This window comes from Arthrobacter sp. Y3223151 (assembly GCF_059091125.1).
This window is the reverse complement of the sequence record NZ_JBNHGI010000007.1, coordinates 111326-167323: the sequence shown is the minus strand read 5'-3', so window position 1 is coordinate 167323 and position 55998 is coordinate 111326. Positions and strand designations below refer to the sequence as shown.

At 68.3% G+C, this 55998-nt stretch carries 54 protein-coding genes and 3 tRNA genes (2 of these 57 only partly in view); 19 read left to right on the top strand and 38 right to left on the bottom strand.

Annotated elements, in window-relative coordinates; all coding sequences use genetic code 11:
- The 4 genes from asd to AC5RUP_RS11775 all read left to right on the top strand — a co-directional run.
- On the top strand, positions 1–405 hold the 3' end of the coding sequence (asd, locus tag AC5RUP_RS11790; protein ID WP_494064767.1) for an aspartate-semialdehyde dehydrogenase. The gene continues 741 nt to the left of window position 1, outside the view; the window shows 405 of its 1146 coding nt (coding positions 742–1146); the start codon falls outside the window, past its left edge; it ends in the stop codon at positions 403–405.
- Positions 406–809: 404 nt separating this feature from the next.
- Positions 810–2687 (top strand): HNH endonuclease signature motif containing protein, encoded by a 1878-nt coding sequence (locus AC5RUP_RS11785; protein WP_494158573.1) that lies wholly within the window; start codon positions 810–812, stop codon positions 2685–2687.
- Positions 2688–2749: 62 nt separating this feature from the next.
- Positions 2750–3283, top strand: coding sequence for a hypothetical protein (locus AC5RUP_RS11780; protein WP_494154370.1), 534 nt, complete (start codon positions 2750–2752; stop codon positions 3281–3283).
- Positions 3284–3523: 240 nt separating this feature from the next.
- Positions 3524–4717 (top strand): carboxylate-amine ligase, encoded by a 1194-nt coding sequence (locus tag AC5RUP_RS11775; protein WP_494154371.1) that lies wholly within the window; start codon positions 3524–3526, stop codon positions 4715–4717.
- 133 nt (positions 4718–4850) lie between these two features.
- Here the strand turns inward: AC5RUP_RS11775 and AC5RUP_RS11770 are convergent, their stop codons facing one another.
- The 7 genes from AC5RUP_RS11770 to AC5RUP_RS11740 form a co-directional block, all read right to left on the bottom strand.
- A complete protein-coding gene (locus AC5RUP_RS11770; RefSeq protein ID WP_494154372.1) occupies positions 4851–5930 on the bottom strand; it encodes a UDP-N-acetylmuramate dehydrogenase in 1080 nt (359 codons plus the stop codon).
- Positions 5931–5967: 37 nt separating this feature from the next.
- The gene (locus AC5RUP_RS11765) at positions 5968–6396 is read right to left on the bottom strand and encodes a MaoC family dehydratase (RefSeq protein WP_494000536.1); all 429 of its coding nucleotides are present in this window, start codon (positions 6394–6396) and stop codon (positions 5968–5970) included.
- Positions 6393–6854 (bottom strand): FAS1-like dehydratase domain-containing protein, encoded by a 462-nt coding sequence (locus tag AC5RUP_RS11760; RefSeq protein WP_494154373.1) that lies wholly within the window; start codon positions 6852–6854, stop codon positions 6393–6395. Before AC5RUP_RS11760 ends, AC5RUP_RS11765 begins: the two co-directional genes overlap by 4 nt.
- Positions 6855–6882: 28 nt before the next feature.
- The gene (locus AC5RUP_RS11755) at positions 6883–7137 is read right to left on the bottom strand and encodes a hypothetical protein (RefSeq protein WP_494000538.1); all 255 of its coding nucleotides are present in this window, start codon (positions 7135–7137) and stop codon (positions 6883–6885) included.
- Positions 7138–7222: 85 nt separating this feature from the next.
- Positions 7223–8131, bottom strand: coding sequence for a DUF2797 domain-containing protein (locus AC5RUP_RS11750; RefSeq protein WP_494154374.1), 909 nt, complete (start codon positions 8129–8131; stop codon positions 7223–7225).
- Between the two features lie 145 nt (positions 8132–8276).
- A tRNA-Met gene (locus tag AC5RUP_RS11745) sits at positions 8277–8350 on the bottom strand.
- A 57-nt stretch (positions 8351–8407) separates the two neighbouring features.
- A tRNA-Thr gene (locus AC5RUP_RS11740) sits at positions 8408–8479 on the bottom strand.
- Between the two features lie 218 nt (positions 8480–8697).
- Between AC5RUP_RS11740 and AC5RUP_RS11735 the strand changes: the two genes are divergently transcribed.
- Positions 8698–9486 (top strand): putative protein N(5)-glutamine methyltransferase, encoded by a 789-nt coding sequence (locus tag AC5RUP_RS11735; RefSeq protein ID WP_494158572.1) that lies wholly within the window; start codon positions 8698–8700, stop codon positions 9484–9486.
- A 123-nt stretch (positions 9487–9609) separates the two neighbouring features.
- On the opposite strand, the gene AC5RUP_RS11730 is transcribed toward AC5RUP_RS11735, so the two are convergent.
- From AC5RUP_RS11730 to AC5RUP_RS11700, 7 genes are all read right to left on the bottom strand, one after another.
- Positions 9610–11586 (bottom strand): DEAD/DEAH box helicase, encoded by a 1977-nt coding sequence (locus AC5RUP_RS11730; protein WP_494158571.1) that lies wholly within the window; start codon positions 11584–11586, stop codon positions 9610–9612.
- A 392-nt stretch (positions 11587–11978) separates the two neighbouring features.
- Positions 11979–12488, bottom strand: coding sequence for a PadR family transcriptional regulator (locus tag AC5RUP_RS11725; protein WP_494150949.1), 510 nt, complete (start codon positions 12486–12488; stop codon positions 11979–11981).
- 14 nt (positions 12489–12502) lie between these two features.
- Entirely contained in the window at positions 12503–14527 is a 2025-nt protein-coding gene (locus tag AC5RUP_RS11720; protein ID WP_494158570.1) for an FAD-dependent oxidoreductase, read from the bottom strand.
- 114 nt (positions 14528–14641) lie between these two features.
- A complete protein-coding gene (locus tag AC5RUP_RS11715; RefSeq protein WP_494150947.1) occupies positions 14642–15301 on the bottom strand; it encodes an MOSC domain-containing protein in 660 nt (219 codons plus the stop codon).
- Between the two features lie 32 nt (positions 15302–15333).
- A complete protein-coding gene (locus tag AC5RUP_RS11710) occupies positions 15334–15786 on the bottom strand; it encodes a VOC family protein (protein ID WP_494092782.1) in 453 nt (150 codons plus the stop codon).
- A 79-nt stretch (positions 15787–15865) separates the two neighbouring features.
- On the bottom strand, positions 15866–17026 hold the full coding sequence (locus AC5RUP_RS11705; RefSeq protein ID WP_494092783.1) for a cystathionine gamma-synthase: 1161 nt from the start codon (positions 17024–17026) through the stop codon (positions 15866–15868).
- An 11-nt stretch (positions 17027–17037) separates the two neighbouring features.
- Positions 17038–18414, bottom strand: coding sequence for a cystathionine beta-synthase (locus tag AC5RUP_RS11700; protein WP_494154491.1), 1377 nt, complete (start codon positions 18412–18414; stop codon positions 17038–17040).
- 177 nt (positions 18415–18591) lie between these two features.
- Between AC5RUP_RS11700 and AC5RUP_RS11695 the strand changes: the two genes are divergently transcribed.
- Positions 18592–19569: a DNA-3-methyladenine glycosylase family protein gene (locus AC5RUP_RS11695; RefSeq protein WP_494154490.1), complete on the top strand. Its 978-nt coding sequence runs from the start codon at positions 18592–18594 to the stop codon at positions 19567–19569.
- Between the two features lie 90 nt (positions 19570–19659).
- Here AC5RUP_RS11695 and AC5RUP_RS11690 read toward each other — a convergent pair whose 3' ends face one another.
- Positions 19660–20049 (bottom strand): thioredoxin family protein, encoded by a 390-nt coding sequence (locus AC5RUP_RS11690; RefSeq protein WP_494064786.1) that lies wholly within the window; start codon positions 20047–20049, stop codon positions 19660–19662.
- 163 nt (positions 20050–20212) lie between these two features.
- On the opposite strand from AC5RUP_RS11690, the gene AC5RUP_RS11685 reads away from it, so the two are divergent.
- Positions 20213–20620 carry a hypothetical protein gene (locus AC5RUP_RS11685; RefSeq protein WP_494150944.1) on the top strand — a complete coding sequence of 136 codons (408 nt, stop codon included), beginning with the start codon at positions 20213–20215 and terminating at the stop codon, positions 20618–20620.
- Positions 20621–20731: 111 nt separating this feature from the next.
- Here AC5RUP_RS11685 and AC5RUP_RS11680 read toward each other — a convergent pair whose 3' ends face one another.
- The 3 genes from AC5RUP_RS11680 to AC5RUP_RS11670 all read right to left on the bottom strand — a co-directional run bounded on the left by AC5RUP_RS11680 (position 20732) and on the right by AC5RUP_RS11670 (position 22586).
- A complete protein-coding gene (locus AC5RUP_RS11680; RefSeq protein ID WP_494025401.1) occupies positions 20732–21805 on the bottom strand; it encodes a lipid II:glycine glycyltransferase FemX in 1074 nt (357 codons plus the stop codon).
- A gap of 178 nt (positions 21806–21983) precedes the next feature.
- A tRNA-Tyr gene (locus AC5RUP_RS11675) sits at positions 21984–22065 on the bottom strand.
- A gap of 95 nt (positions 22066–22160) precedes the next feature.
- On the bottom strand, positions 22161–22586 hold the full coding sequence (locus AC5RUP_RS11670; protein WP_494158569.1) for a hypothetical protein: 426 nt from the start codon (positions 22584–22586) through the stop codon (positions 22161–22163).
- Between the two features lie 166 nt (positions 22587–22752).
- Here AC5RUP_RS11670 and AC5RUP_RS11665 point away from each other — a divergent pair, with 166 nt between their 5' ends.
- Positions 22753–23244, top strand: a complete 492-nt coding sequence (locus AC5RUP_RS11665; RefSeq protein WP_493979855.1) for a YajQ family cyclic di-GMP-binding protein — start codon at positions 22753–22755, stop codon at positions 23242–23244.
- A gap of 33 nt (positions 23245–23277) precedes the next feature.
- Here AC5RUP_RS11665 and AC5RUP_RS11660 read toward each other — a convergent pair whose 3' ends face one another.
- The 5 genes from AC5RUP_RS11660 to AC5RUP_RS11640 all read right to left on the bottom strand — a co-directional run bounded on the left by AC5RUP_RS11660 (position 23278) and on the right by AC5RUP_RS11640 (position 27084).
- A complete protein-coding gene (locus AC5RUP_RS11660) occupies positions 23278–23661 on the bottom strand; it encodes a tyrosine-type recombinase/integrase (RefSeq protein WP_494154154.1) in 384 nt (127 codons plus the stop codon).
- A 32-nt stretch (positions 23662–23693) separates the two neighbouring features.
- Positions 23694–24362, bottom strand: a complete 669-nt coding sequence (locus tag AC5RUP_RS11655) for a site-specific integrase (protein ID WP_494154155.1) — start codon at positions 24360–24362, stop codon at positions 23694–23696.
- A 6-nt stretch (positions 24363–24368) separates the two neighbouring features.
- A complete protein-coding gene (locus AC5RUP_RS11650) occupies positions 24369–24953 on the bottom strand; it encodes a hypothetical protein (RefSeq protein WP_494154156.1) in 585 nt (194 codons plus the stop codon).
- Between the two features lie 1332 nt (positions 24954–26285).
- Positions 26286–26468 carry a hypothetical protein gene (locus AC5RUP_RS11645; protein WP_494158568.1) on the bottom strand — a complete coding sequence of 61 codons (183 nt, stop codon included), beginning with the start codon at positions 26466–26468 and terminating at the stop codon, positions 26286–26288.
- Between the two features lie 301 nt (positions 26469–26769).
- Positions 26770–27084: a helix-turn-helix transcriptional regulator gene (locus tag AC5RUP_RS11640; RefSeq protein WP_494154158.1), complete on the bottom strand. Its 315-nt coding sequence runs from the start codon at positions 27082–27084 to the stop codon at positions 26770–26772.
- A gap of 333 nt (positions 27085–27417) precedes the next feature.
- On the opposite strand from AC5RUP_RS11640, the gene AC5RUP_RS11635 reads away from it, so the two are divergent.
- Entirely contained in the window at positions 27418–27849 is a 432-nt protein-coding gene (locus AC5RUP_RS11635; RefSeq protein ID WP_494154159.1) for a hypothetical protein, read from the top strand.
- A 92-nt stretch (positions 27850–27941) separates the two neighbouring features.
- Here the strand turns inward: AC5RUP_RS11635 and AC5RUP_RS11630 are convergent, their stop codons facing one another.
- The 5 genes from AC5RUP_RS11630 to AC5RUP_RS11610 form a co-directional block, all read right to left on the bottom strand.
- Positions 27942–29150, bottom strand: a complete 1209-nt coding sequence (locus tag AC5RUP_RS11630) for a hypothetical protein (RefSeq protein WP_494154160.1) — start codon at positions 29148–29150, stop codon at positions 27942–27944.
- 236 nt (positions 29151–29386) lie between these two features.
- Positions 29387–30556, bottom strand: a complete 1170-nt coding sequence (locus AC5RUP_RS11625; protein ID WP_494154161.1) for an NAD(P)/FAD-dependent oxidoreductase — start codon at positions 30554–30556, stop codon at positions 29387–29389.
- A 103-nt stretch (positions 30557–30659) separates the two neighbouring features.
- Complete coding sequence (locus AC5RUP_RS11620; protein WP_494158567.1) at positions 30660–31352, bottom strand: histidine phosphatase family protein; 693 nt, start codon at positions 31350–31352, stop codon at positions 30660–30662.
- Positions 31353–31359: 7 nt separating this feature from the next.
- Positions 31360–32229 carry a zinc metalloprotease HtpX gene (htpX, locus tag AC5RUP_RS11615; RefSeq protein WP_494155211.1) on the bottom strand — a complete coding sequence of 290 codons (870 nt, stop codon included), beginning with the start codon at positions 32227–32229 and terminating at the stop codon, positions 31360–31362.
- A gap of 142 nt (positions 32230–32371) precedes the next feature.
- Complete coding sequence (locus tag AC5RUP_RS11610; RefSeq protein ID WP_494158566.1) at positions 32372–33652, bottom strand: MFS transporter; 1281 nt, start codon at positions 33650–33652, stop codon at positions 32372–32374.
- Between the two features lie 227 nt (positions 33653–33879).
- Here AC5RUP_RS11610 and AC5RUP_RS11605 point away from each other — a divergent pair, with 227 nt between their 5' ends.
- Both AC5RUP_RS11605 and AC5RUP_RS11600 read left to right on the top strand, forming a co-directional pair.
- Complete coding sequence (locus tag AC5RUP_RS11605) at positions 33880–34341, top strand: Fur family transcriptional regulator (RefSeq protein WP_494093155.1); 462 nt, start codon at positions 33880–33882, stop codon at positions 34339–34341.
- Entirely contained in the window at positions 34342–35841 is a 1500-nt protein-coding gene (locus tag AC5RUP_RS11600; protein WP_494132155.1) for a catalase, read from the top strand.
- Between the two features lie 77 nt (positions 35842–35918).
- On the opposite strand, the gene AC5RUP_RS11595 is transcribed toward AC5RUP_RS11600, so the two are convergent.
- Entirely contained in the window at positions 35919–36251 is a 333-nt protein-coding gene (locus AC5RUP_RS11595) for an ankyrin repeat domain-containing protein (RefSeq protein WP_494154946.1), read from the bottom strand.
- 160 nt (positions 36252–36411) lie between these two features.
- Positions 36412–36999 carry a TetR/AcrR family transcriptional regulator gene (locus AC5RUP_RS11590; RefSeq protein ID WP_494158565.1) on the bottom strand — a complete coding sequence of 196 codons (588 nt, stop codon included), beginning with the start codon at positions 36997–36999 and terminating at the stop codon, positions 36412–36414.
- 314 nt (positions 37000–37313) lie between these two features.
- Here AC5RUP_RS11590 and AC5RUP_RS11585 point away from each other — a divergent pair, with 314 nt between their 5' ends.
- Entirely contained in the window at positions 37314–37553 is a 240-nt protein-coding gene (locus AC5RUP_RS11585) for a hypothetical protein (protein ID WP_494154338.1), read from the top strand.
- 75 nt (positions 37554–37628) lie between these two features.
- Here AC5RUP_RS11585 and AC5RUP_RS11580 read toward each other — a convergent pair whose 3' ends face one another.
- From AC5RUP_RS11580 to AC5RUP_RS11545, 8 genes are all read right to left on the bottom strand, one after another.
- A complete protein-coding gene (locus AC5RUP_RS11580) occupies positions 37629–39056 on the bottom strand; it encodes an FAD-dependent oxidoreductase (RefSeq protein WP_494064800.1) in 1428 nt (475 codons plus the stop codon).
- 180 nt (positions 39057–39236) lie between these two features.
- Positions 39237–40310, bottom strand: coding sequence for a hypothetical protein (locus tag AC5RUP_RS11575; RefSeq protein WP_494154337.1), 1074 nt, complete (start codon positions 40308–40310; stop codon positions 39237–39239).
- A 1-nt stretch (position 40311) separates the two neighbouring features.
- The gene (locus AC5RUP_RS11570) at positions 40312–41457 is read right to left on the bottom strand and encodes an SseB family protein (RefSeq protein ID WP_494154336.1); all 1146 of its coding nucleotides are present in this window, start codon (positions 41455–41457) and stop codon (positions 40312–40314) included.
- 36 nt (positions 41458–41493) lie between these two features.
- Positions 41494–42021: a hypothetical protein gene (locus AC5RUP_RS11565; protein WP_494154335.1), complete on the bottom strand. Its 528-nt coding sequence runs from the start codon at positions 42019–42021 to the stop codon at positions 41494–41496.
- A gap of 14 nt (positions 42022–42035) precedes the next feature.
- Positions 42036–45314 carry a glycohydrolase toxin TNT-related protein gene (locus tag AC5RUP_RS11560; protein WP_494158564.1) on the bottom strand — a complete coding sequence of 1093 codons (3279 nt, stop codon included), beginning with the start codon at positions 45312–45314 and terminating at the stop codon, positions 42036–42038.
- Between the two features lie 59 nt (positions 45315–45373).
- Positions 45374–45751: a DUF6507 family protein gene (locus tag AC5RUP_RS11555; protein ID WP_494091425.1), complete on the bottom strand. Its 378-nt coding sequence runs from the start codon at positions 45749–45751 to the stop codon at positions 45374–45376.
- Between the two features lie 48 nt (positions 45752–45799).
- Positions 45800–46105 carry a hypothetical protein gene (locus AC5RUP_RS11550; RefSeq protein ID WP_493979873.1) on the bottom strand — a complete coding sequence of 102 codons (306 nt, stop codon included), beginning with the start codon at positions 46103–46105 and terminating at the stop codon, positions 45800–45802.
- Between the two features lie 122 nt (positions 46106–46227).
- Positions 46228–46575 (bottom strand): hypothetical protein, encoded by a 348-nt coding sequence (locus AC5RUP_RS11545; protein ID WP_493939538.1) that lies wholly within the window; start codon positions 46573–46575, stop codon positions 46228–46230.
- A 260-nt stretch (positions 46576–46835) separates the two neighbouring features.
- Between AC5RUP_RS11545 and AC5RUP_RS11540 the strand changes: the two genes are divergently transcribed.
- The 7 genes from AC5RUP_RS11540 to rarD all read left to right on the top strand — a co-directional run.
- Positions 46836–47156, top strand: coding sequence for a hypothetical protein (locus AC5RUP_RS11540; RefSeq protein ID WP_494129054.1), 321 nt, complete (start codon positions 46836–46838; stop codon positions 47154–47156).
- 2 nt (positions 47157–47158) lie between these two features.
- A complete protein-coding gene (gene eccD, locus AC5RUP_RS11535) occupies positions 47159–48484 on the top strand; it encodes a type VII secretion integral membrane protein EccD (protein WP_494158563.1) in 1326 nt (441 codons plus the stop codon).
- Positions 48485–48504: 20 nt separating this feature from the next.
- Positions 48505–49605, top strand: coding sequence for a nucleotide-binding protein (locus tag AC5RUP_RS11530; RefSeq protein ID WP_494158562.1), 1101 nt, complete (start codon positions 48505–48507; stop codon positions 49603–49605).
- Positions 49602–53657 (top strand): type VII secretion protein EccCa, encoded by a 4056-nt coding sequence (gene eccCa, locus AC5RUP_RS11525; RefSeq protein ID WP_494158561.1) that lies wholly within the window; start codon positions 49602–49604, stop codon positions 53655–53657. The genes AC5RUP_RS11530 and eccCa overlap by 4 nt, the downstream gene beginning before the upstream one ends.
- Complete coding sequence (locus tag AC5RUP_RS11520; protein WP_494155216.1) at positions 53650–54081, top strand: hypothetical protein; 432 nt, start codon at positions 53650–53652, stop codon at positions 54079–54081. Before eccCa ends, AC5RUP_RS11520 begins: the two co-directional genes overlap by 8 nt.
- Before the next feature lie 8 nt (positions 54082–54089).
- Complete coding sequence (locus AC5RUP_RS11515) at positions 54090–55082, top strand: DUF6177 family protein (protein ID WP_494158560.1); 993 nt, start codon at positions 54090–54092, stop codon at positions 55080–55082.
- 65 nt (positions 55083–55147) lie between these two features.
- Positions 55148–55998 carry the 5' portion of an EamA family transporter RarD gene (gene rarD / locus AC5RUP_RS11510; RefSeq protein WP_494153936.1) on the top strand. The gene runs 193 nt beyond the window's last position, so 851 of the gene's 1044 nt are visible here — the first part of the coding sequence; its start codon is at positions 55148–55150; its stop codon lies beyond the right edge, outside the window.

Genomic DNA, 55998 nt, shown 5'->3' with positions numbered 1-55998 from the left:
TCCAAGGAAGAATGGAAAGCCCCCGCCGAGACCAACAAAATTTTGGGCTTGAGCGACGACAAGCGGATCCCGTTCGACGGGCTGTGCGTCCGCATCGGTGCCATGCGGTCGCACTCGCAGGCCCTGACGTTGAAGCTCACCGAGGACCTGCCGGTGGCCGAAATCGAGCGGATCATCGACGCCGACAACGAGTGGTCCCGCGTGGTTCCCAACACCAAGGAAGCCACCATGGAGCACCTGACGCCGGTGGCAGCCAGCGGCACGCTCGAGATCCCGGTAGGCCGTATCCGCAAGCTGGAAATGGGCCCCGAGTACATCAGCGCCTTCACCGTGGGCGACCAGCTCCTGTGGGGCGCGGCGGAACCGTTGCGCCGCATGCTGCGCATCGCCACCGGCAACCTTTAGGGCCTGCCGGCCGGCAGGAGTGCCGGCGGAGGCGCAGAGCCATGAGGAGCCCGTCCCTTTGGGGCGGGCTCCTGCTGTTTAGGGGCGGACCCGTCCCTTTGGGGCGGGCTCCCGCTGTTGGCAGGTACGCTTTTCCGCGGCGCATGCTGCCATGGAAGTCCCGCTACGCCGTACCCTGAGCTGTCCACATCAGGACACTACGCAGGGGACCGCGTCTTCCACCGGCAGGTGACGGCTCCGCGTTGAATCGTTCGCCTCCCAACTTGTCCTGCACCGGCATGGACGGCTCCCCGTTCAGCCGTCCGCCTGCTCAGTTGTCCTCCACAGGCAGTCGTCGGGGGAAGGTTTTGCACTTTCCTCGAAGACCCGTTCTACCCGGGGCGTGGGCTGCGTAGCGTTGAAGTATGGCAGCGGAACCGTTCGACGAGGCGCAGGAGCCGGAGGAATCCTCCGGTACCCCTGCCGCGCCCGACGACGGTGCCGCGCCCGAGGATGGTTCCGCCGAGCCGGTACCGGTGCCGCGGGGGTGGGCGGACGACTGGCAGGAGCTGGGACCGGCGGAACTGGCCGGCCTGCTCGCCGGCACCGACCCCGCGGCCCTGGACGACTGGTCGACCCTCGACTACCTCCAGGCGGTGCGCAAGCACGAGGCCTGGACCCAGTCCCGACGGCTGCGGGCCGTGCACCGCCTGGCGGTGCTCCGCCCGGCCACCGGGCCCGATGCCGGGGCACCGGACGGGATCTGCCGGCACGCCGCCAACGAACTGGCACCCGTCCTGGCCCTGCCCCGCCAACGCGCGGCCGCGGAACTGGCCGACGCACACCAGATCGCCACCTGCATGCCCGCCACGCTCGCGGCCCTCGACAACGGCGACCTCGACCTGCCCCGCGCCACCGCCATCGCCCGCAAAGGCGCCGACCTGCCGCCCGAGGTCCTGGCCGGCTACGAAGCCCGCGTTGTTCCCGGCGCCGGGACCATCACCTTGGAATCCGTCCAGGCCCGGGCCCGCACCGTCCGCGACCGGCTGCACCCCGAACCCCTCGAGACCCGGCACAAAGCCGCGATGGAACGCCGCACCGTCCACTACCAGCCCCAGGATGACGGGATGGCCGAACTCTACATCCGCACCAGCGCGGACAAGGCGCTGCTCGCCTACAACCTGATGCAGGCCCACGCCCGCAAACTCCAAACCGTTGACGAAACCCGCACCCTGGGCCAACTCCGCGCCGACGTCTTCACCGACATGCTCCTGCGCTACCCCGGCCACGCCTACCGGCCCGCCACGGCCACCGCCACGCCAACCGGACCCGCCGCCGGCGACACAGCCGCCACGCCAACCGGACCCGCCGCCGGCGACACAGTCTCCACCCAAACAGCCACCGCCAACGGCGAAACAGCGGCCCACCCAGCGGCAGCCGGCCCGCGGCCACCGACCCGTTCCGGAACGGCGGCCGGATCCGGGACCGCCCGCGGCCCCGCAACGGCAACGGAAACGGCAGCCGCAGCCGCCGGGACCCTACCGGGCACCACCAAAGAAACCGGCCCCAAGATCCCAGACGCGGAAGTTGCGGTGGACACCGCCCGAAACACCGCGGCCGCCGCAACGGCACGGCAGGGGCCCTGTACCTGCGGTGCCGGGAACGTGACCGCTTCCGTCGCCGTGACCGCGCCCCTTGCAACCTTGCTGCGGCTTTCCGAAGAACCCGGTGACCTCACCGGGTACGGGCCCATCCCGCCGGGCATGACCCGCGACCTTGCCGCGCTGGCCAAGTCCTGGTTGATCGTGCTCACCGATGACTATGGCAAGGCAGCCGCCGTCGCCAAAGACTTGCGCCACCCGCCCGAATGGCTCAAACGCCTCGTCCGGCTACGCGACCGCCACTGCCGCGACTTCGGTTGTACCGTCCCGGCGGACCAATGCGAGATCGACCATACGATCGCCTGGGAAGACGGCGGCAAAACAGTCCTGGAAAATCTCAGCGCCAGGTGCAAACCCGGCCACATAACCAAACACAACGGCGGCGGAACCGTCACGCAGGACCCCGACGGGACCCTGCACTTCACCACCCGCTCCGGCCACACCTACACCACCACCCCCGACGAAGGGTGGACACTCACGCTCCCCTCGGCACCCAGCGGCGGAGCCACGGAAAGCCCGGACGAACCGGCAATCGGTCCAAGGGGCGGCGACGGCGGGGACGGCGGAGACGGCGACGACGGCGGCAATGGCGGAGACGAAGCCACGGACGGCCCATGGGACAACACCCAACCGCCGTTCTAGACAGACACCCCGCCACCGTTCTTAGCGACCCAAAGCGAAACCCATAGCAAGAGGATTCAACAGTGACCAGGTATGCGAGGCCCAAGGCACGAATCGACGATGTGCTTCGGGAGTTCTTCGTCCAACAACGTCAGGTAAGACCAATCCAGCTCGACCGCTCACTCAGGTTGGAGGCTCACCTGCGGCGCTTTCTGGAGACCTGCGGTCCTGCCTACCTCTCCGAAGAATGGTGGATGATGCTCCAGTTGGAACAGTGTTTCGAGCCGCACGATGCCTTCGCACGGCTACTGCCCGCCGATTATCTGCTGCCACCGATGCATGAGTTCTTATCACCTGACTGGCTCATGGATCACGGTACCGACCGCTTGGTCCAGGTGAACCACAGCTACCGCCTGGTCTGCTGGCTTTGCGGCAGCGGTCTGGTCAATCTCCGTGCGCTTCGCCCGAGCATCATCCGCTTCATGCTTCGGCATGACGAGCTATCCGCACATTCCAAGCGCCGCGTGGAACGGCAGCGCATTCCACGACCGGCAGGAGCACCGCAGGTCGACGCCCCGCAAGCTGACGCGGCGATCAGACGGGAAGACCTTCCCTAGCCTTCCCTAGGAGCATCCGCGCCAGACAGGGTCGCCGGATGTCCGAGGGCCTCCCGCACGGCGCGGCCTGGACGCACGACGCAGCGTCTGCCCCTCTTGGTGAATCGCCAGTGCATCGGGGCGAGGGACGATTGCCGCTGTGGACCGCCAGGCTTCCCGCCCCTACGCTCGTTGGTGAGCCCGGCTTGCAGCGGCATCCCGGCCGTTACCACCGGCACAAGCCCGGCGAAAGGCGGTTACATGCGCACTCTCGGTGTCGAAGAGGAACTACTGCTGGTCGACCCCGCCACGGGCCTGTCGGTGCCGCGTGCGGCAGCCGTCATGGACCGGTACCGCCTCACGGCGGCAGAAGCCCAGGAATTCGGGCAAACGGGACCCGCCGCTGCCGCTGCCTCCACCGGGCCGACGCTCGCGACCGAACTGCAGCAGGAACAGATCGAGGTCATCTCCCCGCCCCGCGCTACCTTGTCCGACCTGGAAGCCGAGATTCTAGCCGGACGAGCCTTGGCCGACGCTTGTGCCCGCGCGTCCGGAGCCAGGGCCGTCGCGCTGGCCACGTCGCCGTCCCCGGCTGCACCGCATCCAGCTCCTGATACCCGCGTCCAAGCGCTGAGGGCGCAGTTCGGGCTGACCGCAGAAGAGTCCTTGACCTCCAGCTGCCATGTCCACGTCAGCGTGGATTCTGAGGAGGAGGGCGTAGCCGTGCTGGACCGCATCCGGATCTGGCTTCCCGTACTCGCCGCCCTCAGCAGCAACTCCCCGTTCTGGCAGGGCCGCGACACCGGGTACGCCGGTTACAGGACCCAGGCTTGGTTGCGCTGGCCGGGCACCGGGCCATCGGAAATCTTCGGCTCCGCTGCCGCGTATCACCGCTCGCTCCGGCGTGCCTTGGACAGCGGCGTCGTGCTCGACCGCGCCATGCTTTATCTCGACGCGCGGCTGTCCCACAAGCACCCGACGGTCGAGATCCGGGTGGCCGATGTCTGCCTTCAGGCCAGCGACACCGTGTTGATCGCCGGTTTGTCGAGGGCACTCGTGGAGACGGCGGCGAGAGAGTGGAGGTCCGGGTTGCCCCCTGCACCGGTTCCGGCGTCGGTACTCCGGTTGTCCGCTTGGCAAGCCAGCCGCTGGGGCATCGCCGGTAATCTCCTGCATCCCCTCAGCGGCGTGCCTTGCCCGGCCGGCACCGTGATCTCCCTGCTCTTCGAGCACGCCCGGCAAGCACTTGACGACGCCGGGGACGAGACCAGCATCAGGCTCCTATGCCAGGAGGTCCAGGCGCGAGGCACGGGCTCCCGGCTGCAGCGCGAAGCCTTCGCACGCGGAGGACTCGTGGCCTTGGCAGGCACAGCGGCCTACTTCACCCACCTCACGCGGAAGGAACCAGCGCGGGCGGACGACGACCTCGTGTCCGAAGTGCCCGGGCTTTCATAGGGCGCGCACTTCTGCCGGTATCGGGCACCCCGTCCGGACGGCCGGACACCGGCTGCCCCGGGCGCTCACAAGCCGCCGTGGACTAAACCGGCAGACGCGAGCCCAGGAGACCGGGCGGCCAAGAGGCCTGCAGCTACAGACTGCAGCCAATCAGAAGCGGCTCAGGCTGAAGCCGGATCCCGAAGGACCGTTCAACGCCATCCCGGACTGCCCGGGCAATCGCGAGGATATCCTCGGCGCTGGCGCCGCCGCGATTGGTAATCGCCAACGTGTGTTTGGTCGAAAGCGAGGCGCGGCCGCCCGCCACCTCGTAGCCGCTGAGGGGACCGTTCGACGTTCCGGAAAGTCCAAAGCCCTTCGAAAAGCCCGCGTGGTCAATCAGCCAGGCAGCACTCAGCTTGGCCTTGTCCTCGGCCGGCCAGCGTGGCGCGTCAGCCGGCAGTTTCGCCGCCGTGTTCATGTCGACAATGGGGTTCGTGAAGAACGAGCCCGTGCTGAACGTATCCCGGTCGGCTAGATCGTGGACCATGCCCTTGGAAGCGCGGAGCCGGAGAACCTCACGGCGAACGTCAGCTGCCTTGGCCACGCCTCCGACGTCGACACCGAGCACGCGTGCCAGCTCCGCGTAACGGACCGGAAGGCTCTGACGGCTGGGAGCCAGGCGGAACTCGACTTCCAGCACCACGAAGCGCGGAGATCCATTGGACGTGCTCTGTTTCAGGACGGAATCCCGATAGCCGAAGGTGAGGTCGCGGTTCGCGAATTCCCGGACGGACCCGGTCTTGCGATCCCACGTGCGGACCCGGACGATGGTCTGCGAGACATCGGATCCGTACGCGCCGACGTTCTGAACAGGCGTGGCCCCGGTCAGTCCGGGAATGCCGGAGAGGGCTTCCAGCCCGGCCCACCCGTTGTCGACCGTCAGCGCCACCAGCTCGTCCCATGGCTGGCCCGCCTGCACCGTCAGTCCGACGGCGCCGTCATGCTCCCGGACGCTGTAGCCGCGGTTGGCAATGGCCACCACGGTGCCGGGGTAACCGTCGTCGGAAATCACGAGGTTCGAGCCGCCGCCAATAACGAGCAGGTGGTCTCCGGACTCGTCGGCGGCACGGACGGCCTCGATGATCTCGGACTCGGAGTCTGCTTCGATGAATTGCCGGGCGGGACCGCCCACACCGACCGTAGTCAGCGGCGCAAGAATCGTTTCAGTCACGGGGTGGGCCTCTCCCCCGCCGTGGGCGCGGTGCGGTTTACCAAATCTTGACGACCGCCTGGGCTTTGACCAGTACCTTCACGCCTGCGGCGGTCACGGTGAGGTCGACCCGCGCCGTGCCGTTGTCCTGGTCGATGGCCCCGATGGCGCCGCTGACGTCGATCGTGGCGCCGGGTCCGTCAAGATCCTCCACGAGGACCGGCTTGGTGAAGCGCGTCTGGTAGTCGACGACGGCGGCCGGGTTGCCGATCCAGTCCGTCACCAGCTGCACCGCGGCGCCCATGGTGAACATGCCGTGCGCGATGACGCCGGGGAGGCCTACCTGCTCGGCGAAGCGTCCGTTCCAGTGGATCGGGTTGAAGTCGCCGGACGCTCCGGCATACCTGACCAGGTCCGCGCGGGAAACCTCAATGCTCCGTGAGCCAATGTCCTGTCCAACAGTCAGTTCGTTCAGTTCAACGCTCACTGGCCTTCCCCTCTCACCAGGATCGACGACGTGGTGGTGGCCGTTTTCTCGCCGGCGACCGTGCTGATTTCCGCCCGGGTGGTGATCATGGCCCCGCCGCCCATTGCGCGCACCTGGTCGACGTGCAACTCGGCCACCAGTTCGTCGCCGGCGACGATCGGCCGGTGGTGCACGAACCGCTGGTCAGCATGGACCACGCGGGAGAAATCGATGCCGGAATCAGGGTCCTCGATCAGCCGGGCATCCGCGCGCTGGGCCACGATGATGGCGAAGGTGGGCGGAGCCACCAGGTCGCCGTAGCCCAGTTCCTGCGCGGCTTCGACGTTGAAGTGCGCAGGATGCGTGGCCTTGACCGCGGAAGCGAACTCCCGGATCTTCTCGCGGCCCACGGTATAGGCGGCGCCGGCCGGGTAGGTGCGGCCGGCGAGGTCGGGGTTGACCCCGGCATGATCGGACATGGATCTCCTTCGGATGGAGTGGATGGGACTATCGACGCTTCGCTGGCCGCGTGCCCCGCGGGTGGGCGGCTGCCTGCCGGGCCCGGGCGTCGCGGAACCGGACCAGCAGCCCGGCCAAATGGGTCAGCAAACCCGTGATGATGGCGGCCAGCGCAGCCCAGATCAGCCATTGGATGCTCGCCGACGCGGCGATGACCGACAGGAGGATCCCGACGCCGATCAGCACCATGGCAGAGATGACCAGCTTGCGGTACAGCGGCGAGCCAAGGTCCCAAGGATTCATACCTCAAGGTTACCGGCCACGCCCCCTGCTGGCCGAACCGCGGAGCCGTGCGCCGGGGCTCCGGGCAACGCCCGCCAGGGATTGCCTAGAACAGCTGTTCCTGAATGACGGGCTGCTCCGAGACGAAGTCGCCGACGGCGATCCGGCGGCCCTTCACCCCGCCCAGGTCCACCAAAAAGAGCGGTCCGCCATCCTGCAGCCGCGCGGCCGCGACGCTGCCCAGGAGGCCCTCCACGATGAACCCGTGGTCGCCCGAGGCAAAGCTGCCCGGATAACCCCTCTTGACGCCGTCCTGCAGAACCGGTGCCGCCAGCGCCGGAACCTGCCATTGTTCGTCGACGACGTAGAAGCCCTCCAGTTGCACGGCAGGCAGCAGTTCGCGCACAGTGGCAGCATGGCCGGAGTTGAGCCGGTCCACCTCGGGCAGCGGCAGCGGGGCCAGCAGCCCGGCGAACTTGGCGGCGCTGCGCACGGCTTGCGTCAGGGCGGTATTTTCCGAGACCGCGTCCTCGAGTACCCGCACCACCCGTCCGTCGCGCGTCCGGGCGACGTAACGGGCGGCCACTGCGCCTTGTTCGGCCAGCCGCAACGATTTCCGCACGTGGGCCGCCGTACCCACCTTGCTGGCACCGTTGGCGAATGTGGCCACATACAGCCAATGGGGTTGGGCGAGGTAGGCCAGCAGCCCCTCGGGTGCCCGGCCGCTGCGGTGGCTGTCATGCATGAAGCGCAGGTCGTCATTGAGGAAGCAGTTCACACATTGGTGACCCCGCTCCGCCGGAGCCTGCAGCCGGCAGGGTACATGCGTGCGCTCCGCGGCCGAAAGTACCCGGTGGCTGCCCAGGCAGTAGCGCTGGGGGTCCACCACCCGGAAGCCCAGCCTCGACCCCTGCGTTACGGGCAGGTCCTCCGGCGTGCCGTCCGGAGCCGCCAGGCGCAGCCGGGGGCCCCCGGGGGTCCAGGCGATGCCGTGGGCGAGATACAGGGCGGGCATGGCGTCCACTCTAGTAAGAGGAATGAGAGCTCCCCTGACCCGCGGGCTGCGGCCCGGGACGGCCTTGGGGGTCAGCGGCGGGCGCATTAACAGCCGAGGGGCCCGGCCGGAACCATAGTTCCGATCGGGCCCCTCAGGGTCTCGGTAGCGGTGCCCGGACTCGATCCGGGGACCTCACGATTATGAGTCGTGCGCTCTAACCAGCTGAGCTACACCGCCACGAATGGGAGCGCCCGCGCTGCGTCTCGCGACGCAGACGCGGGCTTTGCCATTCCGAGCCCCCCACCGGAATCGATCCGGTGACCTCGTTCTTACCAAGAACGCGCTCTACCACTGAGCTAGGGGGGCAACGGAGAAATACATTACCAGCAATTTGCCCCTATAAGAAATCGGAATCGTGCCCCGTGGTGAAGGCCACACGCCCGACGGCGGTCTCCTCCGCGGACAGCCCCGGGCGGCCTCTCCCCGGCGGCGTTTCGGGCGCGCGGACTGCAGCCAAGATCACACCGAGGCAGCCACCGGACGCGGACGAAAGGGTACTCTGGCGTCATTAGAAAGGACTCCACATGCAGGTTTCCCAGCCATGGGGCCGGGACGACATCGCCTCCCGGCTGCGCGCGGCAGGCTGCGTCTTCGCCGAGGAGGAGGCCGACCTGCTGCTGGCCGAGGGCGGTCCCGGGGAAGAAATTTCCGCCAGGGTGGAACGGCGGGCGGCCGGGACGCCCCTGGAACAAGTCCTGGGCTGGGCCGGGTTCTGTGGCTTGCGCATTCGCGTTGCCCCCGGGGTTTTCGTCCCCCGGCGGAGGACCGAGTTCCTGGTCCGGCAGGCCGCGGCCTTGGCCCCGGTGCCCACCGGCGTCGTCGTCGATCTGTGCTGTGGTTCGGGGGCCGTGGCGGCGGCGCTGGGTGCACTGCTCAGGCCCGCCGAACTGCACGCCGCGGACGTGGATCCTGAGGCGGTGGCGTGTGCGCGCGCGAACCTGCCGGCGGCACAGGTGCACGCGGGCGACCTGTACGCGGCCCTGCCCGCGGCATTGCGCGGCCGCGTCGACGTCCTGGCCGCGAACGTCCCCTACGTGCCCACGGCGGAGGTCACGTTGCTGCCGCCCGAAGCCCGCCTCCACGAAGCACCGTGGGCGCTCGACGGCGGTCCTGACGGCCTCGCTGTCATGCGGCGCGTCGCGGACGGGGCGCCGGACTGGCTCGCGCCGGGCGGGTCTGTGCTGGTGGAAACGAGCGAGGGGCAGGCGGAGGCAGCGGCCGGGTCCTTCGAAGCGCGCGGACTGGTGCCGGCCATCGCCCGTTCCGAGGAGCACGCCTCCACGGTGGTTTCCGGCACCCGGCCGGCTGGTTGAACACGGGTGGACGTTAAATGCCTCCGGGGCACCTGTCCAATGACAAGTGCCCCGGAGGGGTGGTTCCTGGCTGAAAGCCAAACCGGCAGCTGAGCCGCGGGTGTGGCGCGGCCTGCGCGGAGGCTAGCCGCGGGTGTGGCGCGGCTTGCGTGCGGCGCCAAAGCCGCGGTCGCTGCGCTCCCCGCCGAATCCACGGTCGGAGCGTTCGCCACCGAAGCTGCGGTCGCCGCTGAAGCTGCGTTCGCCGTCGGTCTTGTACGGACGGTCGCCCTCAAACTTCTTCTTGTAGGGGCGGTCGCTTTCGAACTTCTTCTTGAACGGCCGGTCGCCCCGGTCGCTGCGGAAGCCGCCGCGGTGTCCGCCGGCGACGTCGTCGCGGTCCCGGCGCGGCTTGCGGCCGCCGTCCAGCTCCAGGTGGATCAGCTCGCCGCCGATGCGGGTCTTGGACAGCGCGCGCAGCTGGTCCTTGCTCAGGTCAGCGGGCAGCTCGACCAGCGAGTGGTCCGAGCGGATGTCGATGCCGCCGATCTGCGCGGCGGACAGGCCGCCCTCGTTGGCGATGGCGCCGACGATCGACCCGGGCATCACGCGGTTCCGGCGCCCCACGGCAATCCGGTAGGTCGCGTTGCCCTCGGTCAGCGTGCGGGACGGGCCGCGTGAATTCATGGCGTCGCGTCCGCCGCCGGCACGCTCGCGCTGGCCCTTGGGTGCCTCGGGCAGGTCCTGGACCAGCAGCGGGCGTCCTCCCTGGGCCATGACGGCCAGCGCGGCCGCGATCTCGGCGGCCGGGACGTCGTGCTCGGTCTCGTAGTTCGCGATCAGGTCGCGGAAGATCGAGACGTCCTCGGACGCCAGGGTCTCGGTGATCTGCTCCGCGAACTTGCGCATCCGCAGGTTGTTGATGGTCTCGGCCGAGGGCAGGTGCATCTGCTCGACGGGCTGGCGCGTGGCCTTCTCGATCGCCCGCAGCAGGTACTTCTCGCGCGGGGTCATGAACAGGATGGCGTCGCCCGAGCGGCCCGCACGGCCGGTGCGGCCGATGCGGTGCACGTAGGACTCGGTGTCGTGCGGGATGTCGTAGTTGACCACGAGGGTGATGCGCTCGACGTCCAGCCCGCGGGCGGCGACGTCCGTGGCGACCAGGATGTCGATCTTGCCGTCGCGCAGGGCCTCGACGGTGCGCTCGCGCTGCTGCTGCGGGATGTCGCCGTTGATGGCGGCGGCCCGGTAGCCGCGGGACTTCAGCTTGTCGGCCAGGTCCTCGGTAGCCATCTTGGTGCGCACGAAGGCGATGACGCCGTCGAAATCTTCGGCTTCCAGGATCCGGGTCATGGCATCCAGCTTGTGCGGGCCCATGACCTGCAGGTAGCGCTGGCGGGTGTTGGTGCCCGTGGTGGTCTTGGCCTTGACCGTGATCTCGGCCGGGTCCTTCAGGTACTTCTTCGCGATCCGGCGGATGGCGGTCGGCATGGTCGCCGAGAACAGGGCAACCTGCTTGCTTTCGGGGGTCTTGGAGAGGATCTGGTCGACCTCTTCGGCGAAGCCCATGCGCAGCATCTCGTCGGCCTCGTCCAGCACCAGGTACTGGAGTTCGGACAGGTCCAGCGAGCCCTTTTCGATGTGGTCGATCACGCGGCCGGGGGTACCGACAACCACCTGGGCGCCGCGGCGCAGGCCGGCCAGCTGGGGGCCGTATGCGGAGCCGCCGTAGACGGGCAGCACGGTGAAGTCGTCCATGTGGGCGGCGTAGGAGGAAAAGGCCTCGGCCACCTGCAGGGCCAGCTCGCGGGTGGGGGCCAGCACCAGGATCTGGGTGTTCTTGGTCGGCGGCAGCTCGGCCATCCGGGAGAGGGCGGGAACCGCGAACGCCGCGGTCTTGCCCGTGCCGGTCTGCGCCAGGCCGACGACGTCGCGGCCTTCGAGCAGGACGGGAATGGTGGCGGCCTGGATGGGCGAAGGCTTCTCGTAGCCGACGTCGGTCAGCGCGGCCAGGACACGGCCGTCGAGGCCGAAGTCGGTGAAGAGTACGGTGTTCTCGTCTTCGACGGCCGGGGCGGCGTCGGCGTTTTCGGGCAGGGTGTTAACAGTGTTTTCGGACACGGGGCAGTTCCTCGTATTCAGCTGGGGACCGGTGGCCGCGGCACATCAATGTCCGCGGTCCTCTGACTCAAAGCCCGGCGCTATTACAATCCCGTGGCAGGGCTTTCCGCCGCTTCGCTGGCCACCCGCAAGCTGCGGAGAGACCTGGCGGCGTTTTCTTTAGCCGGCGCTCCCAAACATGAAACTGCCCGCCGCATAGAGGCGGGCCCACACACAATCAGACGCTTCGACAAGACCGTAAACGGCATTATCGCGCAGAACTAAGGGAATACCGACAGTGGGGGATGTATCCAGTGTACGGCACGCTCCGGCTGGCCGGGGACAGGGAGCACGACGGCGGGCGGTGACCTTTGGCACAGCGGCCACCCGGCGCCGTGTGCCGGTCCGTGTTCCTACTCCCCCTGCAGGGTCTGCTCGGCCCACTCGATCCAGGCCTGCTCGAACATGATGCCCGCCTGCAGCACGGCCCGCTGCAGGCGGTTGGCATCGGTCCAGGTGCCCCGCTGGTCGAGCTGGCGGTAGGCCTCCAGCTGCGCGCGGTGCAGGGCCAGATGCCGCTCGATTTCGCCGTGGATCGGGACGTCTCCGAGCACCGAGGAGGCGCGGAGGCGGATCATCAGCTCCTCCCGGACGGGGCGCGGGTTCTGCCGTTCGTCGGTCCAGCGCCGCAGTTCTTCCCGGCCGACGGCAAGGACCTGGTACTCCTTGGCGCGCCCGCGGCTGGAGTCGCGGCCCGTTGATTCGACCAGGCCGTTCTGTTCCAGCTTGGCGAGCTCGCGGTAGATCTGCTGGTGCGTCGCCGGCCAGAAGAAGCCGAACGACTTGTCGAACCGGCGGGCCAGTTCCGCCCCGGACCCGGGCCGCTCCAGCAGGGCGGTGAGGATGGCGTGCGGCAAGGACATGACAGCTCGCTCCGTTACAGCGCCGCGGCCAGCCGGGTCGCCTGGTTGATGGCGCGTTTGGCGTCGAGTTCGGCTGCCACGTCGGCGCCGCCGACCAGGTGGACCGGCAGCCCCGCCGCTTCCAGCGCCTCCTGCAGCTCCCGCTGCGGCTCCTGGCCGGTGCAGAGCACCACGTTGTCGACGGCGAGCACCGTGTCGGTGCCGTCGACGGTCAGGTGCAGTCCGTCGTCGTCGATCCGGCGGTAGGTCACGGCCGGGATCATCTGCACCCCGCGGCTCTTGAGCTCGGCCCGGTGGATCCACCCGGTCGTCTTGCCCAGTCCGGCGCCGAGCTTGGATTCCTTGCGCTGCAGCAGGTAGACGCTGCGGGCCGGGCGTTCTGGCCGGGGAGCGGCCAGGCCGCCGCGCGCCGCCGGGTCGACGTCCACCCCCCAATGCTCGCGGAACCGGCCCGCATCCAGGGTGGCGCTGGGACCGGTCTGGGTGATGTAGGCGCTGACGTCGAAGCCGATGCCTCCGGCGCCCAGCACCGCCACCGTTTCACCCAGCTGCCGGTGGTCGCGCAGCACGTCCAGGTAGCCGAGCACGCTCGGGTGGTCCACGCCGTCCAGGTCCGGAAGCCGGGGCACCACGCCGGTGGCGAGGACGACCTCGTCAAACCCGCCTTCGGCCAGGGCCGCCGCGGTGGCCCGGGTCTTCAGCCGCACCTCGACGCCGAGCAGCTCCAGCTGACGGCTGAAGTAGCGGATGGTCTCGTGGAACTCTTCCTTGCCCGGGATCTGCTTGGCCAGGTTGAACTGGCCGCCGATGCCGTCCGCCGCTTCGAAGAGGGTGACGCGGTGCCCGCGCCTGGCCGCGGTGACCGCACAGGCCAGCCCGGCCGGCCCCGCCCCGACCACGGCCAGCGATTTGGGCGCGGCGGCGGGCGCGATCAGCAGTTCTGTCTCGTGGCAGGCCTGCGGATTGACCAGACAGGAGGTGGTCCTGCCGACGAAGGTGTGGTCCAGGCAGGCCTGGTTGCAGGCGATGCAGGTGTTGATCTCGTCCGCCCGTCCGCGCGAGGCCTTGAGCACGAACGCCGGGTCGGCGAGCAGCGGGCGGGCCATGGACACCATGTCGGCGTATCCGTCGGCCAGCAGCTGCTCGGCGGTATCCGGGTTGTTGATCCTGTTGGTGGTTACCAACGGAATTCCGACGGCGCCCATCAGCCGGCGGGTGACCCAGGAGAAGCCGGCACGCGGGACCGAGGTGGCGATGGTCGGCACGCGGGATTCGTGCCAGCCGATGCCGGTATTGATGATGGTGGCCCCCGCCGCCTCGACTCCGCGGGCCAGTTCGGCGACTTCCTCGAAGGTGGAGCCGCCTTCCACCAGGTCCAGCATGGACAGGCGGTAGATGATGATGAAATCCTCCCCAACCCGCTCGCGGGTCCGGCGGACAACCTCCAGCGGGAAGCGGATCCGGTTCCGGTAGCTGCCGCCCCAGCCGTCCGTCCGCCGGTTGGTGCGGGCGGCGATGAACTCGTTGATCAGGTATCCCTCGGACCCCATGATTTCGACGCCGTCGTATCCCGCGTCGCGGGCCAGCGCGGCCGAGTTCGTGAAGTCCTCGATGGTCTGCCCGATCTCCGCTTCGCTGAGGCCGCGGGGCGTAAACGGGCTGATCGGGGCCTGCAGCGGGCTTGGGGCCACCGGCTCGGGATGCGCGGCGTAACGTCCGGCGTGCAGCAGCTGCAGCGCTATCCGCCCTCCGGCGGCGTGGACAGCGCCGGTGACGATCGTGTGGCGGGCGGCCTCCTCCGCCGTCGTCATCATGGCGCCGCCGGGCTGCAGCCTGCCGGCCGCGTTGGGGGCGAAGCCGCCGGTCACGATCAGCCCGACGCCGCCGCGCGCGCGTTCGGCGTAGAAGGCCGCCATGCGCTCGAAGCCGCCGGGCAGCTCCTCCAGCCCGACGTGCATGGACCCCATCAGCACCCGGTTGGGCAGGACCGTGAAGCCGAGGTCCAGCGGTTCGAACAGCTTCGGGTAGGCCACGGCCACGATGCACTCCTTTGCACAACAAGTTGCATAAAGACTACGGCCCGGTGACGCGCCGGACAACCGGCGGCGGGAAGGAGCCAGGCGCCGCGGGGCGCGGGGGCTGCAGCGGGGTCCTCAGGCGTGGACGCGGCCCCGGCCCAGCGCCCTCCGGACCGCCTTGGCGACGTTCCCGTGCAGCGCAATCTCCCCGCCGGCCTCGGACGCCCGCAGCGCCTGCGCCTGCCCGGGGCTGAGCCCCAGGGAGGAGTCGGCCACGCTGACGCCGTGGGCCGGGCGGAAAAGGACCTCGATGCTGTCGCCGGCGGCCAGCGAGCCGGGGGTGATCACCTGGAGATAGGCGCCGGGCAGCCCCCTGCGCAGGAATCGCTTGGCCCACTGGGGCTCACCCATGTGGCGGGCGAAGGTGGCGCAGGGTATCCGCGGCATCGTCACCTCGACGACGACGTCGGGGCCCACCCGCCACCGCTCCCCCACCAGCGCTCCGCTGACCGCCACGCCCATGGTCCGCAGGTTCTCGCCGAACAGCCCCGGCGGGATGTCGCGCCCGAGCTCGGCCGACCACGCGTCGGCGTCCTCCTGGGCATAGGCGTAGAGGGCCTTGAGCTCCCCGCCGTGGTTTTTGCGGTCCGCCTGGACATCGGCGCGCAGCCCCATCGGGTGGACCGGCACCCGCCCGTCCACCGGGCGCTTGTCGATCCCGGTGATTCCCACCTTGCTGGCATCGGGCTTCAAGGCATGCAGCCGGCAGAGGGCCAGCAGCGATCCGGAATTCATGGGGCAATCATAAGGTGCGTCCGGACGCTTGCTCAGGCGTGGCCCTCGTAGCTGACGTCCTGTTCCTTGGCCGAGTCGGCCGACAGCGGTTGGCCGCGGTATTTTCCGATGGCCCACAGATTCCCGTCCGGGTCGTTGATGCCAAAGCCGCGGTCGCCGTAGTCGGTGTCCTGCAGGTCCCGGATGATCGACGCCCCGGCTGCCTTCATGCGCTCGTACGCGCCGTCCGGGTCGCGGGTGTAGACGTTCAGCTGGGCCGAACCGGGCTCCCGGGCCCACAGGGTTCCCTCCGCGTGGCTGGAGACCATCACCATCCCGCCCTCGGGCCAGAGCAGTTCCGCGTGCACCACCAGGCCATGCTCTTCGAACCGTGCGTGTTCGATGAATCCCATGGTCCCGGTCAGGAACTCGATCAGTTCGTGGGCCTTGCGCGACTGCAGACCGGCGACGACGCTGGCCGGAGGGTACTGCTTGTTCGCATCCATGGACACAGTATTCTCTTCCGGCCCCGGACGCGCCAGAGGCGGCGGACCGGCCTGCCGGTACCGCCGCCTCTATGGGTGCCTAGAGCTGGCCGAAGGCCTTTTCCAAGTCCGCGATCAGGTCATCGATGTCCTCGATGCCGACCGACAGCCGGATCAGGTTCTCCGGCACCGCCAGTTCGGTGCCTTTCACCGAGGCGTGGGTCATCTCCGACGGGTAGTTGACCAGCGACTCGATGCCGCCCAGCGATTCCGCCAGGGTGAACACCTCGGTGGACTCGGCCACCTTGCGGGCCGCCGCTTCGCCGCCCGTGAAGGAGACCGAGACCATGCCGCCGAAGCCGCGCATCTGTTTCTTGGCCAGTTCGTGGCCGGGGTGCTCGGGCAGGCCCGGATAGTAGACGGCCTCGACTTCGGCCCGGCCCTGCAGCCATTCGGCCACGGCCTGGGCGTTCGCCGAGTGCCGGTCCATCCGCACGCCCAGCGTCTTCAGCCCGCGGGTGGTCAGGAAAGCGTCCAGCGGCGCGGAGACGGCCCCCACCGCGAACTGCACGAAACCGACCTTCTCGGCGAGCGCGTCGTCGTTGAGCACCACGGCGCCGCCGATCACGTCCGAATGTCCGCCGATGTACTTGGTGGTCGAATGCACCACGACGTCGGCGCCGAAGGCCAGCGGGTTCTGCAGGTACGGCGAGGCGAAGGTATTGTCCACGACCAGCAGCGCGCCGGCGGCGTGGGCCAGCTCGGCGAGGGCGGCGATGTCGGTGACCTTCATCATCGGGTTGGACGGGGTCTCGACCCAGAGGAACCGGGCCTTGTGCTCGTTGACCGCTGCGGCCACGGCCGACTCGTCGGACATGTCGACCACGGTGTGGCCGATCCCCCAGGCACCGAGCACGCGGCTGATCAGCCGGTAGGTGCCGCCGTACGCGTCGTTGCCCAGCACGATGTGGTCGCCCGGGGACAGCAGGGCCCGGATCAGCGCATCTTCGGCTGCCAGCCCGGAGGCGAAGGAGAAGGCGTGCTTGCCGCCCTCCACCGCCGCCAGCTGCACCTGCAGGGAATCGCGGGTCGGGTTGGTGCCGCGGCCGTATTCGTAGCCGTTGCGCAGCCCGCCGATGCCGTCCTGGGCGTAGGTCGAAGACTGGTAGATCGCCGGCACCACCGCGCCGGTGGCCTCGTCCGGCACCTGGCCGGCATGCACGGCGCGGGTGTTGAAGCCCTGGGTGTTCTCTGCGCTCATTCTTCTCTCCTTCAGCTCGTCAGGTAGGACAGCAGGTCGTGGCGGGTCAGCACGCCCACCGGGGCGCCGGCCAACGTCACCAGCACGCCGTCGACCGCCTGCAGCTTCTCGCGGGCGGCCGAGACCGGTTCCAGCGCCCCGACCAGCGGCATCGCCGCGCTCAGATGGTCGCCGACCTTGTCTGTCAGCTTCGCTTCGTTCTTGAACAGCTTGGCCGTCAGCTCGCGTTCGTTCACGGCGCCGACCACCTCGCCCATGACCACCGGCGGCTCCTGCGAGAGCACCGGGAGGGTCGAGACGCCGAACTCGTTCATGATCTCGATGACGTCGCGCACCGTCTCGTAGGGATGGGTGTGGACCAGGTCCGGCAGCGTGCCGCTCTTGCCCCGCAGCACCTCGCCCACCGTCGCTTCGTCCCCGTCGGCGATAAAGCCGTAGGACTTCATCCAGTCGTCGTTGAAGATCTTGCCCAGGTAGCCGCGTCCGGAGTCCGGCAGGATCACGACCACGATGTCGTCAGGCCCCAGCCCCTCGGCCACCTTGAGCGCGGCCACCACGGCCATGCCGGAGGAACCGCCGACCAGCAGCCCCTCTTCCTGGGCCAGCCGCCGGGTCATCGCGAAGGCCTCGGCGTCGTTGACGGCCAGCACCTCGTCCGGGACGGACTTGTCGTAGTTGTCCGGCCACATGTCCTCGCCCACGCCCTCGACGAAGTACGGCCGTCCGCTGCCACCGGAGTAGACCGAGCCCTCGGGGTCCGCGCCGACGATCTTCACGGGACCGCCGGGGCGGTCGGCGGAAATTTCCTTCAGGTAGCGGCCGGTTCCCGTGATGGTTCCGCCGGTGCCGGCGCCGATCACCACGTGGGTGACCCGGCCGTCCGTATCGCGCCAGATCTCCGGGCCGGTGGACTCGTAATGGCTGGCCGGCGCGGCCGGGTTGTTGAACTGGTCCGGCTTGTAGCCGCCGTCGACCTCGGTCACCAGCCGGTCGGAGACGCCGTAGTAGGACTCCGGGCTGTCCGGCGCCACGGAGGTCGGGGTGACGACAACGTCGGCGCCGTAGGCCTTGAGCACGTCGCGCTTTTCCAGGCCGACCTTGTCCGGGGTCACGAAGATGGACTTGTAGCCCTTCTGCTGCGCCACCAGGGCCAGGCCCACCCCGGTGTTGCCGCTGGTGGGTTCGATGACCGTGCCGCCGGGCTTCAGCCGCCCGTCCTTTTCGGCTTCTTCGATCATCTTCACCGCGATGCGGTCCTTGATCGAACCGCCCGGGTTGAAATACTCCACCTTCGCCAGGACGGTGGCGGCAAGACCTTCGGTCACTTTGTTCAGCTTGACCAGCGGGGTGTTGCCGATCAGGTCCAGAACGGAATTGGCATATTTCATGGGCCCAAATCTACCCGCCAGCGTATCCGGGGGCACATCGTGCGTAAGACGGCTTCATGCCGGACCCCCGGGCGGCGGCCGGGTGCCGCTCCCGCGCGGGCGGGCGTTGCCCGGACGGGCCGGGCTGGAACGGGCCCGGGTGCAGGAAGTGTCGGGAGCGCGTGGGACGATTAATCCATGCTGTCCACCGCCGCCGCGCCCGGCACCGGGCTCACCGCACGGGTGGAGTTTCCGGAGCCGTATGACCTGCGCGGAACGCTGTCCGTCCTGTCCCGCGGCACGCAGGATCCCACCGCCCGGATTGACGACGCCGGTGCTTGGCTGACGCTGAACACCTCCTCCGGCGCGGCGACCCTGCGCCTCACCCGCGGGCCGGACGGGCACGACGGAAGCCGGGGCACCGCCGTCGTGATGGGACAGGCGTGGGGGCCCGGTGCCGAGGAAGCGCTGGCCGGGCTCCCGGCACTGCTGGGCGCCGGCGATGACTGGTCGGGGTTCGACACCCCGGATTTCCATACCGGCCTGCCGCGGCTGGTGCGTGAACCGCGGCGGCGGCATCCGGGGCTGCGGCTGCCCGCGACCGGGCGGATGATCGATGCGCTCGTGCCGGTGATCCTGGAGCAGAAGATCACGACCATCGAGGCGCGCTACTCCTACAAATACCTGGTCCGCCGGCACGGGTCTCCGGCGCCGGGGCCCGCACCGAGCGGGCTCATGGTCCCGCCGACGGCGCAGGGGTGGCGGCGCATCCCGTCCTGGGACTGGCACCGGGCCGGGGTCGACTCGAAGCGCTCGGGCACCATCATGCGGGTCTGTTCCTCGGCCGGCGCCCTGGAACGGCTGGCGTCGCTGCCTGCCGGCGAAGAACTGGCCCGCAAGCTGTGCACCGTCCCGGGGGTCGGGCCGTGGACCGCGGCCGAGACCGCGCAGCGCACGCACGGGGATCCGGATTCGGTGTCGGTGGGCGACTTCCATCTGGCGGCGTTCGTCGGCTACGCCCTCACCGGGCGCAAGACGGACGACGCCGGCATGCTCGAACTCCTGGAACCGTGGCGGGGCCACCGCCAGCGGGTGGTGCGGATGCTGGTGCTGAGCGGTTTCCGCAAGCCCGCCTTCGGGCCGCGGCTGGCGCCGCAGGACCACCGCCGGCACTAACGCGGCACTCACGCCGGAAACACCGCTCGCCTTAAAGCCCGAGGGAGCAGGGCATGCGCCCCGCCCCCTCTGGAGTCCTGACCGTTGTAGCTATTCGGAGGCCTGGCCGTCCTGCGCCGCCTGCTGCTGGGCGGCCACCTGGGCGTGGACTTCCTGCATGTCCAGTCCCTTGACCGCGTCCACCAACTGCCCGAACTGGCTGGAGTTCAGGGCGCCGGGCTGGGAGAACACCAGCACCTTTTCGCGGAAGGCCATGAGGGTCGGAATCGAGGTGATGCCGGCCGCGGCGGCCAGGCCCTGCTCGGCTTCGGTGTCCACCTTGGCGAAGACGATGTCGCCGTGTTCCTCGGACGCGGCATCGTAGACGGGGGCAAACTGCTTGCACGGGCCGCACCAGTCGGCCCAGAAGTCAACGAACACAATGTCGTTCTCTTCGATGGTCTGCGGGAACTGGGCCTCGGTGATATCGATGGTTGCCATGCCTCCACGCTAACGCGCCGGGTTGCGGCCTGTCGCCCCCTGTTCGCTCAGCGCATGAGCCGGCCCCCCGGCCGTTATCCACAATCCCCCGCCGGGGCTACCGGCCGCCGTGGCCGGATCCCTAAGGTCGATTCCACCAGAAACCGCGACCGGAGGATTCGACATGAACCGCTTCACCGTCCTGATTGTCACCGACGGACTGGAACTCGACGCCGCCATTTCCAAGAGCCTCGCCGTGATGGACGAATTGGAGGAGCACCTGCCGTTTGCCCACGACCCGTCACGGAACGAGCTGTACGCCGTGGGCGAGGGCGCCGCGCTGAAGGGCAGGATCGGGCTGCCGCACGGCAGGCCCGGCGCCGGCCCGGCGGCCACCTATGTGGGCGACCTGCACTGCATCTGGAGCGCAGGGCGGTGGTACACGCCGGCCGACTGTCCGCCTGCCCCGGCAGACCATAACGGCGCAACTGCCTGGCAGTGGCTGTACTACAACGTCATGCACAATTCCGGGCCGAAAACGTACTGCTTCCTCTGGGACATCCACCCGCTGCCGCTGGCCGAAGCGGCCTGAGCACGGGCTGTCCGGGCGCGAGAGGGCTGGCCAGGCTGTTGCGAGGTGCCGGCTGCTGGGGCCCGCGGCCGGGGCCGACGGCCGGGGCCGGCGCTGGGCCGGCGGCGCCGCTCAGTAGAAGGGCTGGTTTCGGCGGCGCACGTAGAGCCCGCGGGCAATCTTCTCCCCGGCCGCGGACCACAGCTTGTACTTCAACGGGGAGATCACCTGGTCATAGCAGCCGACGAAGTCGGTGATGGTCTTGGTGAAGCTGGTCTTGAACAGGCCCAGCCCGTAGTACTCATGTTCGGGGTTCTTCAGTTCCGACGACGGCGGAGTTCCGCACAGGTCGTAACTGGTGATGCCCAGCTCCTTGAGCTGGTTCATGGCCGTCCACTGGATCAAGTGGGAGTCGCCGTACTGCTTGCGGCGCGGCAGCGATCCGCCGTCTTTGTAGGTGCCCTTGCGTCCGTAGTTGACCACGAACGCGCCCACCGACGGCTTGCCGTCTTCGTACGTGAACAGCAGCCGGCCCTGCCCGGCGGCAATGAAGTTGCCCCAGAACGCCTTGAAGTACTCGAAGGAGCGGACCTGAACGTTCTTCTGGCCCTGCTGCACCTGTCCCATCAGGTTGAACATCGCCCGGAAGTTCTCTTCCGTCGGTTCGGCCGTCACCACTTCGGCACCCTCGCGGATGGCGCGGCGCACGGCGTTGCGCCCGCGGGACGAGAAGCTCTTGAGGACGACGTCCGGCTCCGGGGAGATGTCGACGATTGCGGTGTGGTCGTTCGGCTGCAGGTCGGGCATCTTGACCAGGCCTTCGCGCGCCAGCAGCGCGCGGGTGCCGTCCGTGGCCTCGACATCCGGCTCGATCCGGATCGCGAAGACGCCGCGCGCCTGCTCCCGGCAGAAGTTGCGGTTGGCCTCGAAGATGCCCGGCAGGTCCTCGGGCGACGCGACGTCGGGGCCCTTGATCATGTACCAGTAATTGCCCAGCAGCGGAACATGCTTTTCGAGCACCAGGTTGTAGCTGGTGTAGTCCTCGGTCTCATACGCCAGGTACAGCGGCTTCCACCCGTGGTCTGCCTTGACCTGGGCGTAGGCCTTGGCCTGGAGCATGTTGCCGCCGTTGGGATTGGCCGTGACATGGCTGTCCCATGCCTCGATTTCCTCCGGCGTGGCGAAGCGGGCGGTGAATTGTCGCAAAGAGAACTCCTCGTCGTGGCAGCTGGTCGCCGCCGGTCACATCCGCGGTCAAGTCTATCGACGCCGGCCCCAGAACCTGGGCCGGGCAGTGCACCAGCGGCGGCCGGCATGGCCGGCAGGTATGGAAAAACCCCGTCCGACCAGTCATTCACGTGGTCAGACGGGGTTTCCCGTTCGGTGGCAGATGAGGGATTCGAACCCCCGTAGGCAATGCCAGCTGATTTACAGTCAGCCCCCTTTGGCCGCTCGGGTAATCTGCCGAACGCCTTCTTCAGAAGAAGACCGCTTCCCCGTGAGGAAGCAAGACAACTTTACACAAAGATCGGTCCAAGAATCGAATCGGGCTCCGCGGGGCTTATAAACCCCGGGAAATCCGCTCCTCCATCTGCCCGACGAACCGCTCTGCCTGCTCCGCGGTGACCAGCTGCATCCGCACCGCCTGATCCATCTCGCGGCGGATGCCGTCCAACCGGCCCGCGGGCTCGTTGCCGGACACGGCTTCCGCGGCGCCGGCGGCGCCGCCGTCACGGTCGCCGGCGGCACCGCCGAGCAGGGTTCCTGCCGTGGCGTCCAGTCCACGCTCCAGCTCGTGGGTGTCCCGCCGGATCAAAGAGGCAGCGCCAACCGCCGCGGCGGGTGCCTGGACGGATGCGAGGGAGGCAGTGCCCGCCAAGGCGGGCGCAGAGCCCATCACGACCACGGTGGCGACGGTCGTCACGGTCAGGATCGACCCCGCGGCAACCCTTATCGACGTGACGATGTACCGCGGGCGTGCTTTCATGCGTGCTTCTCCTGCAAATTCGGTGGTTCATACGGCCTTGTGATTCTCGCGGGTCCGGATGAAGGAACGGTGGACGGAACCTGCGTCCCAGCTGGGAACGCCGCGTGTCCGGGTGCGATTCAGTAGGCTGGTGCCAAGACACATACGCCCCGACCCAGGAGGAACCATGGCCAGCGATTCTTCGTTCGACATCGTCAGCAAGGTGGACAAGCAGGAAGTCGCCAACGCGTTGAACCAGGCGCAGAAGGAAATCGCGCAGCGCTATGACTTCAAGGGGGTCGGCGCCGAAGTTGACTTCAGCGGCGAAAAAATCCTGATGAAGGCCAACTCCGAGGAACGGGTCAAGGCCGTTCTGGACGTGCTCCAGTCGAAACTCGTCAAGCGCGGCATTTCGTTGAAGTCGCTGGACGCCGGCGAGCCGTTCGCTTCCGGCAAGGAGTACCGGATCGAGGCCGGCGTCAAGGAGGGCATCGCCCAGGACCAGGCCAAGAAGATCTCGAAAATGATCCGGGACGAGGGCCCCAAGGGTGTGAAGGCCCAGATCCAGGGCGACGAACTGCGCGTCACCTCCAAGTCCCGGGACGACCTGCAGGAAGTCATATCGCTGCTCAAGGGCTCCGATTTGGACGTCGACCTGCAGTTCATCAACTACCGGTAGCTGAGAACATAATGCCTAGTCAGACAGTAGTTACTAGGCGTTAGTCCGCAGAGAGTCCGCAGGATCACCGAGGACCGCAGCCATGAGTCCCGCGGCTGCGGTCCTCGTCTTGTCTTCAGCAGTCGGCCATAGATGGGAATAGACCCCAAGCGTGATCGTTGCTGAGGAGTGGCCGAGGGCCTTCTGGACAGTCACGACGTCGCAGCCATCGGCGATCAGGGCGCTGGCGTAGAAGTGCCTCAGATCGTGCAAGGTGTACTCCTCCAGCCCTGCCGCTATTCGCACCTGGCGCCAGTGATGCCCAGCCATTCCCCGATTCAGCAGCGAGCCACCCGACGTGAACAACCACTGCTCCTCGCCTCGAACGCCTATGTCTTGGACATGACGTGCAATCATCTCCGTCAGCGCCGCAGGCACAAATACGACTCTTTCGGACCCGTGCTTGGGTGCTACGACCTCAGTAGTCTTCCGATTCGCACCCTGAACCTGCCGCCGGACGGTAATTGTCCGACGCAGAAATCCACGTCTCCCAGGCGTAGGCCTGCCGCCTCTCCCAGCCGCAACCCAGCGAACGCGCAAACGCCGATGAACGGGCGGAACCAGTCCTGGGCGGCCTCCAACGCAACAGCAACGTCTTGTGGCAGCGGAATTGTCATTGCAGCTTCGGGCTTCCTCATACGCGGAAGCTGTAGTCCCCTGCTGGGATCAGACGCAATAATCGGCTCAGCCGCAGCGGCCGGGAACGCCATATGCACGTAGTTATATCTGCTCTTGATCGTCGTTGCTGCCAAGCCCGATTTGCGCGACTCCCCCGGCTTAGTCATTGACTTAATCCAGGTCTGCACATGAGACGGCTTTATGACCTTGATAGGGAGATCACCGAACGTCACTGAGGCCGCAGCCTGGCGGGCAGCGAGCATGGTTCCGGTTGCCCATACTTGCCGGGCGGACCATTCATCGAACCACTGGCTGAACGTGATCTTGCCTGCCTTGGGATCGACATATGTTCCCGTCACGACAGAAGCGGTAACTTCATCGATCCACTTCTGAGCGTCGATCTTCCGTGCGAAGTGCCGGGCGTGCTCCTTGCCGGCGGCGTCTCGGTAGCGGGCCGCCAAGCCCCGTCAGGACGCTTCTTGATCGACGCCATTGACCCGCCTTAAATAGCCGCGGAGAATGTCCGCGTCCTTCGCATCATCCGACGATGCCTCATACGCATCGTAAGCGCCCTCTTGAATGGCTCGTTCCTCGGCTGTTAGGAACCCGTGGCTCACCAAAGCACCTGCCTCGCCGTTGTAGAAGGCATGCACGGCTCGACGTGTGATTGCTGCAACTGGCGCAAGTGTCTCCGCCATGAGATAGCTAATGTGGTCTGGGGCCCAATCCATCTCGGCTACCACGTCAGCCAACTCCGCTTGCTTTCGTAACAGCACCGCGACCTGGTTGACTAAGCCCTCGCCAGCATCCTCCGCTTGGGTTTCAAGCGCCGTGTAGCGCATGAACGTCATGTCGGGCGCTTCCTCCTCCACAAGCCAAGCGATTGATTGCTCGAGTGCTTGAGCAAACAGCACTGCCTCATGGAACCTAAGGGCGCGCTTGTCGGCCTCTACGCGAGAAACCGCCTTAGGAACAGTCTTGGCGGTTATCTTTTTCGCACTCACGGTGCTGATAACGTCCAACGCTGGCGTGGCTGTTGGGCCGTTTGCCATGGTGTTTGCTTGCTTGCTACTGGTGATAATCGGCTACCTGAAACGCATTGCCGTAGCGGTGGAAAGCCTCTGAGTTCGACCACGGTGAGAGGGCGGCGACTCAGCATCAGCAAATCCCCAAACAGCTGAGCCGCCGGCCCCCGCTAATCAGGACCCATTCAGCCCGGCAATTGGTGCCCCATTGCACTGCTTGAATGCGGTATTGTTAGTGCCGCATTCGGCATATCCGTTGTAATAGATGACTACCTGTAGCCAACCATCGTGTCTCTGATGAATAGGGCCACGATTCAATTCGACGACAAAATGGGTCGTTTGGATGCACCTGCCTCTGCTAAGCCCATGATAGGGGTAACATTGTGTGTGTCGCTCGCTTACGCCCTTGTAGCTGAATCCTATCAGCGCTCCCCTACCCGTGGCGTCCCCGTATATTATCGCGTCTTTGATTTGAAATACGTTGGTTTTGTTGTCCTGATACCAGCAATAGTATGTGCTGCTGTCAAAATCTACGTACGCCCAATTCCACTTGATATTAGCGTTAGTACAACTCGTGGGCTTTGCTGCCAATGAGGATGTCACATCCAACGCCTGCCCGCTCGACTGCTCCGCGAATGCAGCTCTATTCACATCAGGTGCGGCACTTCCCAAGCATAACGAGCAAAGCGCTATTGTCACGAGTAACACCCATGTGCGGAGAAATAGCTTTTTCATACGATCACTCAACTAGCGTGATAGTTTGATTTGTTCTCTCAGGGTCCACAAAATTCGTCCCTAGTCAGAAGCGATTGCCCTTTGATGGTTTTTCGTCTTACTTTTCGGGAACTAGCGGATCCTGAACCAGGGTTAGGGCTTGTCTGTGGCGAAGCTCGTTATGGTTGGCACCGAAAAACTTCTTCGAGCAGAGCCGCCGCGCTAATCCGGACGTAGGGCAATTGTTCGCGACCACAACTTGATGGTCCAAATTCTGATCGCACGCCCTTGCAACTGTGAGAAGGTGTTTAAGCCCTATTTTAGGGATGCGCCAGATTTCGTCCATCCCAAATTTTAGGGGTTGACATCCGGCGCTGGTTGTGATTCGGCCTTAGTGCCGTATCCGGGAATGCTGGCTAGCGGGTTCCGCCGGCAGGTTATTCAACCAGTCCACTAGATCGTCGTGAGTAATCAGTACTTTCGTGTTGACGTAACGTGCGACCAGGTAGTGATGTGCTATTTCTCCGCGTAGCAGGGACGTGCTGCATCCGACCTTTGCCGCTGCCTCATCCAGCGTGTAGGCAAGCTTCCTTGCCGTATGGCACGGGCAGCAGTTGGCGTGCTCGTAGTCTTTCCACTCAGGCATCAGCGCGGCTCCGCGGGCAGGTTATCCAACCATTCGGCTAGGTCTTCGTGGCGGATTACTCCTTTGCTGTTTGCGTAGCGCGCTAGCAGGTCGCCATCTGCAACATGCTGCTTCAGGGTGCGGATGCTATAGCCGGACTGGTAGGCGGCTTCCTCGAAGGTGTAGGCGAGCTTTTGGGGCATCTGGTTCCACTCAGGCAAAGGGATCGCCTCCTAGCTGGGGCATCCGCGGGGTTGGTGCGAACGGGTCATAGTCTTTGGCGTCGGGGGCCTGCTGAGGCCTCGGTGGGTTCTTGATGACGTCAACGAGTTGTTCGTAGTCCTCTGCAGTGAACATCATCAAACGTCTGGGGCCTCGCGTGAAGCACTGGTACTGACGAGCTATCCGCCTTACCGATGACTCGGTGAACATGGCTCCGAGGCGCTCAGCCACTTCGGCCGGCGTCATAAATACGGGCATAGTGTCCTTCCCTTTGTTCCTGGCCTACGTCTTCGCCAGCTTCAAGAGCATCCTAAAGTGTTCGTTCTCGGCCCTCTTGATGGAACGCGGTGAGGCTCCCATGGACTTCAAGGAGTCGATCCTGCGCTGCAAGGCGTCGAGTTCGTCACCATTGTCCCGTTGTCGGCCGGAGTGGGTTAGATCGAGTATTGCCTGCACATCCTCCGGACTGAATCTGTACGTCCTCGAACCGAGTCGATGGTGGGGCCACTCCCCTGACTTGAGGCGCACACGGACAAACTCAGGAGAGCAACCCAGCTTCGCGGCCAGCTCTGAGGTGGTTAGGAACGAATCGGGCATGGGGCAATTCTGCACGAGATGAGTACGGCAGTCCGCAAAAAGTCCGCAGCAGGTCCGCAAACGGCACTCTCTGGTCAACAGCCGCCAACACCCACAAGTGCGGAAACATGCGGAAGTTGGAGCGTACCAACACTCCCCCAACCGGCACTAGAGGTTCATCAACTACCGGTAGTCCGGGAACGAAACGCCTCCCCGAGGTGGTTACCAGGCGTTAGCCCGCAGGAGCGCGTCGAGGACGGTTTAGTTACTGCTTCGCAACGTTCGATTCCTTCTGTGCTGATCATTTCCCGCTTAGCGTGAGGCAAACGTTGTTTCACCAGAGGCAGGGAGATCATGCGCACGCTGACCAAACTGAGCGTTGCAGCCGCGGTACTGCTCGTGCTGGCAGGCTGCACCAGCCACCAGCCTCCCCGGGTGTCGGCGCTGTCAGCCCCATCCAGTACCGCGGACGACATACCGGCGGAACGCTTGGAACACCTGGACGTGGTCCCGGACAGCGTGCGGTTCCTGACGGAGATGGACGGCTACGCGTTCTACGCCGCCTTGATGGACACCCCTGATCCCCGCGAGATGTGCTTGATCGTGGACAACCCGGCAGCCGGTCTCTACGCCGCCGGGTGTGGCCGGCTGGAGCATGCGGGCCCACTTGGACTCGAAGCCTCCGGAATCAAGGCCAAACTGATCGCCGATGGATATGACGTGAGCACAGCACTGGCCAAGGGTTGGGTGCAACCGCACCGGAACCTCCTGGTGCACGGACTCTAGCCGCCTACAGTAGCCTCCGGCTTTAGCATGACCGCATGACGCTGCCGCCCTCCCGGAGGGAAGGCGGCAGCGTCAGTGGAACCGGTTCGGGGCTAGGCCGCGCAGCGGTTGCCCCTCTGTTCTGCGTTGGAGGGGTTGTTGTAGCAGGTCTCGCCGGTGCTGCGGACATCGGTCGTCACGATCGGCGCCCCCGGAGCCTCGGTCTCGACGACCAGCGGATCGATGTCCTCGCGGGTCACGGTGACAACCGGCTCGGCGGGCACGGTCGCCGTCGTGACCTCCTGCCTCGTTTCGCCTTCGGTGACCGTCACCACGGGGGCGATCGGCGCGCACTCGGTGTCCGATTCCTCATCGCCCGGCCGGGTTCCGGTGGTCACGATCGGCGTGCCGGGAACCACTGCTTCCGTCACCACCGGAGTCCCCGGTGCCGTTGACTGCGTCACCACCGGCGCGCCGGTGGGGATGGGAACGTCGGCGGGGGGTTGGAAGCGGAACGTGGTCTTCGTCGTGGTGGTGGTCCGCGTCGTCGGCTGCGTAGTCGTCGCCGTGCGCTCCGTCTGCTGCGTCGTCGCGGTGGCGACCACCGTCTGGTAGGTCGTGGTGGTGCACATTTCACGCTGCTGGGTGCTGGTGAAGACCTCGGTGAACGGCGTCGTCGTGGTAATCAGCGTTTCCCGCGGCTGGGTCGTCGTGGTGACCCGTTCCTGCGGGGTGGTCGTCGTGGTGACGATCGTCGTGGGCGTCGTCGTCGTGGTCAGTACGGCCCGCTCGCACCTCTCCACGGGCTTAGCCGCCCGCTCGTTGTTTACCCTGCGGCAGTTGGTGGTCGCGGGCGTTTCGGTGCTCGTCGGCGTGCCCCGCTCCGTCCGGGTTGTCGACGTCGGCGTGCCGGGAACAACGACGTCCTCGCTGACGGCCTCGCCGGCATTGCGCTCTTCCTCGGTCACGACCGGGGTGCCGGCGCGCTCGGTCCTCACGACAGTCGCGTCGCCGACGTTGCGTTCCTCTGTTGTCACCGTGGGATCCGGCTGCCGGGATGGAAGCGACGTGTCCACGGTGACAGGATCGCCCACGGGCCGGTCCGGGCTGAACGTGGTCGTCGGAGTGCCTGACGGAACATCAGGGCCGACGACGACAGTTGTCACCGTGCAGACCTGATTACTGCCGTTGCCGCTGAGCGTTCCGCCCAGCGCTGTACAGTTGGCCTGCCGTTCGGCGGGACCGGCGAGCGCCGGACCGGCTGGCGCCAATGCGACGACGAGCCCCAACGCCGTCGCGGCCACCAATGACGAAAAACGCATGATGAACTCTCTTCCCCCAACTGAACCCCGCGCGGCGCGGATCCGGCGACACTAACAGGCGGGCTAAACCGGGGGCAACGAAACCCAGGCGGATCCGAAAGAGTCGAGTAGTGGGCCAGCTACATCCCCGTATTTGCCCGTCCGGAAGCAGGGTAACTGCCCTGCCCCCGCCGGTAAGCAGGCCCGCAAAACCGAGTACGCGGCTCCCTCCCTCGGACCCCCTCCGAGTGCTGCGGTTACCGTGCCGCGGCGGTGCGCGGGGCGCGGGGCCAGCTGTACGAACCGCTGCGCTTGAGCTCGCCCCGAATCCACGACAGCGTCAGGCGGCACACCTGTTCCTTGACCAGGGCGCCTCCCCTGCGGCCCAGGGCGACCCGGCGCGGCGTGTCGTCCGCATGCACCGACTGGACCAGTCCGGACCGCCGGCCCAGGCTGACGCAGCGCACCACGAACCCGACGGACAACTCCCGAGGGGGGCGCTGCCGGATCTGGGCGATGACGTTCTCTGCGGCGTGGGCTCCCATGGGCATGGCCACCGCGCAGCCCATCCGCAGGTGCGAGGCCACCGCGTCCTGGGCGCGGACTGCGTCTCCGGCGCCTACGATCTCCGGGTACCCCGGGCAGGCCAGCGTTGAGTCGACGAGCAACCTGCCGTGGTCATCGGTGGCCAGCCCGCTCGCTTCGGCGAGGCCGGAAGCGCTGAAACCGGCCGCCCAGACAGTGCAGTCCGAGCGCAGGGCCGTACCGTCCGACAGGATGATGCGCTGCGCGTCCGACCGGTCCACCCGGGTTCCGTCCATGACCTCGACGCCGAGGTCCGCCAGCTGCGCCAGCAAGGCCCGGCGGCCCCGCTCGGACAGGTCCACACCTGTCCGCCCCCGCGAAACCAGCCGCACCTGCAACCGCGGAAGCGCCCCGGCAATTTCGGCAGCCGCCTCGATGCCGGTCAGGCCACCACCGATAACGCTGACGACGGCGCCGGGAGCCAACTGCTGCAACGCGCGCTGCAGGCGGGCGGCGGAGGAGGCGTCCTGCAGCGTGAAGCCGACTGATCCCGAGGGGACGGGTTGGCTGGCGCTGCCGGGAGCATAGACCAGGAAGTCATAGTCCAGCGCGGCCCGGCCGTCGTCGAAGTGGACGGTGCGCAATTGGGGATCGATCCGGGAGGCCGTACCGACCACCAGGGCGGCCTCCGGGTGCAGCAGCGAGTCCATCGGAACAGCGGCCGATTCCCGGCCTCCCGCCGCGACCTCATGCAGCCGTATCCGCTCCACGAAGTCGGCCGAAGGGTTGACGACGCTCACGCAGATCCTGCCCGCCAGCTCCTTGCTGCCGGCGAGCCGGTTTGCGGCCATGACTCCGGCGTAGCCCGCCCCTATGATGACAATCCGATGCTTAGCACTCACCGCGAACTCCCTCTCTAGTGTGGTTACAGAGATAGGACACCGCCGCGGGCAGATGTGTGACATGGGCCGGCGGCCGCTCCGGGTCCGCGCGGTCTTTTGCTCGTCAGTCCCGGGAGCCGGGGTCGGAGGGGACGCTCCCGGGGTTGATCGGATTGGCGGTCGGGCCGTCGGTGAGCGGGTCGGCCAGTTCGGGCCCGCCCACGGCCTGGCCCATCCAGGTGAGTGCCTCCCAACCGTCGGGACCGCCGTCGAGCACTACCACCCCGGTGTTGCTCAACTGGTTCCGGGCCACGAACGGGACCGTCAGATTGAACGCCCGGGCGCCCGCCCAGCTGCGGATCATGGCGCCGTGGCTGACCACCGCCAGGGTGCCGATGCCGGAGGTTCGGGCTTCTTCGATCACGGCGTCGAAGCGTCCGAACGTTTCGTGGCCGTCCGGGCCGCCGGGCATCCGGCGCTCCAGGTCGCCCGCCGCCCAGGCGAAGACCGTGGTCATGTAGGCAATGATGGAATCGCGGTCGCCGCGCATTTCCAGCTCGCCGGCCGAGATTTCGCGCAGCCCGTCGCGCACATCCGTCTCAAGCTTCCGGGCGGCGGCCAGCGGGGACGCCGTGAGCTGGGCGCGCACCAGGGTGGATGCGAGCAGCGCGTCGATCGGCTCGCCGTCGAGCGCCTGCGGCAGCGCCCGCGCCTGTGCATGCCCCAGGTCGGTCAGCTCGGCCCCGGGGGCACCGGTGTCCAGCAGCCCGCGGACGTTGGAGTGGGTCTGCCCGTGCCGGATCAGCAGCAGCCGCATGCCTGCCTCAGTAGCCCAGCGGCCGTCCGGCCATCCGTTCCAGCCGCGCGACGCGGTCGTCCATCGGAGGGTGGGTGCTGAACAGTTTCTTCGCGCCGCCGCCCTTGAAGGGGTTGGCAATCATTAGGTGACTCGTGTTGACCAGCCTCTGGTCCTGCGGCAGCGGCGCCTGCTGCGTGCCGTACTGCAGCTTGCGAAGCGCCGACGCCAGGGCCAGCGGATCGTCGGTCAGCGCGGCGCCGTCCTCGTCCGCGTCGTACTCGCGGGTGCGGCTGACTGCCATCTGGATCAGCATGGCGGCCAGCGGGGCCAGCAGCGACATGGCGATCAGCGCAAGCGGGTTGGCGTTGCGGTCGCGGCCGCCGAAGAACAACAGGAACTGCGCGACCGACGTGATCACGCCCGCCACCGCGGCGGCCACAGAGGAGGTCAGGATGTCGCGGTTGTAGACGTGCATCAGTTCGTGGCCCAGCACCCCGCGCAGTTCGCGCTCATCCAGCAGGCGCAGGATGCCCTCGGTGCAGCAGACGGCCGAGTTCTTGGGATTGCGGCCGGTGGCAAAGGCGTTGGGGGCCATCGTCGGGGACACGTAGAGCCGGGGCATCGGCTGGTTCGCCCGCGCGGACAGTTCACGGACGATCCGGTACATGCCCGGCTGGTCGGCTTCGGTCACGGGGTAGGCCTGCATGCTGCGGATCGCGAGCTTGTCGCTGTTCCAGTAGCTGTAGGCGGTTGTGCCCACGCCGATCAGGGCCATGATCCAAATCCAATTGGCGCTGCCGGTCCCGCTGGCCAGCAGCGCGCCGATCGCCAGCAGGAGGGCAAAGAGCCCACCGAGCAGGCCGGCCGTTTTCAGTCCATTGAAGTGGTTGTGCACCGCTTATGAGTCCTCTCCCGCGCCCATCGGCCCCGTGTCATGCAGGCACAGGGCTCCGTCTTTCAGTGTATCCACCGGTCACTTATTCCAACGCCGGACGCCGGCGCCATGTTCCGCAGCCCCGGTCGGGACGGCCTGGCGGCTAGGGCTCGGGGTGCCTGTCGTTGTAGCGGGAGAACCGCGGCTGCAACCTGTGCAGCAGCCCGACGGCGCACACACACGCGACGCCGCCGGCGAGCGCGGCGAAACCTTCGCCCAGCCATTGACCGCCGCCGCCTGCGACGGCATCGCCGAGCCGCGGGCCGCCGGCCACCACCACGATGAAGATGCCCTGCAGCCGGCCGCGCATGGCATCCGGCGTCGCCGCCTGCAGGATGGTGTTGCGGAAGACGCCGCTGACCGTATCGGCCGCTCCCGCCGCGGCGAGGCAGAGGGCCGCCGGCACCAGCCATCCGCTCACGTCCCCGGCGGCCGCGGCGTTTGTCCGCCCGGCCATGACGACGACGGCGCCGAACCCTGCGACGGCGATGCCCCATACCACCACGCACCACAGCACCGCCAGCCCCTGCCGGCGGACCCCTCCCAGCGGCCCCGACAACACCGCGGCGATGAACGACCCGGCGGCGACAGCGGCCAGCAGGATGCCCGCCGTCGCCTCGCCGCCGCCGATGATGACCGCACCGATGGCGGGCATGAGAGCGCGTGGCTGAGCCAGGACCATCGCGGCCATGTCCACCAGGAACGTCATGCGGATGTTGGGACGGGTGCGCAGGAACCGGAAGCCTTCGGCCACCGAGCGCAGGCCGGCCTTCCGGACCTCGCCTTCGGGCGGGATGGGCGGGAGCTTGACCACCGCCCAGATGGCCGCCGTGAACGTGAGGACGTCGAGGGTGTAGGTCCAGCCGAAGCCCACCCCTGCCACCAGCACCCCGGCCGCCAGCGGACCAATGGTCATGCCCAGCCCGAACGTCATCATGGTCAGCGCATTGGCGGCCGGCAGCATCTCGCGCCGGACCAGCCGCGGCACGATGGCGCTGCGGGCCGGCTGGTTGAGCCCGGCCGCGGCCGAATGCACCGCGATCACCAGGTACAGCAGCCACACCTGTTCCAACCGGAACCACGCCTGCAGCGCAAACACGGCGGTGCAGGCCCACAACACCAGGCCGGAATAGAGCGCCACCTTGCGCCGGTCGTAGGCATCCACCACGGAGCCGCCGTAGAGGCCGGCCAGCACCAGCGGGATCAGCCCGACGACGCCGACGCCGCCCACGGCCAAAGTCGACCCGGTGAGCTGGTAGACCTCCAGGCTTACCGCCACTGCCGTCAGTTGCGCACCGATCGCCGAGAGCGAGGTCCCGATCCACAACCGACGGAAATCCGGGCTCTCCTTGAGCGGCGCCGTATCGGCGAACAACTTGGGCATGGCGGAGATTCTAGTTGCCCGCAGCACCTTTCCTGGGCGGTTCGCGCCCCGGCAGCCGGCGTGGCGCCCGGGCGGACAGCGCGCCGGCCGGGGTGAGCCGGCGGCCCCGGAAGCCGGCGTGGTGCCCGGGCGAGGCGAGCCCGACGGCCGGCGCCGCCGTCGTCATGATTGGACTCAGTCCAGATAATTTTCTGGACTCAGTCCAAAAAAGGTGACAGAATCGTTTCATGGTCGAGATGAGGGATCCGGAGGACTTGTTGCGCGAGGCGTCGCTGCGCGTGACCCGTCCGCGGGCGGCGGTGCTGGAAGCAGTCCGCGCGCACCCGCATGCCGACGCCGACACCATCATCGGTGTGGTGCGGGACGAACTCGGCGGCGTCTCCAAGCAGGCCGTCTACGATGTGCTGGCGGCGCTGACGGACGCCCGGCTGCTGCGCCGGATCGAGCCCTCGGGGTCCCCGGCGCGGTTTGAGGCCCGGGTTGGCGACAACCACCACCACGTGGTGTGCCGGTCGTGCGGCAATATTGCCGACGTCGACTGCACCGTGGGCGAGGCACCGTGCCTGACGGCGGCCGACAACCACGGTTTCGCGATCGACGAGGCCGAGGTCACCTTCTGGGGCACCTGCCCCGCCTGCACTGCCACGAAAGACCTTCAATTGGAAGATCCGACAAGGAGCGATAACTAAATGGCTGATAACACCAAGCCGTTGACAACTGTTGCGGGCGCGCCCGTAGCCGATAACCAGGACAGCCTGACCGCGGGCCCCCGCGGCCCGATGCTGCTGCAGGACGTCTGGTTCCTGGAGAAGATGGCCCACTTCGACCGCGAGGTCATCCCCGAGCGCCGCATGCACGCCAAGGGCTCCGGTGCCTTCGGCACCTTCACGGTGACCAACGACATCACCAAGTACACCAAGGCCAAGATCTTCTCCGAGGTCGGCAAGAAGACCGAACTGTTCGCCCGCTTCTCCACCGTCGCCGGCGAGCGCGGCGCGGCCGACGCCGAGCGTGACATCCGCGGCTTCTCGGTCAAGTTCTACACCGAAGAGGGCAACTGGGACCTGGTGGGCAACAACACCCCCGTGTTCTTCTTCCGCGACCCGCTGAAGTTCCCGGACCTGAACCACGCAGTGAAGCGTGATCCGCGCACCAACCTGCGCAGCGCGGAGAACAACTGGGACTTCTGGACCAACCTGCCGGAGGCCCTGCACCAGGTCACCATCGTCATGTCCGACCGCGGCATCCCGGCGTCCTACCGCCACATGCACGGCTTCGGCTCGCACACCTACAGCTTCATCAACGACGCCGGCGAGCGCTACTGGGTGAAGTTCCACCACCGCACGCAGCAGGGCATCAAGAACCTCACCGATGCCGAGGCCGCCGCGCTGGTGGGCGAGGACCGCGAGTCGCACCAGCGCGACCTGCTCGAGTCCATCGACCGCGGCGACTTCCCGAAGTGGAAGCTCATGGTCCAGATCATGCCCGAGGCCGACGCGGAGACCTACAAGTACCACCCGTTCGACCTGACCAAGGTCTGGTCCAAGAAGGACTACCCGCTGATCGAGGTTGGCGAGTGGGAGTTGAACCGCAATCCGGAGAACTACTTCGCCGACGTCGAGCAGGCTGCCTTCACCCCGGCCAACGTGGTTCCGGGCATCAGCTTCTCGCCGGACCGCATGCTGCAGGGACGCCTGTTCTCCTACGGCGACGCGCAGCGCTACCGCCTGGGTGTCAACCACCACCAGATCCCGGTGAACTACCCGCGCGGCGCCGGGCTGGTCAACTCCTTCCACCGTGACGGCTCCATGCGCGTCGACGGCAACCAGGGCGCGACCCCGGGCATCGAGCCCAACGGCTACGGCCGCTGGCAGGAACAGCCGGCTTACCGCGACCCGGCCCAGGCCGTGGGCGCCGTGGCCGACCGGTTCAACTTCCGCGAGGACGACGACAACTACTTCGAGCAGCCCGGCATCCTCTTCCGCGAGAAGATGACCGCCGAGCAGCGGCAGGTCCTCTTCGAGAACACCGCCCGTGCCATCGACGGCGCTTCCCAGGCGACCATCGAACGCCACATCGCCAACTGCACCAAGGCCGACCCGGCCTACGGCGAAGGCGTGCGCAAGGCCATCGAGGCCCTGCAGGCCGGCAAGATCTCCCCGGTCGACGTGAACACCGACTCGGCGTAACACCCCAGCCTGACCAGGCATGAAACTGCCCGGGACCGCCTCAACGGCCGGTCCCGGGCAGTTTTTCGTTCCAGGCCCTACTTCTCCAGGAGGTGCCCGCGGCCGAACATCTTGGCGGCGTCGCGGGCGCTCGGGGTGCCGGCATCCAGGTCCGCCCCGGCCGCCAGCAGCCTGGCCACCACGGCGTCCTCACCCTTGAACAGGGCACCGGCGATCGGCGACTGGTCGCGCACGTTGCGGATATCGGGGTTGGCCCCGCGTTCCAGCAACATGCCCACGGTCTCTTCCTGCCCGTGGTAGGCGGCCAGCATCAGCAGGGTGTTGTGGTCGGAATCCAGCGCATCCACAGGCAGCCCGTGGTCGAGGAACTCCGCGAGCTCGCCGGTCTTGCCCTCGCGGGCGAGGTCCATGGCGAGGGCAACCACGCGTCGGGTCTGTTCTTCATTGAGCGGTATATCGTTCGTCACTCCCCCAGACTATGCGAGCCCCTGCCCAATCACGACGGCGGAGCGCGCCTTCCGTCCTTCGACGGACCCTGTGCGGCGCGTCCGGCGGCGCCGCGTGGACTTCTCAGGCTGCGGCCGCGAGGAAACGTTCCAGGAGCAGGTTGAACGCCGCCGCCGGCTCTCCGGCCTGGTCGGCAACCACCTGCCCGAACCACAGGCCGCACACGCCGGCGGCGAAGAGCGTTCCTTCGGCCGCCGCCGTCTGCTCCCCTGCCCCGCGGGCCCGCAGCCACCCGGTGGCGGCATCGCGCCAGCGGACGAACCCGGGCGGTCGCAGGGGCGGCACCGGATCGGTGGTGTGCCTGGCGGCCGCCTGCTGGATGGCGGCTTCGAATCCCAGGCGCTGCAGGGCGCGGCTGTGCGGCGTCTGCGAGTGCTCCCACACCTGGAGCAGCAACTGCCGCAGCTCCGGGACCGCCAGGCCGGCCAACTGCTCCGGCGACGGCGCGGAGAGATCGGCCTCGACCCGTTGCACTATCTCCTCGAGCAGCTGTTCCCGGTGCCCGAAGTGATAGACCAGCATGTAGCTGCTGATGCCCAGGGCTTCGGCCAGCGGGCGGAAGGACAGGTCCGCCAGGTTCTTGTCCTGCAGGTAGGCCAGGATGTCCTCGAGCAGCTGCGGCTTGCGCTGCGGGTTCTGCGGTCTGGCCATGCGGGGTGCCCTGCCTCCTTCTACGTGGGACCTGAAGCGCGCCGACGCAGGGCGGGCGCTGGTGGATGCGGCCGGCCATCGGCTCGGCTTCAGCATAGTCGTTGCGGGCCGCAGATCGCCCGCGGGCCGGATCGCCCCCGCCGGGGCGGGGCTGCTCCGGGGGTGGCCCCGAGGTTGAGCGGGCCGCACCGTCCTTCCGCGACATGCCGGAACGCCTCGCAGATAAAGGGCCGCCGGCTCCCATACTGGGTGAAAGGGCAGAAACGCGGAATTGGACCGGCCAGCCGCCGGCAGTGAAGCGGGCGAGGATGGCGATGGTAGCACCAGTACAGTCCCTGCTGCAGCGGTGCGGCGGCCGCTTCCGGACCTGGCTCCACCGCCCGGACTCGGGAAGCCCGCCCGGACCGGATGCTTCGCTCCCGGATCCGTACCAGGCGCTGCTCAGCAGCCTGCGTTCCACCTATCCCGAAGCCCGCCTCAGCACCCCCGGCGACGACAAGGTCCGCGTGGAGCTTCCCGGCGGCGACGTCCTGCGCTTCTACCTCAAGCGCTAGCCGCGCACCGCGCGCCGGTGCGGCGCCGGGTCGGGCGAGCTCCCCGCGCTGGGCCGGGGCACCCGGTTCCGCGGGTCAGTGCTGCGAGATCTTCACCATTTCTTCGCGCGGGACCACCTTGACGCGCTCGCGCTCGACGGCGGGAGCATCGCCGTCGTTGTTTTCGGGGACGAAGGAGGCACCGAGCTCACGCTCATGGGCATCCAGCTTCAGCCAGCCTTCCCAGGTGGTGTAGGCGACGCCTCGCTCCTCGAGCAGCTTGATGATGGCGTCCTCGGCGGGATTGGAGGCGGCGGGCAGGTCCAGCCGGTCCTCGAGCAAGAAGCCGATGGTCTCCAGCGCATCGCCCTTGGTGTGGCCGATCAGGCCCACCGGCCCGCGCTTGATCCAGCCTGTGGCATAGATGCCCGGCACCGGGTTGCCGTCTTCGTCCAGCACGCGCCCGCCCTCGTTGGGGATGACGCCGCGGCGGGCATCGTAGCCGACCTCGGGCAGCTCGGAGCCGAAGTAGCCGATGGCCCGGTAGACGGCCTGGACCGGGTATTCGACGATTTCGCCGGTGCCGCGGACGTTGCCGGTGCCGTCCAGTTCGTTACGCTCGAACTTGATCGCCGCCACGTGCCCGGCGCCGTCGCCGCTGCCTTCCACGATCTCCACGGGCGTGTGCAGGAAGTGCAGGTGCAGGCGGCGGGAAGCGCCGGTGTCCTGTTCTTCCACCAGCCAGTTGGTCAGGGTGTTGACCATCGTCTTGGTCTGGTTGTTGGAGCGGATCGCCTCGTCGGAGCCCTCGTCGAAGTCGAAGTCCTCCGGGTAGAGCACGATGTCCACGTCGCGCGAATGCGAAAGCTCGCGCAGCTCCAGCGGGGTGAACTTCACCTGCGCCGGACCGCGCCGACCGAAGACGTGCACATCGGTGACGGGCGAGTTCTTCAGGCCGCGGTAGACGTTCTCCGGGATCTCGGTGCTGAGCAGGTCGTCGGCGTGCTTGGAGAGCATGCGTGCCACGTCCAGGGCCACGTTGCCGTTGCCGATGACCGCGATTTCCTTGGCCTCCAGCGGCCAGTCGCGGGGCACATCCGGATGGCCGTCGTACCAGGACACGAAGTCGGCGGCGCCGAAGGATCCTTCGAGCTCAACGCCGGGGATGTCCAGCTCGGCGTCCTGGATGGCGCCGGTCGCGAAGATCACCGCGTCGTAGAAGTGCCGGAAGTCGCTCAGCGTCAGGTCCCGGCCGTAGTCGACGTTGCCCAGGAAGCGGATGTCGCCGCGGTCCAGCACCTTGTGCAGGGCGTTGACGATGCCCTTGATCCGAGGGTGGTCGGGGGCCACGCCGTAGCGGATCAGGCCGTAGGGCGCCGGGTAGCGGTCGAAGAGGTCGATGCTGACCTCGAAATCCCGCTCCGCCTTGGTGAGGATGTCAGCGGCGTAAACGCCGGCTGGTCCGGCGCCGACGATAGCCACCCTCAGGGGACGCTGGGTGATGGCCTCGGCAGAGTTAGACACGGGCAGTCCTTCTTCTTCGGGAATCCTCCTGCGCAATAAGCGCACAGTTTCCTATTCTAAATGCCCGCCGGTTTCCCTCCTAACAGTGTGCCGCGTATCTCACTGGCTCCCGGGCACCGGCGGTGCGTGGCCCGGGCCAGGGACCGGGCGGCCCGTCAGGCTTGCCGCATCATCCGGCCCTCAGCCGGCGGCTCCCAGCCGGTCCGGGCCGAACAGCGGCGACCCGTCGTCCGACTCGATCGATGCCAGCAGCTCATCGATGGGCGCCCCGGAGTAGTAGGTCAGGTGGCGCGCCCCGGTGCCGGCCGGGAAGAAGGCCCGGAACTCCCCCCGCTCGCTGGTGCCGGTGAGGGTGACGGGGTAGGCCTGGTCGGGGTCCTCGACCCGGCAACCGTATCGGTCGGTGTAGGGCAGGAAACCGTCCCCGGCGTCCGCTGCCTCCAGGAACCGGTTCGCCCGGCCGCTGAGGAACAACAGGCAACGCGTGAGGATGTCAGGGTCCTCGGTGCGCACGTAGGACCTCTTCCGGTCCGCATTGTCGTGCGGCATGTCAAAGTCCAGGATGTACCCGTTGGCGGTCGCGCTGACGGTCGTGCGCTCTCCGGCCGCGTTCATGAACGCCCACTGATCGTCACGGATCAGCGGTTCGGCTATGGCGGCGTACTGTGCGGCCTTGTCCATCCGTTCGGGCGGCAGTTCCGCCAGCCGGCCCGGCAGCCCTTGGAGCACGTGGCCCGGCCTGCCCGGTCCGAACAGCGGGGCACCGTCCGCCGCGACGAGTGACACCACGAGGGACTCCAGCGGAAGTGCCGCGTACCGGGTGAAGATCCGCGCATCCCGTGCCACCGGAAAGCCGGCGGTGACGGTGCCGCCGGGTCCCGTACGTTCGAGCACGGCAGGCGACTTGTGCGGCTTGCTGCGAAACGTCCAGCCGCCGGAATCGTCCATCCCCTGGTCGGAGAGGGCGAGGAAACGCAGGCCGCGGCGTTTGCGCTGCCAGAACGCCGCCCGGAACAACAGGCAGCGCAGCAGGGCCTCCGGGTCCGTGGTGCGGACGTATTCCGGCCTCCCGGGCCAGTAGGGCGCGATGACGTCCCGGAAGACGAAGCCGTCGGCCTCGGCCGCGACGGACATCCGGAAGCCGTAGTCGTTCCGCACGGTCCAGGCGCCGTCCTCCAGGGAACTGCGGCCCCCGAACCACTCTGCTGCCGTCGCCAGCAGGGCTTCGTCCAGCTGCCCCAGGTGGGCGGCCATGTCAGAAGTCCGAGGCGCGGAGCAGCGCTTCCGGGCCGGCGGGGTCCACCACCATCGACAGTTCGGGCCTCTGGCGCAGCATGTCGATGGCCCAGGTTGCCGGCACTTCCCTGAATTGCGCCGCCGGCCGGAAAGCGGCAACTTCCGGCCCGGACGAGAACACGGGAAGAATCGGCCCGCCGTCCTGGTCCTTGAGCAGGATCGGGCCCCCGTCGGAGCCACCCTCGCCCGAACGGTCAACCGCCAGAACGACGGCGCCGGGCCGCTTGAGCTCTTCCGCGACGGCGTCGGTGCCGCCCTGGCCCGCCACGGCCCGCTTCAGGCCGACATTGGCCAGGCTCCCGGCCGCGAAGCCGATCTCCCGACGACCGAGGGCGCAGGCGGGGCCCGCGGGATTGATGTAGAGGTAGGCAATGTCCCGGTGGCCGTCGACGAACCTCAACAGGTCCTCGCCGGGCTGGACCCAGGACACCGGTGCCCCCGGCCGGCCCGTGGAGGCACGGAATTCGGCCAGCTTCTCCTGTGACGTGAAGGCGAGCACGGCTGGCGAACCGTGGACTTCGACGACGCTGATGCCTGGGCGCCCGGGGTTGTCGGTGGCATCGAGCAACACTTCGCTGCCAATCAGGTGGCGCAACACATTGACTGCCGCCGCCTTCCCCGGATTCTCGCTGAATTTCGCCACGGCGTCGGCGACCAGGCGGTTGTCCAGCCCGCGCCGGCCGTCCTGTTCCTGCTCCGCTTCTGACGCGGGCCCCTGGTCGGCCGGTTCTCCCAGACCGAAATCGGGTGCGGGCTGGTCGAAATTGAAGTAGGTGTCCAGCGAGTATTTCGGTTCCGGCCAGTCCCGTGCGGAGAGGTTCACGGCTGCCGAGCGCCAGGATTCTCCGTTCTCCCCCGCGCTGAGGCTGTGCAGTTCGACGGCGGCGTCGAAGGGCGCGGTGCCGGGCTGCAGGGCGCCGGCATTGGCCGCGGCCATGCCCCCGCGCTCTTGGGTGATGCGCATGAGCATGGCGTCAGCGGATGGTTTAAGCTCCAGCACCATCCGGTCCCAGCCGGGCTCGGAGTTGACCGCCTGCAGCATCCAGCCGGCGAGAATCTCGGCCAACTGCTCTTGGCGGAGCAGCACAGGCGTCTGTTCGGACATGGGGTGGGTTCCTTCTTCCGGGAGGGTGCGGGAGAGCTACTGGGCGGGATCCTGGAAGGGAGCCCGTTCACTGCCCAGCACCAGCTCTTCGGTCGCCGGGTCAAGATACGGCACATCCAAACCGTTGCTTTCGAGGATGTCGCGCATCCAGCCGGGAACCCGTTCCCGTTCGCGCGGGAACAGGGCCAGCTCGGCCTGGACCGCAGCGGGAGGTACGGGCATCTGGAGGGCGCCCGGGGCAGGTTCCAACGGCTCAGTGTCGAACCGTTCGAACCGCGGCTCTTCGTCCGGGACCAGGGTTAGCCGGGCGGCGAACCATGTGCCCTTGCCCTTGGTGTAGCTGGCGGCTTTGTCCGACTTCAGCGCCCTGCGGTCCAGCGGCACGGCGTCGGAGAAGTCAATGCTGACCCATGCGCCTTCAGCCGTCTGTGCCATCTCCGTCCAGGAGACGGTTGCACCATAGATGTCGAACTCCAGCCGGATCTCCTGATAGGTCCGGAACCGCGAAGAGGCCGCGGTTGCCATGGCCGACAAGAATTCGTCGGAGAGCAGCTGTGATGTCACGGGAAGTACATTCCTTAGTTTTCGAAGTCGAAGCGCCGGGTTTGGCCGTTAACCGTTACCTTGAGTTCCACCATATGTGGAACACGGTTTCCCCCACCAGCATCGTAGATCGGGCGGACGTCCCAGGTGACCGAGGGCTTGCTGCCCCCGGGAGGCACGTTGCGGAGTCGGTCGCGGATCCACAGCTCGGTGTCATACCAGGTGTCGGCGGCCCCCGTCACCCGCAACCGCTCGATGGGCGTCAGGGCGCCCAGGCCGAGGTTCCGGTTTTGGATGTTCAGCTGGGGAATCAGGTTGATCTTCTCCCCCGGTCCGCCGAACATGGCTGCGAGGAGGTGGCCGCCGTCGTAGTCGCCGCCGCCGTTCCCTCCAACGTGGGTCTGGTTGCCCGGATGCCGCCAGGTGTCGGCCTGGTTTTTGGGGAAGTATTCAAGGTCGTGGGCGTGCAGTGCCGTGGGGCGCCCGAACCCGTCGGTGTGGACCACGATGTTGCCGTCGATGTGGTAGCGGACGTTGGGCCGCGGGTTGTTCAGTTCGGGATTCCAGTTGCCCTTGGATCCGCTGGGAGCCTCGATCTGCTGGATGTGGCCGGCGGAGTTCGTGTAGAACTTGCCGCGGCCATCCACCTCGTAGACCATGGTGGGTTTCAGCGTGATGCCCTGCTCTTCGACCGCGTCAACGACGGATTTCCGTGCGGACAAGTCGAGGTCGTGCTCGGCCAGCAGGTCCACCGGATCGCCCGCGTTGCGCGCCCACGGCGGGTCGAACTGGCGCGGTCCGGTCTCGCGGACGCCTTCCCTGCGGATCAGCTCGTCGACGCCGAGGGCTTTGGCTTCGGGCCCCTGGGTGGTGTCGAGGAACCGCAGCTGGGTTCCGCCGCCCGGGCGCCCGAAGGCCGGGGCGATTTCGGAGACCTCGATCTTGACGCCCTCGGGCAGGCGGTCAAGCTCGAAGTGGTGCAGCTCCTTGCCGAGGGTATCGACCGGCAGCCCGCGCATGTGCCACGGGGTTCCCTCGATGGCGAGGTAGGCTCCGCCGTTGGGACCGATCCGGTCCAGCTGGACATTTCCAAAGTCTGCCTGCAGCTCGTCGTAGGACGAGTACGTCCGGATGGATCCCTCGACCGCCCCGGCGTTGTCCGGATAGGCCGCCCGGTACTCGTCCGGCCGGAATTCGTCCAACTCGCTGTACCGGTTCGCGTATTCGGCTCTGTCCAAGGGGTTCCCGAGCTCGTCGGTGCCATAGGCGGGCTGCGAGCGGTCCACGATGGCGTCGAGGTCGCTGTTGATGTCCAGGCGGCCGTGCTGGTCCTTGGGCAGGTCCGCCCAGTCCGGCATTTCGACGTCCTGGTAAAGGTCATCGGCCCGGTGCTGGCCGTACCTGGCGTGTGCCTCCGGGTTCTGGATCGCGTCGGGCACAGCGGTGCCGTGCTGCGGTTCCTGCGGATGGCGGAAGCCGTCGTCGACGCGCTGTCCGTTCACGTCATAGCCGTTGACGCCGTCGCCGGCCGCCGCAGCGGCCGCCTTGGAGGTGGCGGGATCGGGTTCCGGGGCCGGGGCCCTGGAGGCGGGAGCATCCGCTCCTGCGTCGGGAGTACGTGCCGGCGTCTCCGCGTCGGGAGTACGTGCCGGCGCCTCCGCGTCGGGAGTACGTGCCGGCGCCTCCGCGTCGGGAGTACGTGCCGGCGCCTCCGCGTCGGGAGTACGTGCCGGCGCTTCACCGTCCGGAGTTTGGCGCGGCGCTTCAGCGTCGGGAGTGCGTGCCGGCGCCGGGTTGGCCTCCGGCGTCTCGATCCGCTGGCCGTACTGCGGCGGGCCGGAACGCTCCGGCACGGTGTAGCCGCCGGTGCGCGACGGCGGTTTGGGTCCGTCCGCGTCGAAGTTCATGATGGTGTTGGTGTTGGCGTTCCGGCCGGACGGCGTCTCCACATCGAACCGGTGCCCGGTGGTGTAGCCGCCGCCCGCGGTGGCCAGGCGCGGGCCGCCCAGCGCGTTCGCCAGGTTGTCCGTGCCGGCGCGCAGCGACGTCGTGAAGTTGTCCGCGCCGGCGCGCAGGCCCGAGGCGGCGTTGCGCAGCCCGTCGGTGAAAGCGTGGCCGGCGGTGCTGACGTAGGGGCGGACCGTGCCGGTGACCGTCTTGAAGCCGCTGGTCGTGACATCGATGGCCGTGAACTTGAAGTTGGTGGAGAAGTCGATGGCGCGGGTGGTCAGGCCCGCGGTCTTGGACAGGCCGGAGAAGTCCAGCACCTTGGCCGCTGCCCCGCCGGCCCGGCTGACCGCGGTGACCTTGTTGGCCACGCCGCCGGCCTTGGCCACGGCGCCGCCGCCGGCGGTCAGGAGGATGGCGGAGAGATCGAACGCCGTCGCGCCGGCGGCGTAGGCCGGGTCGCGCTGCCAGTCGTCCCAGTGGATGGCCGCCTTGCCGACGGCCAGCAGTTCCTCGCCCGCCTTCTTGGCCGTGCCCGGGCCGCCGATCGACTCGGCCACGACCGCGGAGATCGGACTGGAGACGATGGCCACGTTCAGGGCGATCTGGCCGATGCCCTTCCACGTGGCGGCGAAGGTCTCGCCGTCGGTGAAGTTGACCATGTTCCACAGGCCGGTCACCGTGCCGGTGATCCCGCTCCAGACGCCCTTGCCGAAGGACACCATGCCGTCCCAGACGTCCGCGTACCACGGCTTGTCCCACTCCGTCGGCTTGCCCCAGGGAATGTGGCCCTCGCCGGTCGCCGAATCAAGCTGTTCTGCCGAGTAGCCGTAGGCCTGCTGGCCGGTACCGGGGCCGTCCTGCGTGGTTTCGACCAGCGTGATGCCGCCGTAGAGCGCGGCAATCGCGTTGGCGCAGGTGCGCTCGGCCGCCATGTGCTCGGCCGCCAGCGCGTTGGCGTCCCTGAGGATCCGGTTGTCGTCGTTGACCAGGTCCTCGTCCTTGCGCCAGTCGCTGCCTTCGTCGGCGATCCGCGCCCGCACGCCGTGCCAGCGGGCCACCAGCGCGTCGTAGCGCGAGGTGAAGGTGTCTGCCCAGTCGGCGAACGCCTCGATGGCCGACTTGATGGCCGCGGTGTCGGACTTGATGTCCTCGGTGGCGGTCCTGATCGGTTTGACCGCGACGTAGACCTGCGGGGCCTCCGGCGACTTGTAGACCGCTTCCAGCCCGCTCCAGTCGCTCTCGATCAGTTCGACGGCGTCGTCAATGTCTTCGGCCTTGTCGTCCAGCGCCTTGGCGTGGGTGCGCAGCAGTTCCGCGTCGGGCCGCTGCGGGTATTCCTCGGCGTAGGGATCCCAGGCCGTCATTGCTTCCCCTTATTCGGTGCGTGAGACTTGATGTTCGTGAAAATGGCGGGACCGGTCGATCAGAGCGCCAGCGGAGTGGGTCCGTGCGGCCGGTGCGGACGCGAGGCGTCTCCCTCCTCGGGCAGCGTCCCGATCAGGTTCTGGGCGTCTCCGGCCATCTGCGCGTCCCCCATGACGTAGGAATTCACCGCGTCCATGGTGCCCTGGAAGGTGGTCTGCAGCCGTCCGGCGACACTGTTCAGGCCCGGTTGGACGGTCTTCTCCGCCCAGCCGTTGAGCGCGTCCATCACCGGGCCGGACTTGGCGGCAGCGATGATGTCGCTGACGGCGGTACCCAAGGCCGGGAAATCCGTTTCAAAGCTGTCGGCCCGCCCGCTGGCGGTGGTGACGATTGTTTGGACTTTGGTGGGTTCGATGTCCCAGCCGTCGAGTGCCACTGCTGATTGCCTTTCGTGCCGGACGTTGGCGGACTGAATGCTGCCGGTCTAGATGTTGGCGATCTTTGCGCCGGCCGTCTTGATGGTGTTGCCGGCGGTGCTCTTGGCGTCCTCCAGCAGCTTGTGCACGTCCGCCATGATGCCCGCGAACGCGAACCCGGCGTCTGCCCAGGCCTGCTCCACCCGGTCGTACTGCTCTGCGATGTCGGTGGCCTGGAACTTGGCCTGCAGGTCCGCGGCGTCCTTCTTGCGGGTTTCCACCAGCGCGTTGAGCTTCTTCTTCACCCGGTCCAGGTTGTCCTGGGCCTGCGATGCCCCGCCGTCGGAGAAGGCGTATGAATTCTGGTCTGCCATGATGTTTCCTTCCTCATGCCCGGCCTCGGCCGGAAAAAGATCGTCTGTGAATCAGTGCCGCGTGAGGGGCGGGGGCCCTGATGCCCTGAGCCGGTGCCGCCTGCCTGCTTCCGGGGCCGCGGCTAGCCGCGGTTGCGGAAGACGGCGTCGTCCCAGGCCGCCTTGCCCTCGGTGGCATCGGCGTCGTCGGCCTGCTGCTGCTCGCCCAGCTGCATAGTGGTGTTGACCTCGGACTGGCCCTGCTGGATGGAGACCAGCGATTTCTGCAGCCCGGACGCCACCATGTTGGCCCGGCCCATAATGCCCTTGAACTTCTCCCAGAAGTCGCCGGCGGTGTTGCCGCGCATCGGCTCGGGGACTGCCTCAAGCTCCTTCATCAGCGCCTGGAGTTCGGTATCGGCCGCCGCACTGGCCTTCCCGGCGTCGACAAACGCGCTCTTTTCCATCTTGATGAACTGGTTGCCGCTCATTGCTCCACCTCCGTGCCCCGTCACGGGGCTGTAGCTGCCGCTTCCGCCGGCGGACGCCTGCTGCGTCCGCGGTGCGCCGGGTTGCCGCCCGGCCGGTTGTCTTCGAGCGTTCCCCGCCTTTACCATAGAACGCGCTGGCCCGCACCGCGTCAATCGAACTTAATGGGTACATCTCCCCATCCTGCGCGGGACACGCGGGAATTTATCCATCGTTTGGAGCGATAAGCTCGGTAGGCGACGCACCGCTCGGGAGGAGAGACGTGGCCCACGATTACGACAACCAGCTCATTGAGTCAGTGGCCGTCCGGCGTGCCCGGCTGACCACGGCGCTGCTGTACGGCGCGAACCCGCTCCAGCGGCGCTGGAAGTCCAGCGTGCGCACCTTCTTCTTCAGCATCGCCATGGCGGCGGTCATCGCCGCCGTCTGCGTGGGCTATTCGTTCGTGACCAACCTGCTGGAAGACCTGCGGCAGGAACGGCAGCAGCGGACGCAGTCCGCCGTCGTCCTCCACCTCGGTGGCCATCCGGCGGACGACGACGGCGCCCGCCTGCCGCCCGTCCCCCACCGAGGAGCCGCTTGAGCATGGCCGAAACCTTTACCCGCGTCACGGTGGCCGGGCCACAGCGCCATGTGGACGTCCTGCTCCCGTCGCAAACTCCCGTCGGCCTGCTGCTGCCGCAGGTCCTGGACCTGCTCGACGACCAGCCGGCCGCCGCCGTCGCCGTGAAAACGCTGATCACCCCCGCCGGCGATCCGGTCCGCGAGGACGCGTCGCTGACGGACGCGGGCATCGCCGACGGCGCCATGCTCCGGCTGGTGAATGTCTCCGAGGCCCCGCCCGCACCGGTGGTGTACGACATCACCGACGCCGTGGTGGAACAGACCGAGGACATCGGCGGCCGCTGGACCGAGCGGGTCCGCCGCGGGACGGGCGCCGTCTTCGCCGCCGCCGGACTGTATCTGGGCGTGCACCTGCTGCTCGACGGCGCCGCCGCCGCCATGGCCGCGGCCGTCTTCTTCGCGCTGGCCGCGGTGCTGCTGGGCGCCGGCATCTATCTGGGCCGGGTAACCGCCACGGTGCTGGGCCCGCTGCTGGTTGGCACGGGCTGGCTGCTGGCCCTGGGCGGCGTGCTGCGCCTGCCTGCCGACCCCGGGACGCACGTGCTGCTGGCCGCTGCGGCGAGCGCCGTGGCACTGGTCGGTGCCGGCCTGATCTCGCAGCGTCCGCGGGCGCTGATGTCAGCCGCGGGCCTGCTCGCCCTGCTCACCGTTTTCTGGGCCGCCTCGCTGGCTCTCTTCGGCGACCCGGTGCGGGCCGCCGCCGTAGCCGCGCTGCTGAGCTGCGCGACCCTTGGCCTGCTGCCGCAGATCGCCCTCTCCACGTCCGGGCTGGCCACGCTGGACGACCGGCGGTCCAAGGGCGGCCGCATCGGCCGCACCGACGTCCACGTGGCCATCGGCTCGGCGCACCGCGGCCTCAGCTTCGGCACCGCGCTGGCGGCGCTCTCCGTGGCCGCCGGACTGTGGATCCTGGGAACGGACACCGAGTGGCAGGCCTGGACAATGCCGCTGATAGGTTGCCTGGCCCTGGCCACCGGGCTGCGGGCGCGCGCCTTTCCGCTGGCCACCGACCGGATCGCGCTGTACCTGGCGGCCGCCGCCGGCACGCTGGCCCTGGCGCGCTCGGTGCTGGCCTTCTCTCCCGGGCACGGCTGGTTCGTGGCGGCCGGCCTGCTGGTGCTGGCCATCGCCGTGGTGATCTCGCTGACCGTCACGCTGGCCGACCATTCCGCCGCGAAACTGCGCCTGCTGGCCAACCGGTTGGAGACGCTGGCCATCCTGGCCGCCGTCCCGCTGGTCATCGGCTTGTTCGGCGTCTTCGCCTCGCTGCTGACCACCTTCGACTGAGACAGGTTGGAACCGATTCCATGGAACCGATGTCGCGCAGGGACCTGATCGCCCGGGAGAATACCGCCACCGGGCACGTCCCGGCGGGCCCTCCCCCGCACGCTCCCGTGTCCCCGGCCGCCCCGTCCGGTGCGGGCCGCCCCGGCCGGACACAGGTGGCCGACCCGTGGAGCACGCCGGCTCCGGCCGCCGGACCCGCCGGGCCCGGCCCATTCGAGTCCGATGCCGAACAGCGCCGCCGCCGCCTGCGCGGCCGGCGCGGCGAGCCCTGGCTGGTCCGCACGGCCCTGGCGGCGAGGGGCCTGCTCTCCTCCGACGACTACCCGCGGCGGCTGGTCGCCGCCACGGCCGGCGCACAGGCCGCCGTCAGCACGGGGCGCCGGATCGCGGTGATCGGCAGCCGGGGCGGGGCCGGGAAGACCACGACGGCGGCGCTGCTCGCATCGCTGTACGCGGCGGCCCGGCAGGACACCATCGCGGCCGTCGACCTGGCGCCCGCCGGCGGGACCCTGGCGCTGCGGCTCGGGGTGCCGGAGGCACCGGCGATCGACGACGCCGCGGCCGTCCTGCACTACTCCCCCGCCGCAAGCGCCGAGGACCTGCGCCGGCAGCTGGCCGCCGCCGGGCCCAACCTCTGGGTGGCCGGGGAACGTGCGCTCGGCGGGCACGCCGGCCATGCCGCGCTCTCCGCGGCCGGCCAGAACATCTCCCGGTACTGCCCGGTGGCGGTTTACGACTGCGCCACCGGCCCGGGCGAGAACCCGGACACCAACTGGGCCATCGGCGTCGCGCAGCTGGCCGTGCTGGTGGCCCCCGCCTCGGTGGCCGGGGTCCAGGACGTGCGGCGCACGGCGGCCGCGTGGGCGGCCACCCCTGAGCTGGCCGGGACCGGCCTGCTGGCCGTACTGACCCGCACGGATGCCGATGCCCCGCTGGATACGATGGCCGAAGCGAAGCTGCTCGCGCGGGACGGAATCTCCGTGCTGCCCCTGGGATACGACCGGCACCTGGCCGGCGGCGTGGAACTCGACCCGGGCCTGATGTCCCGCGCCGTCCGGCTGCAGGCGGCCGAACTGGCCTCCACGGCGCTGGCCCTGGCGATGGAGCACACCGGCCGATGAGCGTGAAGATCTTCCACCGGCCGGCCCGGACCACCGCCCCGGCTCGCGAGGCCGCCCCCTTCAGCCTGGAGGCCCCGCCGCCCATGGGCGAGAAGGCCGGCAGGATGAACGCCATGGCGCTGATCCCGCTGCTGGGCGCCGGATTGTCCATGACCGTGATGATGCTCTTCCGCGGCAACAGCCTGGCCGCCGTCGGCGCCATCGCGATGATCGTGACCGTTGTCGCGTCCATCGTCATGATGCTGGGCCAGCGCGGCCGGGCGGCCCGCGCCCGGGCCGAAGAACGCGACCGCTACCTGGAATACCTGGAGGAGTCCCGGGCCACGCTCCGCGCGGACGAGCAACGCACCATCACCACCGCGCGTACCAGCAACCCGGAGCCCACCGCCCTCTTCGACATCATCCGCAACACGCAACGGCTCTGGGAGCGGCGGCGCGGCAACGAGGACTTCCTGCACGTGCGGATCGGCTCCGGCGAACGGATCAGCCGGCAGATCACCATCAACGAGCAGGGCCCGGCCACGGCCCAGCGCGACACCTTCATGGACAACGAGGTCCGGATCCTGCAGCGGCGGTATGAGACGTCGCCGGATTTGCCGCTGACCCTGCCGCTGGACTCGGCCGGCAACATCAGCATCGTCGGCTCCCGCGGGTTCGTGCTCAACGCCGCCCGGAACCTGCTCGCCGAGGCCTGTGCCTTCCACTCGCCCGAGGACCTGCACGTGGGGATCGCGGCCGGCGAAGACCGGCTGGGCGACTGGGACTGGGCCCTGTGGCTGCCGCATCTGGCGGACCAGAAGCAGGCCCACGCCACCGGCCCGGTCCGCCGGGTGGCCCGGTCCCTGGACGAACTCGGTACCGTGCTGGCCGACGAGCTGAACCGCCGCGCGGTGGTGGCTGCCGAATCCTCCAAGAACGCCCGGGGTGCCAGCCAGCACCTGCCGCGGCTGCTGGTGCTCGCCGACTGCTACGGCGGGCTGCCCGAAGAACTCGTGCTGACGGACCGGCATGCCGGGCTGGCCCACCTGGGCATCACGGTGGTGTATCTGGTGGCCGACCGCGGCCAGGAGCCCGGCGAGGTCGGCGTGCGCGTCACCCAGGCCGGTCCTGCCGCGAATTCCGCGGCCTCCGGCGCCCCGCCGTCGGACTCGGGATTCACGATCCAGAACTACCGCGAGGATCCGGTCGAACCGGTGGTGGAACAGGGAACGCTGGACCCCCTGGCCGTGCCGACCGCCGAGGCGCTGGCCCGGGAACTGGCGCCGATGCGGCTCTCGGCGGACTCGCTGGAACACAACACCGCCGCCAGCTCGGACAGCTTCCTGGACATGCTCGGCCTGAGCCCGGCGCTGGACGAGGCGGACATCAGGCGGCTCTGGAAGCCCCGCAGCGAAGTGGACTTCCTGCGGATCCCGCTGGGCCCCGACGACCGCGGCCGGCCCGCCCTGCTGGACCTGAAGGAATCGGCGCAGTTCGGCATGGGCCCGCACGGGCTCTGCGTTGGCGCCACCGGCTCCGGCAAGTCGGAGATGCTGCGGTCGCTGGTGCTGGGACTGCTGGCCACCCATCCGCCGGAACTGCTGTCCATGGTGCTGGTGGACTTCAAGGGCGGCGCCACGTTCGCTCCCTTCGCCGACGCGCCGCAGGTCTCCGGCGTGATCACCAACCTCGCCGATGACGCGAGCCTGATCGAACGCATCTACTCCAGCCTCAACGGCGAGGTGGTCCGGCGGCAGGAAGTCCTCAAGGCCGCCGGCAACATCGCCAACATCACCGACTACCAGCTGCACCGGCAGGAACGGCTCACCCGCGGCGAGGCCATGGAGCCGCTGCCGCACCTGGTGGTGATCATCGACGAATTCGGCGAACTGCTCACCGCCCGGCCGGACTTCATCGACCTGTTCCTCTCCATCGGCCGGATCGGCCGGTCCATCGGCGTGCACCTGCTGTTGAGCAGCCAGCGGATCGAGTCCGGCAAGCTGCGCGGGCTGGAGACCTACCTGTCCTACCGGATCGGGCTGCGCACGCTCTCCGAGTCGGAATCTCGCACCGTGCTGGACACGCCGGACGCCTTCCACCTGCCGCCGGTCCCCGGCTACGGCTACCTGAAGGTGGATACCACCGTCTACACCCGGTTCAAGGCGGGCTACGTGTCGGGCCCGCTGGAGGATGTCCAGGCCCTGGAGGCGGAGGAAACCGCCGGCGACGACGGCCCCCGGGTGCTGCCGATGCCCACCTATGCGGCCAGCCTGGAGCGGGCGGACGACGCCGGCGCCGCTGCCGCCAGGCCGGCCCGTACCGGGGCGTCCAAGCGCACCACCGGCCCGACCGTCCTGTCCACCCTGATGGCCACCCTGGCCGGGTTCCCGCGCGCCGTGGATCCCATCTGGCTGCCGCCGCTGCCGGCGGCGCTGGCACTGGACACCGCCGCCGGTTCGGTGACCACCACCAGCCAGGGCATCCGGCTCGCCTCCGGCGGCGCGCTGAAGGTCCCGATCGGACTGCTCGATGACCCGGCCAAGCAGTGGCAGGGCGTCTGGGAACTTGACCTGAAGTCGGCGGGCGGCAACGTGGCCATCATCGGCGGACCGCAGTCGGGCAAGAGCACCGCGCTGCGCACCATTGCGGCCTCGCTGGCCCTGACCCACAGCCCGCAGGAGGTGGGCATCTACTGCGTGGACCTGCTGGGGAACTCGCTGATCCCGCTGGAGGGCCTGCCGCACGTGGGCGGCGTGGCCGTGCGGACCAACCGCGAGGTAGTCCGCCGCACGGTGGAAGAAGTGCTGGCCATGCTCGGCGAGCGTGAGATCGTCTTCGAGAAGTACCAGGTGGATTCGCTGGCCACCCTGCGCAGGCTGTGCGCCCAGGGCAAGATTCCCGAGCTGCCCAGCGCCGACGTCGTGCTGGTCCTGGACGGCTACGGCTTGCTGACCGACGAATTCGAGGACATCGAACCGGCCGTGCACGCGCTGATCGCCCGCGGCGGCGGCTACGGCATCCACGTGATCACCACCGCCAACCGGCAGAACGAGATCCGGCTGGCCCAACAGTCCTTCTTCGGCACCAAGATCGAGCTGCGCCTGGCCGATCCGGCAGATTCCTCCTACGGCCGCAAACTGGCCGAGACCATGCCCGCCGACCGGCCGGGCCGCGCGCTGACCGAGGCCAAGCTTTTCGGCCACTTCGCGCTCCCGCGCATCGACGGCGTGGCCGACGCGGACACGGCCACGCAGGGCACCCGGGACATGGTGGCAGCCGTCGCCGCCTCCACCGATGCCCGCGCCATGCAGGTGCGCATCCTGCCGCAGGTGGTGGAAGCCGCCCAGCTCGAGGTCCCGGCGCTCCCGGGCCTGTTGCCGCTCGGCCTGCGCGAGACCGACCTGGGCCCCGAAATGCTGGACCTCGTCCGCGGCGAGCACCACCTGATCGTGATGGGCGACGAGCAGTCCGGCAAGACCAACCTGGTCCGTTCCCTGGTCGCCTCGCTGGTGGCGCAGTACCCGTCCCGGGACCTGGTCTTCGCCGTCTTCGATCCCCGCCGGGCGCTGGCCGACGTGGTCCCGGACGCCTACCTGGGCGGCTACGCGCCGAGCGCCGCCCAGGCCGAGCCGCTGGCCAACGCGATCGCCTCGGAACTGTCCAAGCGGACCGCCGGCGGCGACGCGATGCAGGACAGCATCGGCGAGGCGGACAGCATCCCGCGGATCGTCCTGCTCGCCGATGACTACGACATCCTCACGGCCGGCGGCGCCGGCCCGCTCCGCTCGCTGATCGAATACCTGCCGATGGGCCCGGAACTGCAGCTGAACGTGATCCTCACCCGCCGGGTGCGCGGGGCCGGCCGCGGCATGTACGAACAGTTCTTCGCCGCGCTGCGGGACTCCGGCAGCACCGGCCTGATCCTCTCCGGCGACCGCTCCGAAGGCGGCCTGCTCAACAACGTGCGCGCCCGCCGGCTGCCGCCGGGCCGCGGCCTGCTGGTCCGCTCCGGCGGCCCCGTGCAGACCGTACAGACCCTGTGGACCCCGCTGGAGGCGACCGCCAATGTCTAACACCGTCACCGTCGTCGCGCTCGATGAGCCGGACCAGGACGTCGTCATTGTTTCGCTGCTGGCCGTGGTGCCGCAGGAGTACGTCCGCGAGGCCGCCGGCAACGCCCTGCTGGAAGTCGAGGACGGCAACGGCACCACCCTGCTGGCCGTCGAGCTGCCGCGCCTGGTCCGGGTTCCCGGCGAGGTGTCCCGGCTGCTCGCCGGCGCCGCCGTGACCGCGATCGAGGGCACCCCGATCCCGTCGATCTTCTCCGACGACCCGGATTTCGCCGAGCCGGAGCACCAGGACCTGTGGTGGCAGGAGATCACCGTGCGCAACGGCATCCCCGACGGCGACTCGCTCGGCTACCGGGTGGCGCAGAATATCGCCGTGCGGTGCCGCGGCGCCGTCGTCGCCCACCAACTGCCCGGCTCCGGAGAATAGGGATGGGCATGCACGCCTCCGCCTTCGATTTCCACACCGAACGAACCGCCGTCGTCTTCCAGGACAAGCCGCTGGCGTTCCTCTCCCCCGCCCTCACCCGCGCGTATGTGGCCGCCCGCGGGTCGGAGCGCCAGTTCGTGGTGATGACGCCCAGCACCGGCAAGCTGACGCTGCCGCTGTACCAGCTGCTGCAGCGCGAGGGCTGCATTTGGATGGCCAGCGCCACGGACGGCACGTTCTACAACGGCTTCACCGGCCAGCAGTACCGCTGGGGCGGGGACGTCTTCGCCGCCGAGGAACAGTTGGCACCGGACTACCTGCAGGCGCCGGCCGGATCCGACGGCGTGATCCAGGCCCGCGGCGAGATCCTGCATCCGGCCAGCGCATCCACCCGCATCGGCGACTTCACCGCGGCGCTGTTCACCGAGTTGACCGGCGCCGGGCCGGTGGGCTGGGGCATCCACGAGCCGGTCAGCGAACCGTGGGACGTTGCCGACCTCACCGACTACTGCTTCCGTCTCGCGCCGATGACCGGCAACATCGTCGTGGTCGGCCGTCCCCGCCCCGGCACGGAGGTGCCGTCCATCGGCGTGCTCACCGTGACGCGCTCGTCGACGGGTGTGCACGAGTCGGTGGAGCTGTTCTGCGAATCGGTGGACCCGCTCAGCGACGACGAGCTGGCCTCCTTCGGTTCGGCCATGCACCGCGCCCACGCCCGCACCGCGCTGGCCGGGCACACCATGCTGCTGGACCGGCTGGCCTTTCCCGCGCGCTTCACCGGCGTCAGCGTCCCCGCGTGCTCGTTCTTCGGGCCGGAGGCGCTGGCGCAGTTCGGCCCGCAGCAGGCCCTGGCCGCCGCCGGCGAGCGCGCGCGGCTGGTGGGCGTCCCGCCGCTGCAGTCGCTCGCCGTCACCTACCACCGCGATCCCTCCGGGGGCCGCCAACATCCGCTCGACGAATTCAGCGAACTGGTGGGAAAGCTGGCCGGCGGAAAGTTCTGACGGCCGCGGCCGCACAGGGGTACGGTGGGTGGAATAGAACCCACCGACCGGAGGTTGTCGCCAGCGTGTCCAAGAACGACGGCGGTGCCACCTCGGAGCCCTCCTCCCCCGCCCGCGTCGCCGGGAGCCCCGATGGTGGCGTCAGCGCTGCGTCCCGCGGGCGGCGGGACACCGAGACCCGGGCCGGCATGGCCTACGGACTCTCGGCCTACGGCCTCTGGGGCATCCTCCCCCTGTACTTCACCGCCCTGATACCCGCCGGCCCGCTGGAGATCGTCGCCAACCGGATTGTCTGGTCGCTGCTGTTCTGCTTCCTGCTGATCACGGCGCTGCGCGGCTGGCGCACCTTCGGGGCCGCGCTGGGCAACAGGCGCACCCTCGGGACGTTGTCCCTGGCCGCCGGCCTCATCGCGGTCAACTGGTTGACCTACGTGTTCGCGGTGCTGAACGGACACGCCATCGAGGCCGCGCTGGGATACTTCATCAACCCGCTGGTCTCCGTGCTGCTGGGGGTCATCCTGCTGAAGGAACGGCTGCGCCCGGCGCAGTGGGCCGCCATGGGCGTTGCCTTCGCCGCTGTGCTGGTGCTTGCCTTCGGGTACGGCAACGTTCCGTGGATTGCCCTGATCCTGGCGCTCAGCTTCGGGTTCTACGGCCTGGTCAAGAAGAACATCGGCGGCCGCGTCGACGCCGTCACCAGCCTGAGCGTGGAAACGCTGGTGCTGACCCCGGTCTCCGTGGCCATCATGCTCATCCTGATGGCCGGCGGCCAGGCAACCCTGCTCTCCGAAGGCGGCGGGCATTTCTGGCTGATGGCCGCAAGCGGCCTGATCACGGCGCTGCCCCTGCTGTTCTTCGGCGCCGCCGCCCGCCGGCTGCCGCTGAGCACTGTCGGAATGCTGCAGTACCTGGCCCC

What these genes read in the sequence shown, in the direction of transcription:
- AC5RUP_RS11585 (WP_494154338.1), top strand. Translation starts at nt 37,314, where the DNA reads ATGGTAGCACCAGTACAGTCCCTGCTGCAGCGGTGCGGCGGCCGCTTC.
- AC5RUP_RS11570 (WP_494154336.1), bottom strand. Translation starts at nt 41,457, where the DNA reads ATGTCCGAACAGACGCCTGTGCTGCTCCGCCAAGAGCAGTTGGCCGAG.
- AC5RUP_RS11605 (WP_494093155.1), top strand. Translation starts at nt 33,880, where the DNA reads ATGGTCGAGATGAGGGATCCGGAGGACTTGTTGCGCGAGGCGTCGCTG.
- AC5RUP_RS11635 (WP_494154159.1), top strand. Translation starts at nt 27,418, where the DNA reads ATGCGCACGCTGACCAAACTGAGCGTTGCAGCCGCGGTACTGCTCGTG.
- AC5RUP_RS11590 (WP_494158565.1), bottom strand. Translation starts at nt 36,999, where the DNA reads ATGGCCAGACCGCAGAACCCGCAGCGCAAGCCGCAGCTGCTCGAGGAC.
- AC5RUP_RS11520 (WP_494155216.1), top strand. Translation starts at nt 53,650, where the DNA reads ATGTCTAACACCGTCACCGTCGTCGCGCTCGATGAGCCGGACCAGGAC.
- AC5RUP_RS11755 (WP_494000538.1), bottom strand. Translation starts at nt 7,137, where the DNA reads ATGAATCCTTGGGACCTTGGCTCGCCGCTGTACCGCAAGCTGGTCATC.
- AC5RUP_RS11750 (WP_494154374.1), bottom strand. Translation starts at nt 8,131, where the DNA reads ATGCCCGCCCTGTATCTCGCCCACGGCATCGCCTGGACCCCCGGGGGC.
- AC5RUP_RS11700 (WP_494154491.1), bottom strand. Translation starts at nt 18,414, where the DNA reads ATGAAATATGCCAATTCCGTTCTGGACCTGATCGGCAACACCCCGCTG.
- AC5RUP_RS11670 (WP_494158569.1), bottom strand. Translation starts at nt 22,586, where the DNA reads ATGAAAGCACGCCCGCGGTACATCGTCACGTCGATAAGGGTTGCCGCG.
- AC5RUP_RS11760 (WP_494154373.1), bottom strand. Translation starts at nt 6,854, where the DNA reads ATGTCCGATCATGCCGGGGTCAACCCCGACCTCGCCGGCCGCACCTAC.
- AC5RUP_RS11735 (WP_494158572.1), top strand. Translation starts at nt 8,698, where the DNA reads ATGCAGGTTTCCCAGCCATGGGGCCGGGACGACATCGCCTCCCGGCTG.
- AC5RUP_RS11725 (WP_494150949.1), bottom strand. Translation starts at nt 12,488, where the DNA reads ATGTCCTTGCCGCACGCCATCCTCACCGCCCTGCTGGAGCGGCCCGGG.
- AC5RUP_RS11575 (WP_494154337.1), bottom strand. Translation starts at nt 40,310, where the DNA reads ATGGCCGCCCACCTGGGGCAGCTGGACGAAGCCCTGCTGGCGACGGCA.
- AC5RUP_RS11690 (WP_494064786.1), bottom strand. Translation starts at nt 20,049, where the DNA reads ATGGCAACCATCGATATCACCGAGGCCCAGTTCCCGCAGACCATCGAA.
- AC5RUP_RS11650 (WP_494154156.1), bottom strand. Translation starts at nt 24,953, where the DNA reads ATGGCAAACGGCCCAACAGCCACGCCAGCGTTGGACGTTATCAGCACC.
- AC5RUP_RS11545 (WP_493939538.1), bottom strand. Translation starts at nt 46,575, where the DNA reads ATGAGCGGCAACCAGTTCATCAAGATGGAAAAGAGCGCGTTTGTCGAC.
- AC5RUP_RS11685 (WP_494150944.1), top strand. Translation starts at nt 20,213, where the DNA reads ATGAACCGCTTCACCGTCCTGATTGTCACCGACGGACTGGAACTCGAC.
- AC5RUP_RS11610 (WP_494158566.1), bottom strand. Translation starts at nt 33,652, where the DNA reads ATGCCCAAGTTGTTCGCCGATACGGCGCCGCTCAAGGAGAGCCCGGAT.
- AC5RUP_RS11620 (WP_494158567.1), bottom strand. Translation starts at nt 31,352, where the DNA reads ATGCGGCTGCTGCTGATCCGGCACGGGCAGACCCACTCCAACGTCCGC.
- AC5RUP_RS11705 (WP_494092783.1), bottom strand. Translation starts at nt 17,026, where the DNA reads ATGAGCGCAGAGAACACCCAGGGCTTCAACACCCGCGCCGTGCATGCC.
- AC5RUP_RS11775 (WP_494154371.1), top strand. Translation starts at nt 3,524, where the DNA reads ATGCGCACTCTCGGTGTCGAAGAGGAACTACTGCTGGTCGACCCCGCC.
- AC5RUP_RS11645 (WP_494158568.1), bottom strand. Translation starts at nt 26,468, where the DNA reads ATGCCCCAAAAGCTCGCCTACACCTTCGAGGAAGCCGCCTACCAGTCC.
- AC5RUP_RS11515 (WP_494158560.1), top strand. Translation starts at nt 54,090, where the DNA reads ATGCACGCCTCCGCCTTCGATTTCCACACCGAACGAACCGCCGTCGTC.
- AC5RUP_RS11600 (WP_494132155.1), top strand. Translation starts at nt 34,342, where the DNA reads ATGGCTGATAACACCAAGCCGTTGACAACTGTTGCGGGCGCGCCCGTA.
- AC5RUP_RS11530 (WP_494158562.1), top strand. Translation starts at nt 48,505, where the DNA reads ATGGAACCGATGTCGCGCAGGGACCTGATCGCCCGGGAGAATACCGCC.
- AC5RUP_RS11595 (WP_494154946.1), bottom strand. Translation starts at nt 36,251, where the DNA reads ATGGACCTCGCCCGCGAGGGCAAGACCGGCGAGCTCGCGGAGTTCCTC.
- AC5RUP_RS11640 (WP_494154158.1), bottom strand. Translation starts at nt 27,084, where the DNA reads ATGCCCGATTCGTTCCTAACCACCTCAGAGCTGGCCGCGAAGCTGGGT.
- AC5RUP_RS11710 (WP_494092782.1), bottom strand. Translation starts at nt 15,786, where the DNA reads ATGGATGCGAACAAGCAGTACCCTCCGGCCAGCGTCGTCGCCGGTCTG.
- AC5RUP_RS11665 (WP_493979855.1), top strand. Translation starts at nt 22,753, where the DNA reads ATGGCCAGCGATTCTTCGTTCGACATCGTCAGCAAGGTGGACAAGCAG.
- AC5RUP_RS11630 (WP_494154160.1), bottom strand. Translation starts at nt 29,150, where the DNA reads ATGCGTTTTTCGTCATTGGTGGCCGCGACGGCGTTGGGGCTCGTCGTC.
- AC5RUP_RS11550 (WP_493979873.1), bottom strand. Translation starts at nt 46,105, where the DNA reads ATGGCAGACCAGAATTCATACGCCTTCTCCGACGGCGGGGCATCGCAG.
- AC5RUP_RS11785 (WP_494158573.1), top strand. Translation starts at nt 810, where the DNA reads ATGGCAGCGGAACCGTTCGACGAGGCGCAGGAGCCGGAGGAATCCTCC.
- AC5RUP_RS11560 (WP_494158564.1), bottom strand. Translation starts at nt 45,314, where the DNA reads ATGACGGCCTGGGATCCCTACGCCGAGGAATACCCGCAGCGGCCCGAC.
- eccCa (WP_494158561.1), top strand. Translation starts at nt 49,602, where the DNA reads ATGAGCGTGAAGATCTTCCACCGGCCGGCCCGGACCACCGCCCCGGCT.
- eccD (WP_494158563.1), top strand. Translation starts at nt 47,159, where the DNA reads ATGGCCGAAACCTTTACCCGCGTCACGGTGGCCGGGCCACAGCGCCAT.
- AC5RUP_RS11695 (WP_494154490.1), top strand. Translation starts at nt 18,592, where the DNA reads ATGCTGTCCACCGCCGCCGCGCCCGGCACCGGGCTCACCGCACGGGTG.
- AC5RUP_RS11715 (WP_494150947.1), bottom strand. Translation starts at nt 15,301, where the DNA reads ATGAATTCCGGATCGCTGCTGGCCCTCTGCCGGCTGCATGCCTTGAAG.